We start from the raw sequence: 57,671 nt of genomic DNA on the forward strand, positions 1-57,671 counted from the left end.
TCGCGGCCGACCAGGACGCGCGGCCGCCCGGGCCTCGCGCCGCCCGGGCCTCGCGCCGACCAAGACGCGCGGCCACCGGGGTCTCGCGCCGCCCGCGACGCGCGGGCCGCGCCCCCGTGTCCGGCGCGCCGGTGAAGTCGCGCCTCAGCGGCTGCCCGTAAGGTGCGCGAACACGACCACGTTCCCCTCGTAGCCGGTGGCCCGCGAGTAGCCCCCGCCGCAGGTGATGACCCGCAGCTCCGGCCGGTCGGCGGCGCCGTAGACCTTCTCGTCGGGGAAGTTCTTCGCCTCGTACATCTCGACCGCGTCGACGGTGAACAGCGCGACGCTGCCGTCCCGCCGGTCGACCTCGACGGTGCTGCCCTTCTTCAGGGCGCCGAGGTCGTAGAAGACGGCGGGTCCGTCGGCGTTGTCGACGTGCCCGGCGACGATCGCGGTGCCGGTCTCGCCGGGGGTGGTGCCGGCCTCGTACCAGCCGGCCAGGTTCTTCTTCGCGGCCGGCGGCACGTCGAGGCTGCCGGCCCGGGTGAGACGCAGGCCCATGAGGGGGGCGTCCACGCGGATCGCCGGGATGCGGATGCGGTCGGGCGCCGACGGCGGCAGGGCGGGCAGGTCGGGCGTCCGCGACAGCCGCCCGTACGTCCCGGTGCGGCCGCCGTCCTGGCCGGCGCCGTCCTGCCCGGAGCCGGCCTGCGCGGCGGAGGGCTGCGGCGGCGGATGCGCCCCGGTGCCGCCGCCCAGCAGCCACGCGGCGGAGCACAGGGCGGCGACGGTGACGCCGGCTATCGCGGTGTTGCCGAATCCGCGCACGCGAGCCTCCTCGGGTCTGTCGTACGGATCAGGTCGGGCTCACGGGGCCCGGCCCGGTCCGGACGGCGGACCCGGGCCGGCCCCTGGGCGGGTCCCCGGTCCCCCTCCGGGCCGCGAGGGGCGTCGGACCCGGAGGGGGAGGGGACATGCGGTACCGGCGGACGGACGGCGGAGGGTGTCCGTCAGATCCCGTCGCCTCTCGCCCGGCGATGCAGGAGCCAGGTACCGCCCGCGGCGGCGACGGCGAGAGCCGCCACGCCTGCCGCGGTCTGTACGGGGTCGTGGCCGAGAGCGCCGCCGACCCCCGTCTTCACACTGCCGTGGGGATGCACCTGCTGGCGGGGGGACGTCAGCGTGACCACCAGGTCACCCGTCACCCGCCGGCCGCTGCGGGCGCAGACCGCGACGATCTCGTACGTTCCCGGCTGCGCGCTCGGCGGAACCCGGAACTGCCCGCTCGTGCCGTCCCCGTGCGTGCCGGGCGCCAGCGGGAAGGTGCCGGAGCCCACCGCGCCCGCGTCACCCACCGCGGTGCCTCCCTCGCCGCACGCCGCGGTGTCCACGGTGACCCGGCCGCCCGGCACCACGGAGGACGGGAACATCTCCAGTCCACCGGTGTCGTCGGTGTCACCGGCGTACGCGGGCGCGACGGCGAGCCCGGCGGCGGCGACGGCGAGCGCGGTTCCGCTCAGCAGACGGGACGTACGGCGCATCGGTGCTCCCTCGAACTCCTCGGCCGGGCGCACCCGCGACATCCCCGATGTGCCGCCGAGTCGGTCACGCCCCTGCCCTTCAGAGGTAAGGGGCACCGGGCGAGTCCGCTTGCCGAGGGAGCGTCACAAACGTGGTGAACGGGTGTCACCGACCCGGTCCCGAAGGTCTTCACGCGCTCGTTTCAGCAGGTCACCGATGGTACTGACGCCCCGTCACGGAAATGCGGCGAAGAGGGTGCGGCACGGGTGTGAACGGGTGACCGGGCCCGCGGGGAGACCCCACGAGCCCGGTCACCGGCCGGCCGGCCGCCCCGGGAGCGGCGGGCTCACTCACCCGGGGAACCGTGCCCCGCGGGCGCCCCCGGCGTCAGCTCACGTTGACCGCACTCCAGGCGGCGGCCACCGCGTTGTACTCGGCGCTGCCGGTCCCGTACAGGTCCTTCGCCGCGTTCAGTGAGGCCGTCCGGGCGCCCGCGTACTTCGTCGAGGACGTCATGTAGACCGTCAGGGCCCGGTACCAGATGGCGCCGAGCTTGTCCCGCCCGATGCCGGTGACGGTCGAGCCGTTGCAGGTGGGGGAGTTGTAGCTGACCCCGTTGATCGTCTTCGCGCCGCTGCCCTCGGCGAGCAGGTACGCGAAGTGGTTCGCGACGCCCGAGGAGTAGTGGACGTCCAGGTTCCCGACCGAGGAACTCCAGCAGTCCGCCGAGTTGCCGTCCTTGGAGGGCTTGTCCATGTAGCGCAGGGCGTCGCGGCCGAAGCCGGAGCGGACGATCTTCTCGCCGATCAGGTAGTCACCGGCGTCCGCGCTGTTGTTCGCGTGCCACTCCACCAGGGTGCCGAAGATGTCCGAGGTCGCCTCGTTGAGCCCGCCGGACTCGCCCGAGTAGGTCAGGGCCGCCGTCTTCGAGGTGACGCCGTGGGACATCTCGTGACCGGCCACGTCCAGGGCGACCAGCGGCCCGAAGGTCGTGCCGTCGCCGTCACCGTAGGTCATGCAGAAGCAACTGTCGTCCCAGAAGGCGTTGTTGTAGCTGCTGCCGTAGTGCACGCGGTTGTACGAGCCCTTGCCGTCGCCCGCGATGCCGTTGCGCCCGTGGACGCTCTTGTAGTAGTCCCAGGTCTCGTTCGTGCCGTACTGGGCGTCCACCGCGGCCGAGGAGCGGTCGGCCGTCGCGCCCGTGCCCCAGTGGTTGTCGGCGTCGGTGAACAGGGTGGCCGGTGCGCGGCTGATGCAGATGCCGAAGATGCACAGGTCGGTCTTGTTCGCCGCGTCACCGGTGTACGTGTTCCCGCGCGTGGCGTCCTTCAGCTGGTACGTCGACCCCGACAGCGTCGTCTCCAGCGCGACCGTGCCGCCGTAGAGCGACTTCCCGTCGCCGGTCGCGGTCTCGATGCTGTCCCAGGCGTCGATCTGCGCGCCGGTGCGCGCGTCGGTCAGCACCGTGCGGGCGACCGGATTGCCGAGGGAGTCCTGCGCCACCGTGTCGGTGCGCCAGGCGAGTCGGGGGGTGCCGTGCAGGGCGTCGACGACGAGTCGCGGCTTGGCCTGCACCTTCTTCAGCGTCTCGCCGAGGTGGGCGGCGCGCAGGGCGTTCACCGCGAGGCCGGCGGCCTTCGGCGCGGTCAGCCGGGGGGTCACGCTCGCCAGGGATATCGGCGAGCGGGTCGCGCGCGAGGCCCCGCGGTAGGCGCCGTCGGAGGCCAGGTGGACAACGAAGTCGCCGCCGAGCACGGGGAGTTGGCGGTAGGTGCGGTCGTAGCGGACGTGCTGGGTGCCGTTCTTGTCAACGACGACGTCCCGGACGCTGGTGTCCTGCGGGGCGGTCAGCCCGAGGCTCGCGGCGTGCGCGACGAGCGCCGAGGCGGCGTGCTCGATCGCGGAGCTCCTGGTGGGTCTGTCGGCCGCGCCGGCGGCGGGGGAGAGTGCGGTGGCCAGCAGGGTGGCGGCGGTGGCGGCCACACCGGCCGCGGCGATACGGGAACCTCGAATGTGCCGTGTCCGACTCATCGATCTCCTCGGGAAGGCGCCCTGGGTGCGTGGGGGCGGCGCTGATGGTGACTGAGATTTAAGAGGTCATGACATGTCATGTCCATAGCGCGTCGGTGCGGGTGTGTGAGGAGAGAGAATCGTTTCTGTGACCCTCCCGTTCTTCGTCTACGGCACCCTGCGCCCCGGCCGGCGCTACCACGACGCCTTCCTGCGCGGCCGCACCCGGGCCGAGGAGCCGGCCCGACTCGACGGCGCGGTGCTCTACGACGGCCCGGGCTATCCGTACGCCGTCGAGGAGCCGGGCGGGACCGTCCACGGGGAGCTGGTCACCGCCGTACCCAAGGCGTACGCGGAGCTGCTCCTCGCCCTGGACCGGCTGGAGGAGTACGTCCCCGGTGACCCGCGCAACCTCTACGACCGCGTCGAACGCGCGGTGACCCGCGAGGCGGACGGGCGGTCGGTACGGGCCTGGGTGTACGTCGCCGCACCCGCCGTCGCCGCACGGCTGCGGGCCGGCGGCGAACTGATCGAGGGCGGGGACTGGTTGGCGGGGTGAGCGGGCGGCCGAGGGAGCTGGGTTGCCGACGTGGTGGGCCGGCGGGGTGGGCCGGCCCCGCCGCCTCGGCCGGCGTCCGCGGATCCAACCCGACCGCTCGGGTCAGCCGACCGTGCGGGTCAGCCGACCGTGCGGGTCAGCCGACCCCTCGGGTCACCCGGCCGTGCGGGTCAGCCGACCGCTCGGGTCAGCCGGCCGTTCCGGTCACCCGGCCGTGCGGGTCAGCCGACCGCTCGGATCACCCGGCCGTTCCGGTCACCCGGCCGTGCGGGTCAGCCGGCCGTTCCGGTCACCCGGCCGTGCGGGTCAGCCGACCGCTCGGATCACCCGGCCGTTCCGGTCACCCGGCCGTGCGGCCGCTCAGGTCACCCCGCCGCTCCCGCCGCCCCGAAGTCACCGACGCCCTCGCGGGGAGCGGGGAAGCCGCCCGGTCACGCCGTCGGCGTGTGTGTCGGTGTCGGTGTCGGTGTCTCCAGCCGTACCGCGCACACCTTGAACTCCGGCATCCGTGAGATCGGGTCGAGGGCCGGGTTGGTCAGGGTGTTGGCCCGGCCCTCGCCCGCCCAGTGGAACGGCATGAAGACGGTGTCGGGCCGGATGCCGCTGGTGATCCGCGCCGGCGCCACGGCCCGGCCCCGCCGGGACACGACCACCACCGGGTCGCCCTCGGCCGCGCCCAGCCGCTCCGCCAGCCGCGGATGCAGTTCCACGAACGGGCCGGGCGCGGCCGCGTTCAGCTCGTCCACGCGCCGGGTCTGCGCCCCGGACTGGTACTGCGCCACGACCCGCCCGGTCGTCAGCAGCACCGGGTACTCGTCGTCCGGTTCCTCGGCGGCGGCCCGGTGCGACACGGCGACGAACCGGGCGAGCCCGTCCTCGGTGGCGAACCGGTCGAGGAAGAGACGGGGGGTGCCGGGGTGGACGTCCCGGCTGGTGTCGTACGGCACCGGCAGGTTCCCCGGCCCCCCGCCGCCCTCCGCGGCGCGCACCGCCGAGCCGGCGCCGGTCCCGTCCTCGGGAGCCGGTGCCGGTGCCGGGCACGGCCAGAACACCCCGTTCTCCTCCGCGAGCCTGCGGTAGGTGATCCCGGAGTAGTCCGCCGGCCCGCCCGCGCTCGCGCGGCGCAGTTCCTCGAAGACCTCCTCGGGGTCGGTCGGGAAGCCCTTCTCCACGCCGAGGCGGTCGGCGACCTCGTGCAGGACCTCCAGGTCGCTGCGGACACCGTCCGGGGGCGTGATCGCGCGCCGCCGCAGCAGCACCCGCCCCTCCAGGTTGGTCGTCGTGCCGGTCTCCTCGGCCCACTGGGTGACCGGCAGCACCACGTCCGCCAGCGCGGCCGTCTCCGACAGCACCACGTCCGCGACGGCCAGGAAGTCCAGGGAGCGCAGCCGTTCCTCGATGTGCGCGGCGCGCGGGGCCGAGACCACCGGGTTGGAACCCATCAGCAGCAGGGAACGGATGTCCGTGCCCAGCGCGTCGAGGAGTTCGTACGCGCTGCGCCCCGGCCCCGGCAGCGAGTCCGGGTCCACCCCCCACACCTCGGCCACGTGCCGGCGCGCCGCCGGGTCTGTCAGCTTGCGGTACCCGGGCAACTGGTCGGCCTTCTGGCCGTGTTCGCGACCGCCCTGCCCGTTGCCCTGTCCGGTCAGGCAGCCGTACCCGGAGAGCGGCCGCCCCGCCCGGCCCGTGGCGAGGCACAGGTTGATCCACGCGCCCACCGTGTCGGTGCCCTTGGACTGCTGCTCGGGTCCGCGGGCGGTGAGCACCATCGCGGCCTCCGGTTCGCAGAACATGCGGACGGCCTCGCGGAGTTGGGGAACGGACACCCCCGTGATCCGTTCCACGTACTCCGGCCAGTGCGCCATCGCCGCCGCCCGGGCGTCCTCCCAGCCCGCGGTCCGCTCACGGACGTACGGCTCGTCCACCCGGCCCTCGGCCACGACCAGGTGCAACAGGCCCAGGGCGAGGGCCAGATCGGTACCCGGCCGGGGTGCGAGGTGCAGGTCGGCCTGCTCGGCGGTCTTCGTGCGCCGCGGGTCCACGACGATCAACGTGCCGCCGTTCTCCCGCAGTTCGCTCAGATAGCGCAGCGCCGGCGGCATGGTCTCCGCGAGGTTGGAGCCGACCAGGATCACACAGCCCGTCCGCGGGATGTCCTCCAGCGGGAAGGGCAGCCCGCGGTCCAGGCCGAACGCCCTGGTGCCGGCGGCGGCCGCCGACGACATGCAGAAGCGCCCGTTGTAGTCGATCTGCGAGGTGCCGAGGACGACCCGCGCGAACTTGCCGAGCGTGTACGCCTTCTCGTTGGTGAGGCCGCCCCCGCCGAAGACCCCGCACGCGTCCGGGCCATGCTCCGAACGCGTGCGGGACAACTCCCCGGCGATCCGGTCCAGCGCCTCCTCCCAGGAGGCGGGCACGAGCGTGCCCCCGGAGCGCACCAGCGGGGAGGTCAGCCGCACCCGGGAGGAGAGCACCGCCGGCGCCGTACGGCCCTTGCCGCACAGGGCACCCCGGTTCACGGGGAAGTCCGCGCGCTCGGTCACCTCGACCGTCCCGTCCGGTGCGGGCGTCAGGTTCATCCCGCACTGCAGGGCGCAGTACGGGCAGTGCGTGGGCGTCACGGAGTTCTCCATGCCCCTCAGCGTGCGTCGGCCGTGTTACGCCCGGGACGGCGCCCTGTTACGCGGCCGGGACGCCGACCTCCCCGCCGCCGGCCGGCCGGAGTGAGGGACGCGTGAGGCGGGTGTCACCGGCCTGCGGCGAGCGCCCGCGCGACCCCCGGCTCCTTCGGGCCGAGGAAGCGCGGGTCGGGCTCGAACACCACGTCCAGCGCCGCCTTTCCGGCCGCGAGCAGTTCCCGTGCACCGCCGTAGTACCAGGTCACGTCGTGTTTGGCGGCGACACCGATGCCGTACGACTCGACGCCGGCCGCCCGGCACAGCGCGACCGCCCGCCGGATGTGGAAGCCCTGGCTGATCAGGATGGCCCGGTCCACGCCGAAGATCTTCTTGGCGCGGACGCACGAGTCCCAGGTGTCGAAGCCGGCGTAGTCGCTGACGATCCGCCGGCCGGGGACGCCGTGCCGGGTCAGATAGCCGCGCATCGCGTCGGGCTCGTCGTAGTCCTTGCGGCTGTTGTCGCCAGTGACGAGGACCACCTCCACCCGGCCCTCGCGGTACAGCGTGGCCGCCGCGTCCAGCCGGTGCGCGAGGTACGGCGAGGGCTCGCCGTCCCACAGACCGGCGCCGAAGACGACGGCCACGTCGGCGCGGGGCGCGTCCGCCGTCGTCCGCAGCCGGTCGGCCGTCACCACCCACATCCAGGTCGTCGGCAGCAGCGCCAGCACGCAGCCGGCCATCACGGCCTGCACCAGCCGTCGGCGTCCGGTGCGGGTGCGCGGCAGCCGGGGTCTGCGGAGTCTCAGGTGGCGCATCGGACGGTTCCTCCCCGGTCGGCTCTCGACCGAGAGAGACGCAGTGCGATGCTCTCCGGTTCGGTCGCCCGGAGGTGACCAGGTTCACCACAACGAGTGAAACCGCAGTTCAGTCCGCCTCACACACCCCGTGCACCCGTCCGTGAACCCCCGGCAAACACCCGTCATTCCCGTGCAACGGGGCGGCAACCTGCGCCCGGCACCATCGGTGCATGACGGCGTCGAACCCTGCTCGCCACGAGTCCACGACCGGCCCCGGCCCTCAGGCCCAGGGGGCTCACCTCGACAGTACGGCGCACCTCTTGAACCGGATCAGCAGTCAGCTCGCGGGTCAGCTCAGTCTCGTCTCGCTCGACGGCAGGCGGCGCCCCGACCCGCCCGCGCTGGTCGTCGTGGCGCACGGCAGCCGCAACCCGCGCGCGCTGAGCACGGTCCGGGCGCTCCTCGACCGCGTCCGCGAGCTGCGGCCGGGGCTGCCCGTGCACCTCGGTCACATCGAGCTGAACGAGCCGCTGCTGCCCGACACCCTGACCGCCCTCGCGCACATGGGCACGGAGGAGGCGGTCCTGGTACCCCTCCTGCTCAGCCGCGGCCATCACGTCAAGCAGGACATCCCCGAGATGGCCGCCGCCGCCCCGCTGGCCACCCGGGTGGCCGCCCCGCTGGGCCCGCACCCGCTGCTCGTCGAGGCCCTGTACGCCCGTCTCGTGGAGGCCGGCTGGCGCCCCCGGACCGCCGACGCCGTGGTCCTCGCCGCCGCGGGCTCCCGCGACCCGGACTCCGCCGTCGACACCGGCCGCACCGCGCAGCTCCTCGCGGACCGTCTCGGCGTCCCGGTGGTCCCGGCCTACGCCACCGCCGGCCCGACCGTCCCCGCCGCCCTGCGCGCCCTCGCCGCCCGCGGCCACGAGCGCGTCGCCGTCGCCTCCTGCTTCACCGCCCCCGGCCGCTTCGCCACGGAGTGCGCCCAGGCCGCCCCCTGGATCGCCTCGGCCCCCCTGGGCACCCACCCGGCCATGGCCCACCTCCTCCTCCACCACTACGACCAATCCACCCACACCCCGACCCCCACCCCCCAAGCCCTGACCCCAGCCTGACCGGCCCCCCTCTTCGGGGGCGCGGGGAACTGCGCGAACCCCCGACGGACGGGTCACGGACTCTCGACGGTTCCCCCACCCACCCCTCCAGGGGCGCGGGGAACTGCGCGAAATCCCCCGACGGGCGGGTCACGGACTCTCGACGGTCCCCCTACCCACCCCTCCAGGGGCGCGGGGAACTGCGCGAAATCCCCCGACGGACGGGTCACGGACTCTCGACGGTCCCCCTACCCACCCCTCCAGGGGCGCGAAATCCCCCGACGGACGGGTCACGGACTCTCAACGGTTCCCCCACCCACCCCTCCAGGGGCGCGGGGAACTGCGCAAAACCCCCCACCCACCCGCACCAACCCCTCGACGGATCCCCCACCGACTTCGGGGACGCGGGGAATTCCACACCCCCCAACCCCACCGCACGCCCCCCCAAATCCCCCCCAAGCCGCCCGCAGGGCACCCCGCCCCCTACTGTCGAGACATGGAAGGCACCGCACCCGCCACCCCCCAGCCCTACGAGCCCCAGTCCCCACCCCCCGGCTACGACCCGACGTCAGTCGACCGCTGGGCCACCGAGCCCGACAAACGCCCCGGCCGCACCGCCTTCCAGCGCGACCGCGCCCGGATCCTGCACTCGTCCGCGCTGAGGAGACTCGCCGGCAAGACCCAGGTCGTGACCCCCGGCACCCGCAGCCGCGTCTGGGACGCCAGCCCCCGCACCCGCCTGACCCACTCCCTGGAGTGCGCCCAGGTCGGCCGTGAGCTCGGCGCCGCGCTGGGCTGCGATCCCGACCTCGTCGAGGCGGCCTGTCTGTCCCACGACCTCGGCCACCCGCCCTTCGGCCACAACGGCGAACAGGCACTCAACGAGTTCGCGGAGGACTGCGGCGGCTTCGAGGGCAACGCCCAGTCGCTGCGCCTGCTGACCAGGATCGAACCGAAGCGGTTCGTGACGTCGTCGGAGACGGGCGACCTCGTCAGCGTCGGCCTCAACCTGACCCGCGCCGCCCTGGACGCCGCCACCAAGTACCCGTGGCCGCGGGGCGGGCACCCCACCGACCCCCGGTCGCGGAAGTTCGGCGTGTACGAGGACGACCGGCCGGTCTTCGACTGGGTCCGCAAGGAGGCTCCCGGCAGCCGTATCACCTTCGAGGCGCAGGTCATGGACTGGTCCGACGACGTGGCCTACTCGGTGCACGACGTGGAGGACGGCCTGCACGCCGGTCACGTCGACCCCGACTGCCTGCACGCGGAGCCGGAGCGCCAGGAGGTGTTCGCCGTCGCCGTCGGCCGTTACGTGCCCGCCGACACCGACCCCGCCGAACTCGCCGAGGCCCTCGACCGCCTGCAGGACCAGGAGTGGTGGCCGCACGGATACGACGGGTCGGCCGTCGCGCAGGCCCGCCTCAAGGACGCCACCAGTCAGCTCATCGGCCGGTTCTGCCTGGCCGCGGAGGTCGCCACGCGCGCCGCGTACGGCGGCGGCCGGCTCACGCGCTACGGCGCCGAACTCGTCGTACCGCGGGCGGCCCGCCTGGAGTGCGCGGTCCTCAAGGCGGTCGCCGACCGGTACGTCATGCAGCGCGCCGAGCAGGAGCGGCTGCGCGCCGACCAGCGGATCGTGGTCGCGGAGCTCGCCGAGGCGCTGACCGCCCGCGCTCCGGACGGGCTGGACCCCCAGTTCCGCGCGCTGTTCGACCAGGCCGGTGACGACCGGGCGCGCAAGCGGGTGATCGTCGACCAGATCGCGTCCCTCACCGACGCGTCGGCCCGTTCGCTGCACGCCCATCTGCGCGGGCGCCCATGACCGGGGCCCGTTCGGGGCACTCGTGTCACACGAGACACCTCTGTGGCCCCCAAAGGGTCCGAATGTGACCCTCCGTGGCCTGATCGGGCCACTCCCTCTTCCCCCATCACGCTGCGTGCGGGACGCTCGCATGTGGCGGCACCCTTACGAGGAGGCATCAAGTGGTCGACGCGGATCAGACGTTCGTCATCATCGGAGGCGGCCTGGCCGGCGCGAAAGCGGCCGAGACGCTCCGAGCGGAGGGCTTCACCGGACGCGTGATACTGATCTGCGACGAGCGCGACCACCCCTACGAGCGGCCGCCGCTGTCCAAGGGCTACCTGCTCGGCAAGGAGGGACGCGACAGCGTCTTCGTGCACGAGCCCGCCTGGTACGCCCGCAACGACATCGAGCTGCACCTCGGGCAGACCGTCGACGCCGTCGACCGCGCCGCGAGGACGGTCCGCTTCGGTGAGGACGGCACGCTCGTCCACTACGACAAGCTGCTGATCGCCACCGGCGCGGAGCCCCGCCGTCTGGACATCCCGGGCACGGACCTCGCGGGCGTCCACCACCTGCGCCGCCTCGCGCACGCCGAGCGGCTCAAGGGCGTCCTGGCCACCCTCGGCCGGGACAACGGCCACCTGGTGATCGCCGGCGCCGGCTGGATCGGCCTGGAGGTCGCGGCGGCGGCCCGCGAGTACGGCGCCGAGGTCACCGTCGTCGAGCCCGAGCCGACCCCGCTGCACGGCGTCCTGGGCCCCGAACTCGGCAACCTCTTCGCCGAGCTGCACCGCGAGCACGGCGTCCGCTTCCACTTCGGCGCGAGGCTGACGGAGATCGTCGGGCAGGACGGCATGGTCCTCGCCGCCCGGACCGACGACGGCGAGGAGCACCCCGCGCACGACGTCCTCGCGGCGGTCGGCGCCGCCCCGCGCACCGCCCTCGCCGAGGCGGCCGGCCTGGAGCTGGCCGACCGGGCGCACGGCGGCGGGATCGCGGTCGACGAGCGGCTGCGCACCTCCGACCCGGACATCTACGCGGCCGGTGACGCGGCCTCCTTCCACCACACCCTGTTCGGCACCCGGCTGCGGGTGGAGCACTGGGCCAACGCCCTCAACGGCGGACCGGCGGCGGCCCGCGCGATGCTCGGCCGCGACCTCGTCTACGACCGGGTGCCCTACTTCTTCTCCGACCAGTACGACGTGGGGCTGGAGTACTCCGGCTGGGCGCCCCCGGGGTCGTACGACGAAGTGGTGATCCGGGGGGACGCGGGCAAGCGGGAGTTCATCGCGTTCTGGGTGAAGCAGGGCCGTGTGCTGGCCGGGATGAACGTGAACGTGTGGGACGTCACCGAGCCCATCCAGCAGCTGATCCGCTCCGGGGCCCCGCTGGACACGGACGCACTGGCCGACCCGCACGTTCCGCTGGGCGACCTGACGTCCTGACCGTCACCGCTGTCGGTCCCGCCCCGTAGAATCACCTCGTGGCAGGACGGATCAACGACGAGGACGTGAAGGCGGTACGGGACGCGGTCCCGATCGACGCCGTCGTCTCGGAGTACCTCCAGCTGCGCAACGCGGGCGGCGGAAACCTGAAGGGGCTGTGCCCCTTCCACGACGAGAAGTCGCCGTCCTTCCAGGTCAGCCCGAGCAAGGGACTCTTCCACTGCTTCGGCTGCCAGGAGGGCGGCGACACCATCACGTTCGTGATGAAGGTCGACCACCTCACGTTCTCCGAGTCGGTCGAGCGCCTCGCCGCCCAGGCCGGCATCACCCTGCGCTACGAGGAGGGCGGGTACAACCCCGCCCACCAGCGCGGCGAGCGCATCCGCCTGGTGGAGGCCCACAAGGCCGCCGCCCAGTGGTACGCGGAGCAGCTCGACGCCTCCGCGGAGGCCGAGACGGGCCGCAAGTTCCTCGCCGAGCGCGGCTTCGACCAGGCCGCCGCCGCCCACTTCGGCGTCGGCTACAGCCCGCAGGGCTGGGACCATCTCACCCGCCACCTCCGAGGCAAGGGCTTCACCGACAAGGAACTGCTCCTGTCCGGGCTCTCCCAGGAGGGCCGCCGCGGCCCCATCGACCGCTTCCGCGGCCGGCTGATGTGGCCCATCCGCGACATCGGCGGCGAGGTCGTCGGCTTCGGCGCCCGAAAGCTGTACGAGTCGGACAACGGCCCGAAGTACCTCAACACCCCCGACACCGCGATCTACCGCAAGTCCCAGGTGCTCTACGGCATCGACCTGGCGAAGAAGGACATCGCCAAGTCCAGCCGCGCGGTCGTCGTCGAGGGCTACACCGACGTCATGGCCTGCCACCTCGCCGGTGTCACCACCGCCATCGCGACCTGCGGCACCGCCTTCGGCACCGACCACATCAAGATCCTCCGCCGTCTGCTGATGGACAACGGCAGCGCCCGCGTGATCTTCACGTTCGACGGTGACGCGGCCGGCCAGAAAGCGGCCCTGCGCGCCTTCGAGGACGACCAGAAGTTCGCCGCCGAGACGTACATCGCGATCGCGCCGGACAACATGGACCCCTGTGACCTGCGGCTGGCCAAGGGCGACGAGGCGGTCGCCGACCTGGTCGAGCCCCGCACCCCGCTGTTCGAGTTCGCCCTGCGCCAGATCGTCGTCCGCTACGACCTCGACACCCCGGCCGGCCGCGCCGCCGCTCTCGACGAGGCGGCCCCGATCGTCGCCCGCATCAAGAACACCGGCGCCCAGCACGAGGTCGCGGTGCAGCTCGCCGGCATGCTCGGCATCCTCGACACGCAGTTCGTCGTCAAGCGGGTCGCCCAGCTGGCCCGCTGGGCCCGCGACCGCGGCGGCAAGGGCCCGGCGCCCGCGTCACCCGACTCCAGGCCGTACGACTCCGGGCCCCGGGCCGGCGCGTCCGGCCCGGCGCTGAACCTCCGCAACCCGGTCTACGCCACCGAGCGCGAACTCCTCAAGCTCGCCCTCCAGCGCCCCGACCTGGTCTCCCCGGCCTTCGACGCGTACGGCGTCGACGAGTTCACCGCCCCGGTCTACGCGGCCGTGCGTGAGGCCGTCCAGGAGGCGGGCGGCGCCGAGTACGGCACGCAGGATCCGCAGGAGTACCTGGTCCGCGTGCGTGAGGTCGCCCCCGACGACACCGTCCGCGCGATGGTCACCGAGCTGGCGGTCGAGGCGATCATGCGCAAGACGGTCGACGAGGCCTACGCGGGCGACCAGTTGGTCACCGTCCGCCGTCGTGCCGTCGAGCGCCGCGTCCGCGACATCCAGAGCACCCTCGCCCGCCTCGGCAGCAACGGCGACCCGGCCCAACTCGCCGCCGTACAGAACGAACTGTGGGTCCTCCAGCAGTACGACCAGGCTCTCCGCGTGCAGGGCGCGGCCGCGCTCTGAGGCGGGTCAGCGGGGCCGCCCCCCGAACGTCGGCCCCCGAGTCCGCACCGGCCGCCCCGCGAACTCCCGCTCAGCGAACTCCCGCCCGGCGTCCTCGAACCGCGGGTACTCGCTGACGCGGTGGCCCTCGTGCGAGAAGGCGGACACGTGCGGATCGTCCCAGATCAGGGGCGTGCGAGGCACCCGCGATCGCGGCGCTGGTAATCAGCCGGTCACAGACCGGACTCAGAAAGTCGCCGCACGCCCCTCGTGGCGGCGATGTGTCGTACTCCACACTGGGTTCCGGTGCCTGAGTCCTCGGAGCGCGGCCGATCCGTCCCCCACGGATGCCACATCCCCGCGGTTCCGCTCATCGCGTACGGGCCGGACCGCGGCGAGGCCGCCGACTCCGTCCCCGAAGCAGCGCTGCCGCACACCTCAGCAGCGATCATCCTGGAGGTCGCCCCCGTGCAGACCCAGACCCTCACCCAGACCGACAGCTCGACGGACGGCACGGAACCGGACGCGGAAACCGACGTCCTCGGCGCGGTGCCCCCGCAGAACCGTGCCGCGCTCCACCCCGAGACGGAACCGGACACCCCGCCCGCCGAGGTGGCGGACGAGGCCCCCGAGGCCGTCGAACCGCCCGAGCCCGTCCGGGTCCGCCCCGACACCGGAGCCCCCTCCTCGGACCTGTTCCGCCAGTACCTGCGGGAGATCGGCCGTATCCCGCTGCTCACCGCCGCCGAGGAAGTCGACCTGGCCCGCCGGGTCGAGGCCGGTCTGTTCGCCGAGGAGAAGCTCACCAGCACGCCCGACCTGGACAGCAGCCTCGCCCTCGACCTGGACCGGCTGATCGTCCTGGGGCGGATGGCCAAGCGCCGGCTCATCGAGGCGAACCTGCGGCTGGTCGTCTCCGTCGCCAAACGGTACGTCGGCCGCGGCCTGACCATGCTCGACCTGGTCCAGGAGGGCAACCTGGGCCTGATCCGCGCGGTGGAGAAGTTCGACTACGCCCGCGGCTACAAGTTCTCCACCTACGCCACCTGGTGGATCCGGCAGGCCATGTCCCGCGCGCTCGCCGACCAGGCCCGCACCATCCGCGTCCCGGTCCACGTCGTCGAACTCATCAACCGGGTCGTCCGCGTCCAGCGCCGCATGCTCCAGGAACGCGGCTACGAGCCGACCCCCGAAGAGGTCGCCGCCCACCTCGACCTGCTCCCCGAGCGCGTCAGCGAGGTCCTGCGCCTCGCCCAGGAACCGGTCTCGCTGCACGCACCCGTCGGCGAGGAGGACGACGTCGCCCTCGGCGACCTCATCGAGGACGGCGACGCGGCCTCCCCGGTGGAGTCGGCCGCGTTCCTGCTGCTCAGGGAACACCTGGAGGCGGTGCTCTCCACTCTCGGCGAACGCGAGCGCAAGGTCGTCCAGCTCCGCTACGGACTCGTCGACGGCCGCCCCCGCACCCTGGAGGAGATCGGCCGCATCTTCGGCGTCACCCGGGAGCGGATACGGCAGATCGAGTCGAAGACCCTCAACAAGCTCCGCGACCACGCCTTCGCGGACCAGCTGCGGGGCTACCTGGACTGAGCACGGGGGCCGCTCGACCGCCGGCGGCCCCCGCCCGGCCGCCACGGACCTCAGTCGACCTCGGCGACCGCCTGCGCGAACTGCGCCTTGTACAGCCGCGCGTACGCCCCGTCGGCCGCGAGCAGGTCGGTGTGCGTCCCCTGCTCGACGATCGCGCCGTTCTCCATGACGAGGATCGTGTCCGCGTCCCGGATCGTCGACAGCCGGTGCGCGATCACGAACGACGTTCGCCCGTGCGCGAGTTTGGCCATCGCCTTCTGGATCAGCACCTCGGTGCGGGTGTCGACGGAGCTGGTCGCCTCGTCGAGCACCAGGATCACCGGGTCGGACAGGAACGCCCGCGCGATGGTGATCAGCTGCTTCTCACCGGCGCTGACACCCGTGCCCTCGTCGTCGATCACCGTGTCGTAGCCCTCGGGCAGCGTCCGCACGAACCGGTCCGCGTGCGCCGCCCGCGCCGCCTCCTCGATCTCCCCGCGCGTGACCTCGCGCGAGGCGCCGTAGGCGATGTTCTCCGCGATCGTGCCGCCGAACAGCCAGGTGTCCTGCAGCACCATGCCGATGCCGGCGCGGAGTTCGTCCCGGGACATCTTCGCGATGTCGACGCCGTCGAGGGTGATGCGCCCGCCGGAGACGTCGTAGAACCGCATGAGCAGGTTCACCAGGGTCGTCTTGCCGGCTCCGGTGGGGCCGACGATCGCGACCGTGTGCCCCGGCTCCACGGTCAGCGAGAGGTCCTCGATCAGCGGCCTCTCGGGCTCGTAGCGGAAGGAGACGTGCTCCAGCGCCACCAGTCCGCGCAGTTCCTCGGGCCGCACCCCCGGCACCGGGTCGGCCAACTGCTCCTCCGCGTCCAGCAGTTCGAAGATCCGCTCCGCCGACGCGACACCCGACTGCACCAGGTTCGCCATCGACGCGACCTGCGTCAGCGGCATCGAGAACTGCCGCGAGTACTGGATGAACGCCTGCACGTCACCGATGGACAGCGCGCCGGACGCCACCCGCAGCCCGCCGACGACCGCCACCAGCACGTAGTTGATGTTCGACACGAACATCATCAGCGGCTGCATGATCCCGCTGTTGAACTGCGCCTTGAAACCGGCCTCGTACAGCCTGTCGTTCTCCTCGGCGAACTGGGCCGCCGACTCCTCCTGCCGCCCGAACACCTTCACCAGCGCGTGCCCGGTGTACATCTCCTCGATGTGGGCGTTGAGTTTGCCGGTGGTGCGCCACTGCTGCACGAAGTGCGGCTGCGACCTCTTGCCGATCCGGGTCGCCACGACGAACGACAGCGGCACCGTCACCAGCGCCACCAGTGCCAGCAGCCACGACACCCAGAACATCACCACGAGCACACCGACGATGGTGAGCACCGAGTTGATCAGCTGGCCCATCGACTGCTGGAGCGTCTGCCCGATGTTGTCGATGTCGTTGGTCGCCCGGCTCAGCACCTCACCGCGCTGCCGCTTGTCGAAGTACGACAGCGGCAACCGCGACAGCTTCGTCTGCACGTCCTCGCGCATCCGGAACATGGTCCGGTTCACCGCCCGGTTCACCAGGCGCGTCGCCACCGCCATCAGCAGTCCGGCGACCAGGAACGTACCGAGCGCGAGCAGCAGTACGTCCCCGACGGCGCCGAAGTCGATGCCCTTGCCCGGCGTGAAGTCGGTGCTGCGGAGCATGTCGGCGACCGAGCCCTGGCCCCGGTCCCGCATCGACTGCAGCGCCTGCTCCTTGGTGATCCCGGCCGGCATCTGCCGCCCGACGATGCCCGCGAAGACCAGGTCGGTGGCCTTGCCGAGGATCTTCGGCCCGATCACGCTCAGGCCCACGCTGACGACCACGCAGACCAGCAGCCCGTAGATCGTGCCGCGTTCCGGTGCGAACCGGGCGATCAGACGCCTGCCCGACCCCTTGAAGTCCATCGAACGCTGGTCGGGGCCGCCCCCGGCCATCATCCGTCCCATCGGCCCGGCCATCAGGCGGCCTCCGCTTCCGTCAGCTGGGAGAGCACGATCTCCCGGTAGGTCTCGTTGTCCGCCATGAGCTCGTGGTGCCGGCCGGTGCCGACGACCCGGCCCTCGTCGAGGACCACGATCCGGTCGGCGTCCCGGATGGTCGCCACGCGCTGCGCCACGATGACGACGGTCGCCTCGGACGTCTCCCGGGACAGCGCCGCCCGCAGGGCCGCGTCGGTCGCGTAGTCGAGCGCGGAGAAGGAGTCGTCGAAGAGGTAGATCTCCGGGCGCTGCACGAGCGTCCGGGCGATGGCCAGCCGCTGGCGCTGGCCGCCGGAGACGTTGCCGCCGCCCTGCGCGATGGGCGAGTCGAGCCCGTTCTCCAGCCGCTCGACGAAGCCCCTGGCCTGCGCCACCTCCAGCGCGTGCCACAACTCCTCGTCGGTGGCGTCCGGATTGCCGTACCGCAGGTTGGTGGCGACCGTGCCCGCGAACAGGTACGGCTTCTGCGGCACCAGGCCGACCGTTTTGGCGAGCAGCTTCGGGTCGATGCCGGCCACGTCCTCCCCGTCGACCAGCACCTCGCCGTCGGTCGCGTCGAACAGCCGGGGCACCAGGCCCAGCAGGGTGGACTTGCCGCTGCCGGTCGAGCCGATGACGGCCGTGGTCTCGCCCGGCCGGGCCACCAGGTCGACCCCCTTCAGCACCGGTTCCTCGGCACCCGGATAGCGGAACCCGGCGCCGCGCAGCTCCAGATGCCCGTGCCGGCGCAGCTCCCGGACCGGGGCGGTGGGCGGGACGACGCTGGAGGAGGTGTCCAGGACCTCCTGCACCCGCTCGGCGCACACCTCCGCGCGCGGCACCATCATGAACATGAAGGTGGCCATCATCACGGACATCACGATCTGCATGAGGTACGCGAGGAACGCGGTCAGGTCGCCGATCTGCATCTGGCCGCTGTCGATGCGGTGCGCGCCGAACCAGACCACGGCGATCGACGACAGGTTCACCACCGTCATGACGATGGGGAACATCAGGGCCAGCAGGTTGCCGGTGCCCAGCGCCACCTGGGTGAGCTCCGTGTTGGACTTCCGGAACCGGTCCTTCTCGTAGTCGTCCCGGACGAACGCGCGGATCACCCGGTTGCCGGTGATCTGTTCGCGCAGCACCCGGTTGACGGTGTCCAGGCGCACCTGCATGGAGCGGAACAGCGGGCGCAGCCGGCGCACGATCAGCGTCACGCAGACGCCCAGCACCGGCACGACCGCGACCAGCACCCCGGACAGCGGCACGTCCAGGCCGAGGGCCAGGATGATGCCGCCCACACACATGATCGGGGCGGACACCAGAAGGGTGAACGTCATCAGGGTGAGCATCTGGATCTGCTGCACGTCGTTCGTGGTCCGGGTGATCAGCGAGGGCGCGCCGAACTGGCCGACCTCGCGCGCCGAGAACGACTGCACGCGGTCGAACACGGCGGCCCGCAGGTCCCGGCCCAGCGCCGACGCGGTCCGCGCGCCGTAGTAGACGGCACCGATGTTGCAGACGACCTGCGCCATCGAGATGCCGATCATGAGGGCGCCGAACGAGAGGATGTAGCCGGTGTCTCCCTTGACGACACCGCTGTCGATGATGTGCGCGTTCAGCGTGGGCAGGTAGAGGGTGGCGCAGGTCTGCAGGAACTGCAGCAGCACCAGCAGGGCGATGGGTTTCCTGTAGGGCCTGAGACAGGTCCGCAGAAGTCGTATGAGCACGCTACGTCTCTCGGAGTCGGCGAAGAGGGCGAGTGGTTGCCCCTGGCCCCTATCGTCGGTCACTCCACCCGTGTTACCTCAACCGATTAAGCCGACAGCAGTGCTTCTTCCGGCCGGGGGTGGCTCCCGCCCCGCCGTGCCGCCGCCCGGGCGCACGGCCCACGCGGGCCGTCGGCCTGGAACGGTCCCGCCCGTCCGCCGTCCCCCCGGTGCCCGGCTACGCGCGAAACGCCCCCGGATGGGTCTGCTCCCGCACCGACACGTACTGCTGGCGCACGGCCTGCCCCACCGCGAGGTCCTCGCCCGGGTCCAGCACCTGCGCCGCCGCGCCCTGCCAGGCGGGCGGGGTCCGCGGATCGAGTGTGCCCTGCGACACACCCAGCGCCCAGGCCGCCTGCCGGGCCGCGCCGATCGCCGCGTAGTCCGCGGGCTGCGGCACCACGACCTGCACCCCGAACAGCGCGGGCGCCGCGGCCTGTACGGCGGGCAGCTCGGCGGCCGCCCCCAGCAGGAAGATCCGCCGCACCTCGACACCCCGGCCGCGCAGCACGTCGAGCGCGTCCGCGAGCCCGCACAGCATGCCCTCGAACGCCGCCCGCGCCAGGTGCTCCGCCCGCATCGACTCCCGGCGCAGCCCCGCCAGGGTCCCGGCGGTGTGCGGAAGGTTCGGCGTCCGCTCACCCTCCAGGTAAGGCAGCAGGACGAGCCCGTGCGAGCCAGGCGTCGACTTCATCGCCAGGTCGGACAGGCTGTCCAGGTCCGGCAGCCCCAGCAGCTCGGCGGTCCCGCGCAGCGCCCGTACGGCGTTCAGCGTCGTGACGACGGGCAGGTGCATGCCGGTCGCGTCGGCCAGCGCGGTGATCATCCCGCTCTGGTCGACGAGCGCCTCGGGGTGGACGGCCATCACGGACCCGGAGGCCCCCAGCGACACCACCGCGTCGCCGAAGCCCAGCCCCAGCCCGAAGGCCGCGGCCATCGTCTCGCCGGTGCCCGCGGAGATCAGCAGGCCCTCGGGGGTCGTACCGGCCGCGTCGGACGGGCCGATCACCTCGGGCAGCATGGCCTGGTGACCGAGCGCCAGCTCGACCAGGTCCGGCCGGTAACCGCCGGTGGCCGCCGACCAGTAGCCGGTGCCGGAGGCGCCACCCCGGTCGGTGGTTCTGCGCCCGGGCCGCCCGAGGAGCTGCCAGACCAGCCAGTCGTGGGCCTGGAGCAGGACGGTGGTCCGCGCGGCGGCGTCCGGTTCGTTCTTGGCCAGCCAGCGCAGCTTGGTCACCGGCTGCGCGGCCTGCGGTACGCAGCCCACCGCCTGCGCCCACGCCTCGCGCCCGCCGAGCGCGTCGACCAGATCGGCCGCGGCGACCTGCGCCCGCCGGTCCCCGCCGACCATCGCCGGCCGCACGGTGTTGCCCTGCGAGTCCAGCGGTACGACCGCGTTCTGCTGCGCGGACACCCCGATGGCCTGCACGCCTTCGAGAAGCCCGCCCCCGGCGGCCTCACCGAGGGACAGCAGCCAGGCCTGCGGATCGACATCGGCAGGCCGCCCACCGGTCTCGGTGCCCTCGAGCGGATGCGGCGCGTATCCCTGCCGGAGCACGGCTCCGGTGTCCGCGTCACAAACGACGATACGAGTGAATTCGGGCGAACTGTCCAACCCGGCGACTATCCCCATGGCCAAAATTCTGCCGCACGAACGGCAGTGACCGCGCCGGGACGGCACCGCACGGGTGCGCCGACCCCCCCGCCGCCCGCCTTCCGCCCACCGGAACGGGGCGTGCGGCGCGGGGAGACAGAGCACTCCCCATGCCGTGAGGGGCATGGGGAGTGCGGGTGTCGCGACGGTACGAGCGCTACCGCTGAGGGGGCCCTAGGTGTTGCTGGTGCCCCAGTCGTCCTCGGCGCCGGCGTTGCCGTTGTGGCGCCGCAGGGAGCGGACCCGGTCGGTGACCGAGTCGGGGACGCGGTCACCGACCTTCTCGCTGACCGCGTGGTACGCCTTGCCGGCGTACTGGCGGCCCTGCTGCGCCGCCGTCTCCGCGCTGTTGCGGACGGCGGGGTTCTGCGCGACCTGACGTGCGGACTTCTTCAGCTGCTCGTAGCGCTCGCGTCCGGCCTTCGTGCCGAGCACGTAACCCAGAGCGAGTCCGGCGACGAACGTGAGCCGGTAGCGCATGGCGGCCACCCTTCCCTTCGTAGGCGTTCGGTGCGGCTGGTGCCGGGGGAACCGATTGGCGGAGCACCCCCCTGCTTGCGCTAATGTATGTGTCGCAGCGAGCGTCCGCCCCCTGGCGAATACCCAGGTAGGTACGTTCGATGCAGCCAAGCATTCCTCCGTAGCTCAATTGGCAGAGCAGCCGGCTGTTAACCGGCAGGTTACTGGTTCGAGTCCAGTCGGGGGAGCTCGGTCCTCCGTAGCTCAATTGGCAGAGCAGCCGGCTGTTAACCGGCAGGTTACTGGTTCGAGTCCAGTCGGGGGAGCATGGTGAAGGGGACCCCGTCGGGGTCCTTTTTCATATCCCGGGAACCGCCCGCTGGGCAGGGCAGTCCTCCTGGGCGTGCGAAGTCGACCATCCGAAGCAGGAGATCGTATGAGCGGCTATGCTGCGGCAGACGGCGCGCACACCTGTACGCGACACGCCGCTATGGGGCGGTAGCTCAGCCGGTTAGAGCAGCGGACTCATAATCCGTCGGCCGTGGGTTCGAGTCCCACCCGCCCCACCTGTGCAGGCTTCCGACCTGTGGAAACGTTCATTTTGTCCTGTCGGGTCGTCAACTTTGCCTGAACGGACTGAATCCGCTGCTCGTGGGTTTGGAGTCCGGCGGAGGTCGGGGGAGTTCCAACCCCTCTGAGCTGCGGCGGAGTAGGTGCTCGCGGTTACCGATCGTCGTTCGGGCCACTGCTCTGAGGGGCGATGCCAAGCCTCAGGGGCCGTACAGGGGCCGGGGCGGCGCGGTCGTGTCCGGTCGACGGTGTCTACGGGGCGATTCGTTGTCCCATTAGCCGGTGTGCGGCAGGGCTGCCATCGCGCTATGTAGACACTGTCGCCCTCGCTGTGTTCCATCTGCGATGACGTCCAGGGGTGGGGAAACTGCCCCAAGAGGAAACCGCCCGGACGGGTTACTCGCCCCTCTTGGGTAGAGCCCTGCGGTTCGGCCGTCGGCCGGTGTGACGGCCGACCCTGCACTGTTTCTAGGGCAGGTACGGCCCCCCCCCCCCGAGAACGAACCTCAGAAGATCAACGAAGCCCTGCCCCGTCATGTCACACCACACCCGTCGTCTTCGGTAGCCGACTCGCATCCCTGGGCGAGGCCAGGAAGATCACCGTCCGATGCAGCAGCATGATCAGCGGGCATGCTCGGGCCCGCGAGCTGCACCGGCTTACCTGGGCAAGTCGGCGTGTCGAGTCAGGGGACCCGCTGACGGCAGGGTCTCAGGTCGCCCTCGCCTGCTTGGCGACGGGCCAGGAGAAGAGGACGAGCAGGCAGGTGTCGCCTGGTGACCATCAGGTGACCGCTGTCCGCCCGGCGATTTACCGGAGTCCAGGGAATGCTTGGGGAGCGCCACCGCGAGCGATCAGCTGCCGACACGCCGCGCAAAACACCCGAAACGCTCCGGAAGGATTCTCACGCCATGACTACGACCGCGCCCAAGGCTCCGACTGCACCAGGGGTGCGGTCCTGGTGGGGAATCCCGTTTGCCACCGCTGAGCGATACCGCCGCCCCGTAGTCGCGGATTTCGATCCGGACTGCTCCTATGACCGCAAGGGCGTCGTCTCCGTCCAGCCCGACAGCGGCGACTGGCTAGAAGCTGACAGCGGGATGGGCGAGGACTGCCTGAACCTGAACGTGTGGGCCCCCGAGCAGCCGGCCGGGAAGACGCTGCCGGTGGCCGTGTACATCCATGGCGGCGGATTCGAGTTCGGCGCGAACACGCAGACCACCTCGAACGCCGCCGGTCTCGCCGCGACGGGACGCGTGGTGAGCGTGTCGGTCAACTACCGGCTCGGCGCCCTGGGCGCGCTCTCGCTCTCGCAGTACGGCGGGCGGCTCGCTGAGGCCAGCAACCTTTTCCTGCAGGACGTCATCGCCGCGCTGACCTGGGTCAAGCGGAACATCGCCCACTTCGGCGGCGACCCCGACCAGGTCACGGTCTACGGCCACAGCGCCGGCGCCTACTCCACCTTCGGTCTGCTCGGCGCCTCCTCCGCCGACGGCCTGTACCGGCGGCTGGCCGGGTTCTCCGGCGGGCCCGCTCGTAGCGTCCCGGCCTGGTGGGCCGAGGAGCTCGCGCACCTGTTCGTCACCGAACTCGGCGTAGCGGACAACCCGGAGAAGCTGCTCGACCTCGACGCGGTCTCCCTGAGGGACGCCCTACGTAAGGTCGCCCCGACGGACCTCGGAGTCCGCGGCGGGGTGGACAACAAGGCCACCGGCGTCGTCCTGGACATCGGGCAGCCCGGCGCGGTGGTGCACGTCCATCCCATGGACGTCCTCGCCTCGGGGGCGCACCGCGACGTCGACATCCTGCTGAGCATGGCCAGCGACGACATGGGCTGGTGGGTGGCGAACGACCTCGACCGGTTCGACGCGGGCACCGTCGACCGCGTCGTCGACGAGGTCGCGGGGTGGCGTGTCTCCCGCTCCCGCGCGCAGAAGATCGTCGACGCCTACGACCAGGGCGGCCGTACCCCGGCCGAGGTCCGCGCCGCGGTCATGGCGGACTACCTCTTCGCGCTCCCGGCCGCCCGCGGCGCCCTGGCGCATGCCGCCGCGGGCGGCAACGCCCATCTCCTGATGATCGGGCCCGCCGAGGGGGCGCCCGCGGTGCACGGCACCGAGATGTACGCCCTGGTCGGCCAGGAGCAGTCGGGTCGCAGCGCCGAGCAGGCCGAGCGTGACACGCGTATCCGCGACATCGTGCTCGACTTCGCCACCGGTGAGCAGTCCCGTCTGTGGCCCGCTGTCACGGACGAACCCACCTCGGGAAGCGTCGGCAGCCCGCCCTTCGAAGCCACCGCCCACTACCAGCAGGCCCTCGGCCTGTGGGAGGGCATCGACCGTCCCTGACGGCCGGCGGGCGTTACGGACGACGCAGGGGACAACACGGAGTGAGGTACGACATGAGCCAACCGACAGCAGCCGGCGACGCCGCACCGGCGACGATGCGGGCCGTCGTCGTCACCCGGCCCGGCGGCCTCGACGCACTGGAGATCCAGGATGTGCCGGTGCCCGTCCGCAAGCCCGGCTGGGTGCGGATCAAGGTCAAAGCGTTCGGCGTCAACGAATCCGAGGTCTCCACCCGCAAGGGCGAGTCCGATGCGGAGGTCGCCTACCCGCGTGTGCCCGGCATCGAGGGCGTCGGCGTGGTCGATGACGCCGACGAGGACAGCGAGCTGCGGCCAGGGCAGCAGGTGGCCACGATGATGGGCGGCATGGGCCGCGCCTACGACGGTGCCTACGCCCAGTACGTGACTGTCCCCGTGGCACAGGTCATCCCGTTCGAGACCAGCCTGCCGTGGGGCGTCGTCGGTGCGCTGCCGGAGATGTTCCAGACCGCCTACGGATCGCTGACCACCGGCCTGGACCTCAAGGCCGGGCAGACGTTGCTGATCCGCGGCGGCACCTCCACGGTCGGGCTGAGCGCGGCCACGATCGCGAAGGATCTGGGAGCGACCGTGCTGTCCACCACCCGCACCGCGGCGAGGTCAGGTGAACTGAGGGCCGCAGGCGTCGACCACCCCCTCGTCGACAACGGCACCCTCGCCGACCAGGTGCGCGAGCTGATCCCGGACGGCGTCGACGCCGCCCTGGAACTGGTCGGCTGCTCGGCCCTCCCCGACACCCTCAACGCCGTCCGCCGCCACGGCACGGTCTGCTTCACCGGAGCCCTGGCGGGCCAGTGGACGATCCCCGACTTCAGCCCGTTCATGATCCCGGGCGGGGTGCGGCTGACCTCCTACAGCGGTCAGGCCGCCGACCTCCCGGCCGACGTCCTCGCCCACCAGCTCCAGGCCATCGCCGAAGGACGCCTTCACGTCCCGGTCGCGAAGACCTACCACGGCCTGGAACAGGTCCGCGACGCCCAGGCCGACCTCGAATCCGGAGCCACGCCGGGCAAGCACGTCGTCGTCCTCGACGACTGAAACCTGATCGCGGGACGCGACAAGGTCATCGCACACAGCGTGCGTGGTGGGTGCCTCAGCCCGGCGGTGAGCGTCGCCGCTCCCCGTAGGTTCCGGTGGAGAGAAGAGATGACGGACCAGACAGCAGCAGACTTTTTCGGTGCCACGACCATCCGGCCCCCGTTGGACCCGGAACTCGCGCCCGTCGAGGAGGCACGAGGGGCCGTCTTTCCGGCCCTGACGGACGAGACCCTGCCAGAGATCCGGCGGCAGATCGCTGCGGGATCCCCCGGGTTGGATTCGGAGGCTCTGACGGCGGGCGGCAGAGTGCGGGTGGAGGAGCGCCAGGTGCCGGGGCCGGAAGGCGAGTCGGACATCACGGTGCTGATTCTCAGCCCCGTCGTGGACCGAGGTCCCAAGGGAGGCATCCTCAGCCTCCACGGTGGCGGGATGATCATGGGGGGACGCCGGGACCACGTGAGTCATCTCCTTCCCCATGTGATCGAGGGGAGTGCGGTCGTCGTGTCGGTCGAGTACCGGCTGGCGCCGGATCACCCCGATTCCGCGCCGGTCGAGGACTGCTACGCGGGGCTGGTGTGGACGGCGAAGAACGCGGCCGAGCTCGGTATCGACCCCGAGCGGCTCATGATCGCCGGAGTCAGTGGCGGCGGCGGTCTCGCGGCGGGCACCGCGTTGCTCGCCCGCGACCGCGCCTTTCCCTCGCTCAGCCACCAGGTTCTGATCTGCCCCATGCTCGACGACCGCTTCGAGACGCACAGCAGCCGCATGGTGGACCGCGAAGGCGTATGGGACCGCTACAGCAACCGGTACGCGTGGACCTCCGTGCTGGGTGAGCGGCGCGGCGGCCCGGAGGTGTCGCAGTACGCCGCGCCGGCCCGCGCCGAGGACCTCAGCCGGCTGCCGCGCACCTACATCGACACCGGCTCGGCCGAGGGATTCCGCGACGAGATCCTGAGCTACGCCGGCCGGTTGTCCGAGGCGGGCGTGAGCGTCGATCTGCACATGTGGGGCGGAGGCTTCCACGGATCCGATATGACGGTGGATCATGCGGCTGTGTCGCGCGCCTCAAACGCGACCCGCGAGGAGTTCATCCGGCGGGCTCTTCACAGGTGAGCGGTGCGACAACGTATGCCGCCAGACACCTCCCAGCAAGCGCCGGACTTCCAGGAGGCACCGTTCGCGATGGTAAGTCGACCCACTTGCCTTCGTGGTGGTGGGGAGGCTGGCTTCACGGGGTCCGGGCCGGTCTGACGCTCGCACCCCGATGAACATGGCGTACGTGTCGGCCGCCGACGATCACTCCCACAACACCCCAGGGGAAGAATCCCTATGAAAATCCGACTGACCGCCGGAGGGACCGTCCTCCACGCAACCCTCGACGACAGTGTGACGGCACGCGACTTTGCCTCATTGCTTCCGCTGACGCTGCCGATGAACGACCTGTTCAAGCGTGAGAAGTACGCTCACCTGCCCCGGTCTCTCGCCGCGGGCGGCGAGCCGCGGTCCAGCTATGAGATCGGCAACATCGCCTACTGGCCACCCGGACCCGACATCGCCATCTTCTACGACCACGACGGCGAGTCCATCCCGGCCCCCGGCATCATCGTCCTCGGCGAAATCGACTCGGGGGCCGGTGCCTTGCAGAGGTACGACGGCGCGGTCGACGTCACCGTCGAGGCAGCCGACTGAGACTCGGCCGGTCACCGCTCACATCGTCAACGAGGGAGAAGAAGGGGGGCCGGTCGCAGCCTCACCGGCTGCGTAGGCGGCCGGGGTGAGGCCGGTGCGGTCGCGGAAGAAGCGGCCGAAGTTCGCGGCGTCGGTGAAGCCGAGGTGGACGGCCACGGTCCGGGCATCCCACCGGGCAGCTCCCAGCAGGCGCCGGGCTTCCAACAGGCGCCGCTCGTCGATGAGTTCACGTACCCCCTTGCCGGTGGCGTCCCGGGCGGCGCGGCTCAGGGTGCGGACCGAACAGCCGAGCAACTCGGCGTAGTCCGCGGCTTGGTGCAGTTCGCGGAAGTGCAGCTCCAGGGCGTCCAGAAAGCGTCCGTACCTGTCGGCGCGGCCGGTGCCGGCCGTGGTCGTGGTCGTGGCTGTGCCGGTGGGGGTGATGTCCGGGGAGTTGGCCAGGCGCAGCAGCAGGGATTCGAGCAGGCTGCGGCGTAGGGCGTGGTGGATGTCGAGAGGGCGGCGCCCCAGTGCGCGGTGTTCGTCCAGGAGTTGGAGTGCCGTCTGCTGGAGCCAGGCGTTGTCGTCGGGGTGCGGGCTGAGCACGGCGGGGGCCTCGTGCGCGGTGAGCGGTGCCAGGAGGCGTGCGAGGTCGGGCCGCAGCACCTCCGGTTCGAACAGGATGAACGGGCCGCGGGCCGCACCGGGCGGATGCCAGCACTGCGCGTGCCCGGGACGCACCCACAGCCACTGGCCGGGAGCGACGGTCCGCGTGACATGGTCGACGTCGTGCCGCAGCTCACCCTCGGTGACCGCGATGAGGTAATGGAAGGTGGCACGCCCCGGCCAGGGCGGGTTCCACGGCCAGTCGTCGTGCTGAGCGAAGAACTCCTCGACGGTACTCACCTCAAGGCCGTACGGAGTACCGACCGGGGGCTGGAAACCGTACAGCGGAACCGCAGCCGGTCCGGCCTGCCTGCTCGGCCCGGAGTGTCGCTTGTCGACCATCACGTGTCCGCAGCCTACCGCCCTTCGCGTCGGCTTCGGCGGAAGGATGGGAGGTGCCACCGCGCCCGCGCGGCGCGCCCTCCGCCTCCTTCGAGGCCCCAGTCATTCACCACTTGAGAAGGCTCACCACCATGAACGGATCGGCCCTGCAAGAGACCGCCGCCGACTGCGCGGAGGAACTCCCCGGAGCTCGGTTGGAGCACCCCTTCGGCCCGGCCTGGGAGGTCTACAAGGTACGTGGCAAGGTGTTCATGCTGATGACCGAAGTCCCGGGGCGGCCCGTCGTGATCCTCAAGGCGGACCCGGGCGAGGCCCACGCCCTGCGGGAGCAGTACAGCCACATCACCCCCGGCTACCACATGAACAAGAAGCACTGGATCACCCTGGAGAGCGGAGAAGGCGTCGACAAGGAGCTCGTCAGGGAGCTCGTCACCGACTCCTACCGGCTCGTCGTCGCCCGTCTGCCCAGGGCCGAGCGGCCCGTCGACCCGCACACCTACGGCAGCGGCGCACGGGCGGCCCGGTGAGCGCGGCCGGTGACCGGCTCCAGGACACCGCCCGCCGGGCGGCCCTGGCCCTCCCCGACGTCAGCCACGGCTACCCCTTCACGCCGGGACTCGACGTGTACAAGGTCGCGGGCAAGGTGTTCCTGATCGTCACCGAGGACCCGGACGAACAGATCATCACGGTCAAGTGCGAACCCGAACACGCCCGCGTGCAAGAACGCGGCCACGCCTCGATCACCCCGGGCCGCTATCTCGACAGACGCCACTGGATCTCAGTGGGGCCGGGACCCGGCATCACCGAGCGGCTGGTCACCGACGCGGTGGAGGATTCCTACGACCTGGTCGCCGAGCGGCTGCCGCGACGCGACCGGCCCAGTGCCCGATGAGCGCAGCGAGCTTCCCCGCGAGAGGCTGAGCCGACGCCTGTCAGCGCCCGTGCACCACTCACCGCGTCCTGATACGTCCGCTTCCGACCCGAGAGACCAATGGAACCGACCCTGCCGCTCTTCGGCGAGGAGCCCGCCCGGCCCCTCGCCGACCGCCTGCGCCCCACCCAACTGGAAGAGGTCGTCGGGCAGGACCACCTCCTTGCCCCGGACGCCCCGCTGGGCCGCATGGTCGCCCAGCAACGCCTCAGCTCCGCCATCTTGTGGGGCCCGCCCGGCGTCGGGAAAACGACCATCGCCCGCCTCCTCGCGAACGCTGGCGACCTGGCCTTCGAACCGGTGTCGGCCACCTTCTCCGGCGTGGCCGACCTGCGCAAGGTCTTCACCACCGCACGAAGCCGACGCGGCATCGGCCAGGGCACCCTGCTGTTCGTCGACGAGATCCACCGCTTCAACCGTGCCCAGCAGGACAGCTTCCTGCCCTACGTCGAGGACGGCACAGTCACCCTGATCGGCGCCACCACGGAGAACCCGAGCTTCGAACTCAACGGCGCGCTCCTCTCCCGCGCCCAGGTCCTTGTCCTCAAACGCCTCGATGAAGCCGCACTGTCCACGCTCCTCGCCCGCGCCGAGCAGCTCACCGGTCACCATCTGCCCCTGGACGAGGACGCCCGTCGCGCGCTGATCGCCATGGCCGACGGAGACGGCCGCTACCTCCTCAACATGGCCGAACAGCTCCACGCCCTCCCGGACACCGAAACCACCCTGGACACCGCCGGGCTCGCCCATCACATCCAGCAGCGGGCCCCGCTGTACGACAAGGCGCAGGAGGGCCATTACAACCTGATCTCCGCGCTGCACAAGTCGATGCGCGGCTCCGACCCGGACGCGGCCCTGTACTGGCTCGCCCGCATGCTCGACGGCGGCGAGGACCCGCTGTTCGTAGCGCGCCGCCTGGTCCGCTTCGCGAACGAGGACATCGGTATGGCCGACCCGCATGCCATCCAGCAGGCTCTCGCCGCCTGGGACGTGTACGAGCGACTCGGCTCCCCCGAGGGCGAGTTGGCGATCGCCCAGGCCGTCGTCTATCTCGCCACCGCCCCCAAGTCGATCGCCGTCTACCGCGGCTTCAACGCCGCACACCGATCAGCCCGGCACACCGGCTCACTCATGCCACCCGTCCACATCCTCAACGCCCCGACCCGGCTGATGAAAGGCCTCGGCTACGGCAAGGACTACCAGTACGACCCGGACACAGCCGACGGCTTCTCCGGTGACGACTACTTCCCCGACGACATGGACCGCGAGACGTACTACCAGCCCACCCGCAACGGCTACGAAGCCCAGATCACCGAGCGCCTGCACCACTGGAACGCCCTGCGCGCCCGCCGGCAACGCGGCTGACCGGCCGCACCCGCGACGTCTCCGCGAGGGCCCCCGCGTCGGACTGCAGCACTGCCCGGCCAAATGTCGGGGACGACTCCTGCCGTCGTGGCGTGTCGTCGAGCACGCAGGTGACTGCGAGAACCGCATCCCTCCCGTTATAACGTCAGTGGTGTATGCTGCAAGCGTAATAATTGCAGATGGGGGCTCATGCGTGACTTGGAAGATCATCGTGGTTGAGCCAGCTCTTTCGTGGCTTCACGGCCTGCGCCGTACTGACCGCGACACCCTGATTCAGGTCAGCCAGGCTGTCACTGCCCTTCAGGAGGAAGGTCCCGCGCTGGGCCGGCCTCTGGTGGACACGATCAAGGGCTCGGTGCTGTCGAACCTCAAGGAGCTCCGCCCCGGCTCGGCAGGGGCCACGGAAGTGCGGTTGCTGTTCGTGTTCGACCCGGACCGCCAGGCTGTGATCCTGGTCGGCGGTGACAAGGCAGGCAACTGGTCCGGCTGGTACCGCGTCGCGGTGCCCCAGGCGGAGCAGGCGTACGCGGAGCATCTGAAGCGAATCGATGGAGAGGACGGGGCACGATGACTGATCACCTCAAGGACCCGCAGGCCGTCTCCTGGGGAGACCTGGCTGATGATTTCGCCTTCACCGATGCCGAAAAGGATCAGATCCAGAAGGGGGCGCAGGCGATGGTCCTGGCCTCCCGTGTGCACCGCCTCGCCGAGTTGCGGAAGCGGCAGCACACCACACAGGTGCAGGTCGCCGAAGCCATGGGTGTCACCCAGGCCCGCGTCTCGCGTATCGAGAAGGGCCAGCTGGAGCGTAGCGAGGTCGACACCCTCGCCGCGTACGTCAAGGCGCTCGGCGGCAAGTTGAAGATCGTCGCTGACTTCGGTGATGAGAGCTACGTACTCGGCTGACCTGATCGACGCGCCGCTACCCAGGTCGATGCACAGTCCGGTGGGCGGGATCGCTTCGTGACGTCAGGGATGATGCTCCACCCCGGTGGAACGGGGCGGAGCATCATCGCGCCGGTAAGGGACTCCGCTGCACGAAGGGTTCTATCCCCTTGGCTGAACTGGGCGGAGGCGGCTGCCGCTGTGGTAAGCGTCCAACTCATCGACCCCCAGGGGCCATTGAGGGGCCGCAAGGACAGGAACAGACCGACAAGCACCGCACAGGGCTGACCCTGATCGACACGTCTGACCTGCAAGAACGGCGTGAATCGGTAATGATCGGCAAGGGCTGCCAAGATCCCCAATGGACTCATAATCCGTCGGCCGTGGGTTCGAGTCCCACCCGCCCCACCTTTGCAGGCTCCTGACCCGCGGAAACGTTCCTCGTGAGGTGTCGGAGCGTCAACTTTCGCTCAACGGACTGAATCCGCTGCTCGCGGCTTCGGAACGGGGCGAGGCTCTCGCTCCCTCGCTGAGCAGACATCGCGCTGACCTGCGGCAATGCTGATGATCAGGACTTGTGCCTCAGCAACGTCACGAGCTGGCAGCGTCTCCTCGGCTTCGCTTTCGTGATTTTGGGGACGTGTTGGGGACGCAGGGTTTCGGTGAGGTCTGCTGACCAGTCCCCGTGGGCTCTGGCCGGCCGCCCGAGGAGCTCCGTGCTGACCGGGTTCGGACTCAACTCTGGGGAGCTCGATCGCGTCGGAGCAGGGCGTGAGGAGCTGGTGCGCGCCAGGGCGCGGAAACTGCCCGAACAGAAAACAGCCCGGCCTGTCTGCTGAGCCATGCGGCTGTCATGCCGCCGTCGCTCAGCGCCGTGGTGCGGATGTTGGCGCCGGGCCCGGGGGAGGCCGTGATCATCGGCTGTTTGCCGGACGGCCGCAGACGCGACGAACCGGAGTTGAAGGCCGGCGAGCGGTGCCATGCCATGGAAGACGTCTGCTGGTGGCGCAGGCCGATCATCACGACCTCGAACGCGGCTCCGGCGCCGTCCTCGCCGGCCCCTCATTGCCCTGGTAGCTCACACCATCAGGCGACGCCAGAACCCCTCAAAGAATCACGAACCGCCCACTCATAAACCGCCAGCCGTGGGTTCGAGTCCCACCCGCCCCACCACGCGTGCCTCTGACGCGTAAATAGCAGCAGGGCAGAGATCACGTTCAGGCCCTCGGTGATCGTGCGCCGGGAAGGTGACACTGACTACGTCCCCCGCGAAGGGCTGGGAACCTGCCGCAGGAAGTCTACGACCAGTGGCGCGAGGCCATCCGGCTGCGCAAGGACGGCAAACCACGGGTCGACGGCGGTACCGGCGTGCTGCTGCCGGTCCGCGCGTTCTACATGGACATCCAGAGCTGGGCATTGGAGGAACCCCAGCGGTGGGCGCGCTGGGCCGCGCCGTGTCCGATCCCGCCGGCGGACCTGCGGGGGTTCGGGGCGCGGCGGCGCCGGATCAACGAACGCACCGCCGACCGGGTCAGGCAACGCCAGCCGCTGCTATCGGCGTTGGTCGCGCACGTGGAGGAGAGGAGCACTACAGCGGGCGGCGTGTCCTGTTCGAGGCCGTGCGGCAGGCAGGACCGGTGGAGGCGGACGAGCTGGCCGGGTTCGCCAGGACCGTGGCGGCTGGCCGGTGCGCTGCCGTCGTGCCTCCCCAGCCGGCCGGGCGCTGAGCTACGGCCGCAGGACGAGCTTCCCGGCGGCGTGACCGCTCGCGCTCAGCTCCTGCGCCTTCGCGGCGTCCTCCAGCAGAAGGCTCTGCGCGATGCGCACCGTGAGCTTGCCGTCGGCTGCGAGGCGGGCGTACTCGCCGAGGCGGGAACCGAACGGGGCGCCGGGGCCGGAGAAGGTGACGCCCAGCTCGGCGGCCTTCAGATCGGCGATGGTGATGATCCGGTCGGTGCCGCCGCGCAGGTCGATCGACACCTCCAGGTCGCCTGCCCCCGCGGCGTCGTACACGGCGTCGATGCCCTGCGGTGCGGCCTCGCGGACCCGGTCGGCGAGGCCGGCGCCGTAGGCGACCGGGATCGCGCCCAGCAAGCGCAGGTAGTCGTGGTTGCCGGGGGAGGCGGTGCCGATGACCGTGGCGCCGCGGGTGACCGCGAGCTGAACACCGACGGCGCCGGCCACGCCCGCGGCTCCGTGCAGCAGGAGCGTGTCGCCTTCCCCGACGCCGAGGGCGTCGAGCACGCGGACCGAGGTCTCGACGGCGACGGGCAGTGCCGCGGCGAGGTCCCAGTCGAGGTCCGCGGGCTTCGGGCCGAAGTCGACGGCCAGCGCGTGCTCGGCGTATGCGCCGGTGACGGTCCAGCCCAGGACCTCGTCACCCACCGCGACGCCGGTCACGCCTTCGCCGACCTCGTCGACGACGCCGGCCGCCTCCACGCCGGGGATCACCGGGAACGGCGGGGCGATTTGCGGCCTCCACCCGTTGCGGATCTTGGAGTCGAGCGGGTTGACCCCTGCCGCCGCGACCTTCAGCCGCACCTGCCCGGGTCCGGCGTGCGGCTCGTCGACCTCTTCGAGGCGGAGGACTTCCGGGCCCCCGAACTCGGTGTAGGTGATCGCCTTCATGTCCTGCTCCAGTGCTCGTCGCTCTAGGTGAAAGATCAACTTGGCCGGGACCGGTGGCGGCCGCACCGGCACTTCGACTAGTTCCGGCTCGGAGGCTCAGGAACCAGCCACGTTTGTGGGCGCGGTCCAGCCGGTGGATCGGATCCACTCGGCCAGGTCGAGGGTGGCCGGCTCGATCGCCCGCACCACCGCAAGATCCGACGGGTGTTCCGCCGCCTTCGCGAACTGGCGGAACATCGCCCTGTCGAGGTCGCTGGGAAGCACGCTCAACGGGAGGGCCTCGTAACGTGCCGGGAGCCCGGCGCGCGCGCCGAACGCCGCGGCGATCTGAGGGCCCGTCAGCTCGTCGCCGACGAGCTCGACGGCTCCGCCGGGTGCCTCCGCGGTGTCGAGCAGGAGCGCGGCGGCGACCCGGCCGACGTCCCTGACCGAGATCATCTTCAGGGCGACGTCCTCCGGCAGCGGCAGCCTCAGCACGATCTCTCCGTGCTCCAGGCTCGGTGCCATCTCCTCCATGAAGGGGGTCGGGCGAACCATCGCGGCCCTGAGGCCGGACTTCCTCAGGTGCTCCTCGATCGAGTGCTTCGAGTCATGGTGCGGCACACCCCGCTCCCGGTCCGCGCCGAAGACCGAGTTGAACACGACGAGCGGGACGCGTGCCGCGACCGCCGCGTCGACGAGCGCGGTGCCGATGCGGATCTCCGTCTCGACCTCTTCGAGGTTGTTCGCTTCCGGGGTCATGAAGGAGAACGCCTCGACCGCCGTCAGCGCGGCGGCCAGCGACGCCGGGTCGTCGGTCCGGATGGCCGCCAGCTCGACGCCGCGGGCGGCCAGCGCCTGAGCCCGGTCGGATTGCGGGTTGCGGACCAGGGCCCGCACCGTGGCCTTGTGGTCCAGCAGCGCGTCGACCACCGCCCCGCCCTGTTGCCCCGTCGCGCCGAAGACTGCGATCGTGCCGGTCGTCTGTGTGCTCATCGCTGCCACCCTTCACTCAGGGCGTAAGCGAGAGCACGAGTCCGGTGTTGACCTCGGCGGTGGGGGGAGGACGACGCGGGCGCGGCGTCCTCGAGCTTGATCTGTTGTGACATGTCTCCACGATGCGTCTGCGGCGCCAGGCTCACCACCGGTATCGCGCCAGGTTCTCCCGATAACCCGCCAGTGTCGGGTAGCCTCGATCGCGTGTCCGACCCCAGCGGCGAGCCGAGCTTCTGCACCGACGATGCGCCGTTGTCGGCGCCGCTGGCCCATGGCGCCGACGTGGCCGCGCACTTCCACGACTACGGTCAGCTCCGCTACGCCGCGCGTGGGGCCCTGGTCACAGCGACCCAGGTGGGCACCTGGGTGGCGCCGGCCAGTCGGATCATGTGGGTGCCGCCCTTCGCGGTGCACAGCAGCAAGGCGTACGGCGAGACGGACATCCGGGTGCTGTCGCTGCCCGTGACGCTGACCGGACAGCTGCCGGCCGAGCCGTCGGTCTTCGTGGCGAGCGCGTTGCTGCGCGAGGCCTATCTGGCGCTGATGAGCGAGGGAGAGCCGCTGGAGAGCCCCCGTGCGCGGCTGCTGATCGACGTCGTACTCGCCGAGCTCGCCCGCACCGCACAGGAGCCGCTGCGCCTCCCGGAGCCGATCGACCGGCGTCTCAAGGCGGTCACCGACCTGCTTCACATGGACCCAGCAAGCCCGGCGACCCTGGCCGAGCTGGGCCACCGCACGGGCGCCAGCGAACGCACCCTGAGCCGACTGTTCGGCAGCGAGCTGTCGATGAGCTTCCGTCAGTGGCGCACCCTGCTGCGCATTCAACGGGCGCTGATCGAGCTCAGCGACGGCGCCTCGGTCACCGACACGGCGATCCGGCTGGGCTGGTCGAACCCCAGCAGCTTCATCGACGCCTTCACCGAGCTGGTCGGTCAGACACCGGGGGGCTATCGCTCGTCGGCTCGGTCCTCCCGCAGCGCCCATGGGTGAGAGGCTGGCGGGGTAGCCGTAGTTCCTGGCGGAACATCGGTGGCAGCCCAATGGTGTGGGAGCCCACGCTGGAAGGGTGACTCCCTCCGCCATCACCCAGAGCTCCTCGCCGGCATCGGCGGCCTCGGCCGGTGCGACGCTGAGCGACCTCATCGTCCAGTCGCTGACGCGGCACAGCTCGTCGGAGGCGTTCGTCGCGGGCGACCGGCGACTGACCTACGCCCAGGTGCGGGACCTGGTCTCGCAGTACATGGGTGCGCTCAGTCGGCGCGGCGTTGGCCTGGGGGTGGGCGTCACCATGCTCAGCCCGAACACGCCTGAGTCCTGGATCGTGCAGGCTGCGACGTACCTCCTCGGAGGGCGCTTCACGGGACTCCAGGCCCTGGCCTCGATGCCGGACCAAATCGTGGTCTGCGAGGACGCAGAGGCAGCCGTGCTGGTGGTGTCGGCGCCTCTCGTCGGCGTCCGGCTCGTCCGCGGTCGGGGACACCGCGGGCACCGTCACCGCGGTCGGTGCCGCCGTGGCGGCGAAGGACGGGGTGGCGAGCAGGAGGGCCGGGGCGAGGATGCCCGCGGCAATGCCGGGCGCAGCCTGCCCTGTGCCGGCTCGGCGCTCTCCGCAGAGCTTTGTGGTCTCGCCGCCCGGTGCGGCATGGGCCACTGACACCTCCGACAGCAGAAAGTAATTCTTCGATGACCACACAACTCCTGCGCACCGAGCGCACCGAGCGCAGCGGTCCGCAGACCGCTTCCGTCGTGACCGACCTGCCGTTCAAGCCTCAGCTCGTCAAAGCGGTGTTCAGGGACGTGACCTCGTTGCACATCTCCCGGCCGGCCGCGTGGGCCGCCGCGTCGGTGACGCTGACCCTGCTGACGGAGATCATCGACGGCGCGAAAAACGCGGCGGTCGAGGAGGCCAGGACGAGGCTGATTCCCAAGGACCTCATCTCGGCGATCGACCGGAACATCGAGGTGGAGGTGGGATCGGCGTGGTACCTGCACAGCCCGACCTTCCACGGCCTGATGGGCGAGGTGCGCAACGCCGATGGTGCGCTCGTGTCTCTTCGTGAGCGCCGCGGGGCGCGTACACCGAGTGGTGTGGCCGGCGCCCACCGGTTCGAGGCCGGGGTGAGAAGGCTGCTGGGGAGCCGGGGGGTGAGGGCGGTCCCGGCGATGGTCCGCGACCTGGACGGAATCGCGAGCGTGTTCCTGACGGCCCTGGCCCGGGACGCGGCCAAGGTCGTCCGCGAGGGCGGGGTCAAGCGGTTCGGGACGGTCAGTCCGGTGGTGCCGGGCGAGCCGGCCCCGGCCCCGGCCCCGCTGCTCAAGGACCCCCTCCTCGCCCTGTCCACCCGCCGCGGGGACGGGCGGACTGTTGGAGCGGACGACGTCCTGGCCGCCGTCACGATGCAGCTGTTCGGCGATCTCAGACAACGTGCCATCACCGAGGCAGCCGAGATGGCACGGAACACCTCGGCCAACTGATCGGGCCCGCCCCTGCCCTCTGCCCACGGTTCCCACGTCTGCGCGGCTCCCGGAACCTGCCGCCCGCATTCGGCTCCGGTCGGCTCGCGAGAACGGGCTCGTCGCACGGGCGCGGATCGCCGGCCGCAGGCACACCACGGGGAAGACCTCCCTTAAATGGCTGTGTGAGGACGCGTTGAGGACACAAGGACAGGAACAGACCGACAAAGATCAGCTGATCCCAGCGCTGAAGAGCGCGTCTAACCTGCAAGAACGCCTTGGATCGGCGTAGAGACGCAAGGGCCGCCAAGATCCTGAATGGACTCATAATCCGTCGGCCGTGGGTTCGAGTCCCACCCGCCCCACCTGTGTAGGACTCTGACCTGCGGAAACGTTCAATTTGTCCTGTCGGATCGTCAACTTTGCTTGAGCGGACTGAATCCGCTGCGCGTGAGTTCGGCCTCGCTGCCGGTGTCGGGCGTGCGGATGTCCCTGACCTGCGCAGATGTTCCAGTTCGCAGCGGTTGAAGTTGCGGAACATGGCTCCTGCGGCTGGCTGGGCACTGGATTCTGGACGTTGGCTGGACGCGAGAAACCGGAAGGGGGCACTCCGGTGCGGAGTCATCCCCTCTGCAGAGGGGCGTGGCCGGAGTGGGCGCCGTGTGGTGGCAACTGGGCTCGTCTGGATCGTGCCGTACCGACGTAGCCGGTTGGCTTGGGGGAGAAATGGTCCCTACTGAAAACGGTCTCAGATCGCACCGCGGAGTTGCCTGGCGGCCGCCATCGCGCCGAGGGTGCTCGCCGACGTTCATCCGCGCGACAGCCGACGTGGCGGCCGACCCCGAACTGGCCGGCCACACTGGTCAGCATGTCGGCCACCATGCGCGCGGCGTCCGGTGGATTCTCGATCCGCACTGGCTGCCCCGTGGCCGAGCTTCCACCACCCGGTCCACCTGGAAGGTACGCCACTGCCGACGCTCGACGTCGAGCGCGACCAGATACCAGCGGTTGCGGGTGCGGACGAGCCGCTAGGGATCGGCCGCACGGCTGCTGCCGCGCCCCGCCATGTCGCGGTACATCAACTGCATTCAGTTGCGGAGACGGCAGACAACCGCCAGCTCCAGCAACACCTCGGCCGACACCGGATCACCTGACCCTTGAGGGGTGTGCACGACGAACTCGGCGAACGCGCCCAACCGGTCGGCCACACGGGAGCGTTGGTGCAGCACTGGATCCGTGATCCCATCATCCCTGAGGCCGGCCCAGGGCAGGGCGTGCTACCCGCGCATGGCCCAGAGCCGTCAGGGGCCAGTCCTTGGACGCCGTCAACGGTCGCGGTACTCAGCCAAGCGCGATGGCGGTCCACGACACCGGTGGCAGTTCGACGGTGAGCACGCCGTCGGCGAGCTTCGCGGTCGTGTTCGGGGCCGGGACCACGCGGTTCTGCTCCGCGAGTGTGTTCCTGGCGTACACGTCGGCGTCGGCGAGCGTGACCGCCTCGGTGATGTGCGTCGAGCAAAGGCCCCGGACGTCGATCGTGACCCGCGCGGGTTCGTGCAGGTCACGGTTGACGAGGAAGACCGCGGCCCGGTCCTCGTCGACGGTGGCGACGGCGTCGATGACGGATGCCTCACCGTGGCGTGCGGTGTCGTACACCGGTGCCTGGATCAGGGGCCGGATCACCTCGCCGGAGGCGAGCCGGCTCGTGATCGAGAACGGGTGGAAGGTGGTCTGCCGCCAGGCGGGGCCGCCGGGCTCGGTCATGATCGGCGCGATCACGTTGACCAGTTGCGCGAGCGAGGCCGAGGTGACGCGGTCGCTGTGCTTGAGCAGCGTCATCAGCAGGTTGCCGACGACGACGGCGTCCGCCACCGAGTAGACGTCCTCCAGCTGCCGGGGGGCGTGCCGCCACTCGTCGTTGACCTCGTCGGACTCGTGGTGCTCCTTCTGGTACCAGACGTTCCACTCGTCGAACGAGATGTTGATCTTCTTCTTGGAGCGCTTCTTGTACCCCACGTGGTCGGCGGTCGCGACGACGGTGTCGAGGAAGTAGTCCATGTCGGTCGCCGAGGCGAGGAAGGAGCCGAGGTCGCCGTCGTGCTCCTGGTAGTAGGCGTGGCAGGAGACGTAGTCGACGTGGTCGTAGGTGTGCTCCAGCACCGTGCGTTCCCAGTCGCCGAAGGTCGGCATGCCGGACCCGGAGGAGCCGCAGGCGACGAGTTCGAGGTCCTTGTCGGCCATCTTCATCGCGGCGGCGGTACGGGCGGCGATCTTGCCGTAGTCGTCGGCCGTCATGAAGCCGGTCTGCCACGGCCCGTCCATCTCGTTGCCGAGGCACCACATGCGCACGTTGTGCGGCGTGGGCGTGCCGTTGGCGACACGCAGGTCCGACAGCGCCGTACCCGAGGGGTGGTTGGCGTACTCGAGCAGGTCCAGGGCGGACTGGATGCCCCGCGTGCCGAGGTTCACCGCGAGCATCAGTTCGGAGTCGGTTAGCTTGAGCCAGCGGGCGAAATCGTCCAGGCCGACCTGGTTCGACTCCAGCGAGTGCCAGGCGAGGTCGCGGCGCACCGGACGCTTGTCACGCGGGCCGACCGAGTCCTCCCATCGGAACCCGGAGACGAAGTTGCCGCCCGGGTAGCGGATGGCCGTGCTTCCGAGCTCCCTGACGAGCGCGACGACGTCCATACGGAACCCGTCGTCGTTCGCGCTCGGGTGTTCCGGCTCGTAGAGCCCGGTGTACACGCAGCGGCCGAGGTGTTCGACGAACGAGCCGAAGGTGCGGCGCCGGACGGGAGCGATGACGGCCCGCCTGTCGAGTTCGATGTGGGCGCGGGGCAATGCGGTAGTCCTTTGCAGTGCGGGACGGGGGTGGGCAGCGGACGTGCTATTTGACGGCGCCTGCGGTCAGGCCCTTGCGCCAGAACCGCTGGAGGCTGATGAAGGCGACGAGCAGGGGGATCAGCGACAGGAACGCACCGGTGATCGGCAGCAACGGCGGCACTCCGCTGGCGAACTCCGCGCGCCACTGCACCAGGCCCACCGTGACGGGCTGCAGTGAGGGGGTGTTGAGCATGAGCGAGGGCAGCAGGTAGTTGTTCCAGATGCCGACGAACTGGAACAGGAAGACGGTCACCAGTGCCGGGGACATCAGCGGCAGGGCGATCCGGAAGAAGGTGCGCTGTTCGCCTGCTCCGTCGAGCCGTGCGGCCTCAAGGAGTTCGTCCGGGACGGACGCCGCGGCGAAGATCCGGCACAGGTAGACGCCGAACGGGCTGACACAGCTGGGCAGCAGCACCGACCAGTAGGAGTTGGTGATGTCGAGCTTGGCCATGAGCAGGAACAACGGCAGGGCGAACATCGGCGCCGGGATGAGAACCGAGGCGAGGATGACGTTGAACACGCTTTCCCGGCCGCGGAAGCTGAACTTGGACAGCGCGTAGCCGCCCATCGCGGACAGCAGGGTGCCGACGGTGGCGCCGACGAAGCTGTACAGCGCGCTGTTGGCGAGCCAGGTGGGGTAGATGCCGCCCTCGAAGCTGAACACGTCTCTGACGTTGGTGACCAGGTCGAAGTGGGAGAACCACAGCGGCGTACCGGTGTAGAGGTAGCCCGAGGCCTTGGTCGAGGAGACGAACAGCCACCACAGCGGGATCAGCGTGTACAGGGCCATCAGGCCCAGCATGCCGTTGACGACGACCTTGCTCGCCATGTCCGTGCCGCGGCGGGCCGGTCGGGTCGGTCGGCCGACCGAGATCACGCTCATGCCATCGCTCCCTTGCGCTGGTTGTACTTGAGAAAGCCGAACGAGAGCACGAGGGTGATCACCGCGAGCACGACGGACTGGGCGGCGGCCAGGTTCTGGCCGCCCACGTCCATGCCCAGGGTCGCGTTCATGATCGGGGAGAACTTCGGGTCGACGCCCGGGATGCGCGCACTGACCAGCACCGCCGGCTCGGTGTACAGCTGCGCCGTCCCGATGATGGAGAAGATCGTGGTCAGCACCAGCGCGGGACGTACCAGCGGGATCTTCACCGCCCACGCCAGGCGCCATCCGGTGCAGCCGTCGAGCGCGGCGGCCTCCATCACCTCCGCCGGGATCGTCTGCAGCGCGGAGTAGATGATCAGCATGTTGTAGCCGGTCCAGCCCCACGTGATCATGTTCCCGATCGAGAACGGGACCCACGACGGCGACAGGAAGTCGACGTCGATCCCGAGGTGGGACAGCGGTCCGGTGAACGGCGAGAGGTCTTTCGCCAGGAGGAAGGACCACATCAACGCGGCGATCGCACCCGGCAGCGCGTAGGGCAGGAAGAATGTGAGCCGGTAGGTCTTCCGCAGCCGGGCCGAGCGGGAGTCGAGCAGGAGCGCGACCAGAAGGGCCAGGCCGAGCATGACCGGGACCTGGACGCAGCCCAGCAGCACGACCCGGACGATCGACGCGGTGAAGTCGTGGTCGCTGAAGGCGGCGACGTAGTTGGACAGTCCCGCGAACTCCGTGGACTGCGCACCGCCGAACAGCCCGCTGCGGTGGACGGTGAAGAAGCTCTGGTAGATCGCGTAACAGATCGGCGCGACCATCATGGTCAGGAAGAGCACCGCGAACGGCGCCAGGAAACCCGACGCGGTCAACGCGGTACGGCGGCCTGCGCGCCGACGCCGACCGGCAGGGGAGTTGCGGGGGGTGACCGCGGGCACGGACCGCGGCGGTGACGCGGTGTCGGTGCTGCTGGGACTGCTCATGGAAACCTCGCTGGGCGGTTCGTCGTCAGGGAGCGGGTCCCCGCGGCGCCGGGTACCGGCGGCCGCGGGAACTCTTCGGGGCGGCTGGAGTCCCGCTGCCTCAGCCGTTGGTCACCGACAGTCCGAGCTTCTTGATCGCGGCGAGCGTCGAGGCCTGGACCTCGGTGACCGCGTCCGGCAGGGTGCCCTTGCCCATGGCGCCGGTGAGGTCCGTCTGGACCTGCTGATAGGTCGGGCCGTTCTTCCAGGTGCTGGGCACCTGTGCGGCGGAGGCCTTGAACACGTCACCGACCTTCTGGCCGCCGAAGTACGGGTCACCCCCCGTGAGCGACGGGTCTTGCTGACCGGCCTTCGACGCCGGGTACAGCCCGCTTGCGATGGCCGTCTTCACGGCCTGCGGGTCACTGGACAGGAAATCGGCGAACTGCACGGCTTCGCGGGGCGACTTGCACCCGCTCATCACCGAGGTGGCCGAGCCGCCGTTGCTGGAGCTCTTGCCGTCGCCGGCCGCCCAGGTCGGCATCGGGGCGACCCGCCACTTGCCGGACAGGCCCTTCAGGTCCGACTTCAGGCCGCCGGCGGCCCAGGACGCGTTGACGAACGTCAGCACCTTGCCTGCGGTGGCGGCCTTGTCGAACTTCGGGTCCCAGGCGTTGCCGGACTTCTGCACCAGGCCCTTGTCCTTCAGGTCCTGCCAGAATTCGGCGACCTTGCGGGTGCCGGGGTTGTCGATGCTGACGGTCCAGCTGTCTCCCTTGACCGAGTACCAGGACTGACCGGTCTGCAGGGTGTAGGCCGCCAGATCGTTGCCCTCGCTGGGCGCGTTGCCGAACTTCACGCTCGGATCGGCGGCGGCGACCTTCTCGGCGTCGGCCTTGTACTCGGCCCAGGTGGCCGGCGGCTTGGTGATGCCGTACTTGGCGAACAGGTCGCTGCGGTAGAAGAGGACCATCGGGCCGACGTCCACCGGGACGCCGTAGATCTTGCCGCCGACGCTGGAGGAGGAGACCGCCGACGGGGCGTACTTGGCCATGTCGGCGCTCGCGTACTTCGTGATGTCCATGACCGTGTTCTTCACGAGCATGGACGGGATGGCCTGGTACTCGATCTGGGCCAGGCACGGGCCCTCGCCGGCGGTGATCGCGTTGCTGATCTGGGTGTAGCCGCCCGTGCCGCCCGACGGAATCTTCTTGAAGGTGACCTTGGCGTTCGGGTGGGAGGCGTTCCACTGGTCGACGATCTTCTCGTAGCCGGCCCAGCCCCAGAACTCCATCTTCACCGGCCCGGCCTGGCTCTGCTCGGAGTTGTCGGAGGTGTCCTTGCTGCTGCTGCACGCGCCGAGGCCGGCCACGAGGAGTGCCGCGGTGGTGATCGTCAGGAGTCTGCGGGTGCGTATGGTGGTGCTGTTCATGTGAGGAAACCTTCTGTGACAGGGGCGTACTTGCTGGATGGCCGGTGGGCGGGCGGGCAAGGCCCGCCTACCGGCTGGTGCCGAACTCCACGCCGAATGCGGTGGTGACCGCGGCCAGGACGTCCGGTGCCGACGGGCCCGGACCGCAGGCCGCGCTGCCCAGACCGTGGTGGGCGTGGTCGAGGTGCAGATGGAGTCGGCCGTCGCGGACCAGGTCGTGCTGGTGGGCCGCGGCAGCCAGGGCTTCGGTGCTCCAGGGGCGAACGGTCAGGTCGATGACCGGGTCGCCGGTGATGAGCAGGGTGCCGTCCGGGGTGGTGATCCTGGCGCGGCGGACTTGGTGGCGGTTGCCGTTCTCCTGCGGGCGGACCTGAGGGATCTGCATCGCCGAGACGGTCGACCGGTGGCGGCCGACGCGAGCCGCGGCGCGGGAGTCGCGGTACGCCTCGCCGGGACCGGGGCCGAACCACTCGACGTCGGCGTCGGTGCCGGGCAGCGACATCGCGACACCCAGTCGGGGCAGCGGCATCGGCCACGGGCCGTCGGGGGTGACGACGGCTTCCAGCCGGAGCCGGGCCTGGTCCGCATGCGGTGTGTCGCAGGCCGTCCAGTGGTAGACCACGCCGAGGCCGGACGAGGACCCCGCGGCGGCGAGGCGGGCGATGACCGTGAGTCCCGACACGTCGGGCTCGACACTCAGGACGTCGTGGCGCATCCGGTACAGTCCGGCGGCGAACCAGGCGTCGGCCTGCGGCACCCCGAAGGCGCTGAGCAGGTCGTTGTCGAGCGGGGCCCGCCAGACGTCCAGCCTCGGACCGTCGAGCTCCAGGTCGCCGAGCCGTATCAGCGCCCCGCTGCGGGCGTCGAACCGCGCGGGACCCAGTGCGATGTACCCGTCGTGGGCGATCGCCGGCGCCGGCGTGAAAGGGACGGGTGCGGCGGCCGGAGCCACGACCAGCCCCTGGCCCCAGGCGATCTCGTGGCCGGCCTCGGCCCAGGTCTCGTCGGCGGCGAGCACCGCGGTCACGGTCAGCCACACCTCGTGGCCGGAGTCGTTCTTGCGCGCCGCGTCGAGCGCGGCGGTGACGTCGGCGGGCCATTCGACGGTCGTCGTCGTACCCGGAGCGGTCGCGGGCACGGTCAGGCCGCCGGAGCCCATCGGCTCGCCGCCGTCCTCGACGGTCCACCGGAAGTCCAGGTAGCCGCTGTCGCGGACGTGGTGCAGGTTGTGCACGTCGATCCGCCGAGTCGCCGGGTCGATGCGGATCCGGACCGGCTCGACGACCTTCTTGTACTCGACCAGGCCCGGGGACGGCGTGCGGTCGGGGAAGAGCAGCCCGTCGGCGACGAAATTGCCGTCGTGGACCTCCTCGCCGAAGTCGCCGCCGTAGGCGTAGAACGACTGGGGGTCCTCCTGCCCGGTGAGCCGGACGATCCCGTGGTCGATCCACTCCCAGATGAATCCACCGGCCAGGCGCGGATGTGCCTCGATGACCTGCTGGTACTCGGACAGCCCACCGGGGCCGGTGCCCATGGCGTGTCCGTACTCGCACAGCACGGCCGGCAGGGCGCGGCGGTGTGCGTCGTCGGCCGGATCAGCCGTCGGTGCCTCCTGGCCGCGTCCCACGGCGGACAGCTCGGCCACACCGATGTACATGCGGGAGTACAGGTCGACGTACGCACAGCTCGCCCAGTCGCCCTCGTAGTGGATCAGGCGGCTGTCGTCGCGCTGTCGGATCCAAGCGGCCGAGGCGGCCAGGTTGGCTCCGGTGCCGGACTCGTTCCCCAGCGACCAGACGATGACCGAGGGGTGGTTCTTGTCGCGTTCCACCAGCCGCGCGGCCCGGTCCAGGTAGGCATCGCGCCAGGCGGGGTCGTCGCTGGGGTTGCGCCGCCAGCCGCCCGGTTCGAAGCCGTGCGTCTCGAGGTCGCCCTCGCAGAACACCCACAGGCCGTGCTCGTCGCACAGGTCCAGGAAACGGTGGTCGGGTGGGTAGTGGCTGGTGCGCACCGCGTTGATGTTGTGCTGCTTCATGAGCAGCACGTCGGTCACCATGGTGTCCTCGGTCAGGGTTCGCCCCGTCAGCGGATGCCATTCGTGGCGGTTGACGCCCCGCAGGGAGATCGGCCTGCCGTTGACGGTCAGGACGCCGTCCACGACGGCCACGGTGCGGAAGCCGATGCGCAGCGGTATCCGCTCCCCGGCTTCGGAGACCAGTTCCCCCGTGTACAGGCGCGGCCGCTCGTCCGACCAGGGCTCGATGCCGTCGATCACGTGCGGGCCGGCCGGATCGGCGGCGGATATGCCGAGCTCGGGCACCGACAGGGACACCCGGGCGGGGGCGGTGACGTCGACGGCCAGGGTGCCCTGCCCCGTCGTGTGATCGTAGGCGGCGTGGACGAAGAAGTCCTCGACGCCACGGGCGGCCACGGACACCGACCGGAAGATCCCGGACAGCCACCACATGTCCTGGTCTTCCAGGTAGCTGCCGGACGACCACTGGTGCACGCGCACCGCGAGTACGTTCCGGCCGGGCCGTAGAGCAGCGGAGACGTCGAACTCGGTGGTCAGCCGGCTGCCCTTGCCGTCGCCGAGCCGGATCCCGTTGAGCCACACCGCGAACGCGGAGTCGACGCCCTCGAACCGGAGCACCGCGGCCGATGCCGGGAACCCGTCCGGTACGTCGAACTCGCGGCGGTACTCGCCGGTCGGGTTCTCCCGGGGCACCCGCGGCGGGTCGACCGGGAACGGGTACAGGATGTTGGTGTAGGCGGGGGCACCGTAGCGCGGCTCGCCGGGCAGGCCGGTCATCTGCCAGCAGGACGGTACGGCCAGCAGGTCCCAGGCGGTGTCGTCGAAGTCCGGCGCGGCGAGGTCACCGGTGAGATCGTCCAGCCCTGACGCCAGCCGGAATCTCCAGTCGCCGTCGAGCGCGATCGTGGGCAGATCGGAAGTGAACGCGGCGCGTGGCCGCAGCCGTCCGGTGCCCGGCGACCGGTTTTCGACGTAGGCGTCGGGGTCGAGGTCGTTCATCAGTGGAGGTGCTTTCTGTCGGACTCGTAGCGTTGGCGGAAGCCGGCCCGGCAGGACCGTGCCGTCGACTCATGGGGTGACGCGCAGGTCGAGCGGTGCCAGGTGCTGTCAGGTCGCCCGGGGAGGGGCGCTGCTGTCCCGGATGGTCAGCGTCGGGCGCAGCTGCGTGAAAACGTTGGTCGGCGGCCGGCCGGAGTCGACGGCCCGCAGCAGCAGCTCGACGGCCTGCTGGGCCATTTCCCGCTTCGGGACGGTGACCGTGGTCAGCGCCGGCTGGATCTGTCCGACCTGGGCGATGTCGTCGAAGCCGACGACGCTGACGTCGCTGGGGACCTGCCGCCCGGACCGGACCACCGCCTCGACGGCACCTACGGCCAGGATGTCGTGGGTGGCGAAGATCGCCGTCACATCCGGATCCGCCTCCAGCGCCGCACGGCCCGCGTCGAACCCGCCGACGGCATCGTCCCTGGTGCAGGCGAACACCTTGTGGTCGGCGATGGCCAGCCCGTCGTCGGCGAACGCCCGGCGCAACCCGGCCACGCGCGGCGTGTGCGCGGGGAGATCGGCGATCACCGCGACGTTCCGGTGGCCGAGATCCCTCAGGTAGCGCCCGGCCAGGAACCCGGCGTGCTCGTAGTCGATGGACACCACCGGCAGGGTGGTCGGCGGGTCTCCCTCCCAGGCGAACAGCGCGACCGGGAAGGCGGCCTCGACGAGCATCGGCAGCTGCTGTGCGACGCCGTTGTCACAGGCGACCAGCAGCGCGTCCACCGAGCGCGCGGTGAGGTTCTCCAGGTGGGCCCGGGTGTAGTCGGGATCGTCGCGCGTGGTGGCCAGCAGCAGGTTGTACCCGTGTCCGACCAGCACGTTCTCCACCTCCTCGACCACTTCCGAATAGAACGGGTTGGCCACCGACGGCACGAACAGCCCCACCGTCGACGTGCTGCCGGTCCTCAGTGAGCGCGCCACCAAGTTCGGCTTGTAGCCGAGGTCGGCGATCGCCTTGTTCACCTTCGCCAGGGTCTCCGGCCGTACCTTCTTGCCCGAAACCACGTTGGAGACGGTCTGCTTGGTGACTCCCGCTCTCGCGGCCACATCCGCCATTGTCACCACGTAGGCCTCCCCGAAACTTTTATCGATCCACGAAAGTGGCGTCAGCGTAGGGCGGCTGTCGCAGGAGGGCAAGACTTCGCCCCGCGGCCTGATGCAGCCGTTACGGAGCACGGTGAGGGCGTCATGAACGGGTCATGACTGTTTCCGCGACTTGAGGTGCGCGGAGCATTGACGGTTCTGGAAATGCGGCAGTAACGTCCCCGCCACGCCGATCTCATGGATCGGTCAATGTGGTGGGTGTCCCCCTGGCCCGCCGCGCGCAACAACCCTCGATGTCACCTCGCGCTCCCGCGCTCGGTGCGTCGGGCTGGTCCTCTCGGCCGCGACGGCCCCCAACATCTGCGGTCCGGCCGCAGGCATCGCGAATGCTCCGCGCCGTCTCCAGCAGGCGGCGAGCGCCTGAACAGACCTGGAGAGGTCTCGTCCTGAGGAGAGACAGACATGATCAGACCGGCCGGCGGCGACGCCGAACCGAACCGCGCCCCGGCGCGACGCAGCTCGCGCGTGAGACGCATTATCGCGGCCGCTGCCGGCGCCACCATTGCGGCGGCGAGCCTCATGCTCACCACCACCGTCCCCGCACAAGCCGCCACCACCGTCCACACCTACGCGCCGACGGGTGTGGGAGGCGATACGACGACGTCCCCGGACCAGGCGTCCACCAAGTACCAGGTGCAAGTCGCCGGCACGCCCGTCCAGGCTGTGCGGTACACCGCGAACCGCAACAACTTCGACATCGCGCGCTTCGCGTCGGACTCCCGGACACCGACGATCACGGTCACGCTGCCCAGCACCACGATCGACACGGTGCACGTCTACCCGGAACGCTACTACCCGTCCAGCAGCATCTCGGTGAGCGCGGACAAACACACCCTGACGTTCCAGATGTCAGCCGACGCCGGGTTGAACCAAGCGATCGTGATGGTCAACGGCGACTCGACCAGCGTGACGGGACAGCCCTACCTGGCGGTCATCAACGACCCTCTGGAGGACCCGGCGCAGCGTCCGAACACCGCGAGCGCACCGGACGGTTCCGGCGTCAACCTGCAGACCGGTGTCCTCAACTTCCAGCAGTTCGCGGCGAAGTACCTCGCGGCGCACCCGAACAGCACGGCGCAGCAGGCTCCCGCGGCGACGACGAGCTCCATGGCCGGCAAGACCGTCAACGGCACCGCCATACCCGCCGGTCAGAAGAGCTCGGCCGGGACCCTGGTGAGCGCGAGCAGCACCAATGTGCGGTACCCGAATGTGCGGATCATGGCCGCCGACGACGTCACGTTCGCCCTGAAGGCCGCCATCGACACCATCAAGGCCAACCCCACGGCGCTCAACACGCTCTACTTCCCGAACGGCACGTACATGTCGTCCGGTCTCCTGGTCAACGGTGTGGACGGCAGCAAGCTCAAGGGCGGCAAGCTGAAGATCTACACCGGTGAAGGGGCCCTGCTGAAGAACCGCATCCAGGGGTACATGGAGGCGTTCGAGCCGGCGGTCGGGATCATCAACTCGAGCAACATCGAGATCGACGGTCGCGGTGTCTACGACGGCAACGGCGTGGCGAACTACCGCATGGACTCGCACGACGCCTACCGCAGCGTGCACCAGGGCGGCGTCATGGTCATGCACTCGTCGGACATCACGTTCAACGAAACCTACCTGCGCGACTCGAAGCAGTGGAACTGGGAGACCCACAGCGCCAACAGGGTGACGTTCAACAACATCAAGGGCCTCACCCCGTACCCCCAGCCGTGGATCGACGGGACGGACTTCGCGAGCGGCCAGGACATCACCGCCAACGGCGTCTTCACCCTCGGCAACGACGACGCGTTCGCCTCCGGCCACTACAACCCCAGCGACGGATTCACCCCGACGTCCTCCAGTGTGTGGGGCAACTTCGCGCTCGGCACCGCCACCCCCGACATCCAGGGCTATGCCAACGCGGTGGGCGCCCACGACGCCGTCGCCGACGAGCTCGGGTTCGACAGCTACCACTGGGACAACGCGGACTCGAAGAACATCTCGGTCAGCGACACCCTGAGCTGGTCCTCCGGAGCCGGCAACTCGATCCGCATCGGCTGGAGTTCGTGGGGATACAAACTCAACAACTACACGTTCGACAACTTCAACTCCATCTCGCAGGGGGCCGGCGGCATCTTCACGCAGAACAGCCCCAAGCCGTACCCGCGTATCTCGAGCATCGTGATCAAGAACAGCTCGTTCGACACCTCCCGGTACCCGTCGGGACCGATCAGGCTCAACGGCGGCAACGGATCCATCCAGACCATCACCGCCGACGACCAGGCGACCTACGGGTTCGCCCCCAACCCCGACGGTTCGGGCACCACGTACACGTACACCAAGACCCCGATCAGCACCTTCAAGCTCGACAACGTGTGGTTCTCGCAGCAGGAGACGAGCAGCCCGTTGAACGGCGCCACCAACGTGACGCTGAACAACCTCAGCGTCGCGAACCAGCCCGTCCAGTACTCCAGCCAGTTCCCGCTGGCACCGAGCGGGATCGGCACGCTGACCACCACCTACACGGACGCGAACGGCCAGACCCAGAACGTCAGGGCCGGCGCCCTCACCAACGGCGACACCTATGTGGGTGCGTGGACCGGCGACCAGACCAAGAACAACTCCTCGGACCTGACCCTCATCACCCGCAACACCGGCGTCGGCCTGATGGGCGAGCAGTACACCACGGGATCCGGGGACGGAAAGCTCTCCTACATCCAGTTCCCCCTCAACAGCCTCACCAGGGCACCGAGCCAGGCGACGCTCCATCTCACCTACGTCGGCCACCGCTATGCGACGGTCCCGTCGACTGACACCGACCAACTCCTCGTGCAACCCGTCACCGACACCACCTGCACCGGCGGCGGTACGTCCTGCCCGGTCTCCACGATGACCTGGCAGAACCGGCCGAGCTTCACCGCCACGACCTCCTCCGTCGCCAAGTCGGCCACCTTCAACCTCGGTTCGACCGTCGTCGCCGAGGGCGGCGGGAACCATCAGACCAACCCCGTCGACGGCCGCGACATCACCGTCGACATCACCTCCTTCGTCCAGAACGCCTACACGGCAGGTCAGTCCACGCTCCTGCTCGCCGTCGGCAACGCGGGGGGCGCCAACCACGAGCTGCGCTTCGTCAGCTCCGAAGGCGCCATCGGCTCCGGGAATCTCACCAAGGGGACCGCCGAAATGGCGCCCGGGGTGACCGTGACCCCGTAGACCCCTTCGCGGCCGGTCCGTCCCCTTGGGGGCAGGCCGGCCGCAACCGTCCGTCTCCGCCGTCCACCGCTGTGGACGACCTCATCTGGTCCGCCTGGTCGGCGTCCTGGACGAAAACGGCCGCGAGGTCGTCCGCCGTGCCCCCACCCGAAACGAGCACGAGGCCATCACCTCGACCAGCATCAACGACATCACCCGCGACCTCACCATTTTGATGGGGCCCGCCACTACCCCGGGACGGCTGCCAGCCAGATTCACTGGTGGTGCTTCGAGGGCCAGTGGGTCTGCGACTGCTGAGGCGAGAGTGGTCGATGCGGTCTGTGCGACAGGAGACTCCATATGTCTGCCGTTCGAGTCGAATCGCTCCTGATGGCCGCGGCCATCCACGGCGGTGACGTGCGCGGCGTCATTCTTCACGGTGATCGCGGATGCGAGCACGGCTCCCATCCGACGTTCTTGCACGCCCGGATGATGCCGTCGGCTCCGCGCACTTGAGGGTCAATCCACCTGCCTTCGAGTCGCTGCGCGTTGGAACGGGAATCCGCTGCGCATGGTTTCGAGACCTTCTCCCCAGCTGGGGAGAAGGTCCTTGAACCAGGTGGGCGTGCCCGCTAGAGAGCGTCACTCTTCCTATGGCCATCGCCGGACGAAAGCCCGACCTGGCGTGGCCGGACCGGGTGGTGGCGACCGTCGGTCTGGCCGACCGCCTCGGCCACCGACCCTCCCAGCTCTCGGGCGGCCGGCAGCAGCGGGTGGTCTGCGCCCTGAGCGCGGCTCGGCGTCCGGTTCGCCGGCCCGCTCTGCAGCGAGGCACTGCTGCTGTCACTGGCCGTACCACTCGAAGACGCCCGCCTGGGCACATCTGGAACTGCCGCTCGACGAGGACCAGTAGCCCGCGGCCACCAGGACGTCCGCGACGGCCGGCAACGTCAGCAGCAGCCTGGCCGGCCTGTGCGGCCGCTGAGGTCCGGTCCGTGGCCGCCGGGGTCAGTTTCTGCGGAACGGCGGGTGCATACGTTTCCTCCAACACCCGTGAAGCGGGATGAACGAGGAGGCGGGCCCGTGATGGAAAACCAGTTCGACACGTGCGTGATCGGGGCGGGGCCTGCTGGGCTGGCGGTCGCCAGGGCCCTGGCGGAGCGGAATCTGCCGTACACGCACCTTGAGCGGCACACCGGGACCGGCGGCATCTGGGACATCGACAATCCCGGCAGCCCGATGTACGAGTCGGCCCACTTCATTTCCAGCAGGACGCTGTCGGGCTTCGGCGGCTTTCCGATGCCCGACCACTTCGCGGACTACCCGCCCCACCGGCAGATCCTGTCGTACCTGCGGTCCTTCGCCGACGCCTACGGGTTGACGGACCGTGTCGAGTTCGGCGTCGAGGTGGAAAACGTCGAGAAGAACGCGGACGGAACGTGGAGGGTCACCCGGGCCGACGGGCGGGCAAGCGTGCACGGGCAGGTCGTCGTGTGCACGGGCTCGCAGTGGCACCCCAACGTCCCCGAACTGCCGGGGGAGTTCAGCGGGGAGGTCCGGCACACCGTCGGCTATCGCAGCGCGGAGGAATTGCGGGGCAAGCGGGTCCTGGTCGTGGGTGCGGGGAACTCCGGCTGCGACATCGCGTGCGACGCGGCCCGGACCGCGGACCACGCGGTGATCAGCATGCGGCGCGGGTACTGGTTCATCCCCAAGCACCTGTTCGGCCGGCCGGTGGACACCCTCGCCAGCAGTGGGCCGCACCTGCCGATGTGGCTGGCGCAGCGCGTCTTCGGCGCCCTCCTGCGGGTCATCAACGGCGACCCGGCCCGGCTGGGACTGCCGAAGCCGGACCACAAGCTGTTCGAGACCCACCCGGCCATCAACTCGATGCTGATCCACCACCTCCAGCACGGTGACATCTCCGCCAGGCCCGGGATCGCCCGCGCCGAGGGCCGGACGGTGCACTTCACCGACGGAACGAGCGACGACTTCGATCTCGTCCTTCTGGCCACGGGCTATGTCCACAAAGTGCCGGTGGCGCAGCGGTACTTCGGTGACGAGCAGCACCCAGACCTGTACCTGTCGTCGTTCTCGCGCGAGCACGAGGGCTTGTTCGGCATCGGCTTCGTCGAGACCAACTCCGGTGCGTACCAGCTCTTCGACTCCCAGGCGCAACTGATCGCCGGGTACGTCCATGACGCGCGGAACCGGTTGCCGAACGCGGAGCGTTTCGCCCGCATGATCCGCTCCGACCGCCCGGATCTGTCCGGTGGGCTGCGGTTCGTCGACTCGCCCCGCCACACCGGCTACGTCGACAGCGGGGCCTTCGTGAAGTACCTGGGCAAGGTCGCGGGGGACATGGGCTGGCGTACCGAGGGCCAGCCGCCCCCGGCACGGTCCCTGCGACGCGCGGAGGCTGCGGCATGAGCGGGTTCGACTTCACCGACAAGGTCATGCTGGTAACTGGCGGTGCGGGCGGCATCGGGAGTGCTCTGTGCCGTCGCTTCGCCTCCGGCGGCGCCCGCTGCGTCGTCGTCGACATCGACGAGGCCCGGGCCGAGAAGGTCGCCGCCGGGCTTCCCGGCGCCGGGCACACCGGTATCGGATGCGACCTGATGGACCGCGCCCAGGTGGAGCACCTCTTCGAACGGGTCTCCGATGCCCACGGTCGCCTCGACGTTCTCGTCAACAACGTCGGTATGACCAGCGCGGAACGCTTCGACGTCCGCAGCGTCGAGAGCATCGAGCGGGAGATCACCCTCAATCTGACCTCACCGCTGGTGGCGACCCGGATCGCCATTCCTCTTCTCATGGCTTCACGGGACGCCCGGGTGGTCACCACGGTCTCCCTCGGCGGGATCTTCCCGCTGGGCGAGACTCCGATCTACACGGCCTCGAAGTTCGGGCTGCGCGGCGCGATGCTCGCGATCGGCCTCGACCTGCGGAGCAAGGGGATCCTGGCCGGGTCGGTGCTCCCATCGGCGACCGACACCCGGATGCTGCGCCAGGAGGCCGTGGACGGCGGCAACTCCATGCAGTTCCAGGACCGGCCCCAGCAGCCCGCCGACGTCGTCGCGGCCGTGGTGAGCCTGCTGGACAAGCCCAGGCTGGAGGCCTACCCCCGGCCAGGTGAGTCCCGTCTGGTGCGGTTCGCGATGCTCATGCCGAACCTGCTGCCCCGGGTCTTCCCGCTGTTCCGCAAGCGCGGTGACCGCGGCATGGCCCGTTATCTGGAGGAGCTCCGCCGACGCGGGCTGGTCCGCCGGGCAGAGGGGCGCTGGGAACTGGTGGAGGAGGCATGACCATGAACGAGACGCTGCTGGTCGTCAACCCCGCCACCGGTGAGCCGATCACCGCCCTGCCCGCCGCGAGCGCCGACGACGTCGCCAAGGCCGCCGAGCAGGCCCGGCAGGTCCACGACGCCGGGGTGTGGTCGCGGCGGCCGGTCCGGGAGCGCGCCGCGGTGCTGCTGCGACTGGCCGACCTGATGGAACGCGACGCCGAGATCCTCGCCCGGCTCGACAGCGAGGACGCCGGCAAGCCGATCACGGAGTGCCGTACGGGCGACGTACCGGGCGCGATCGAGACGATCCGCTGGTTCGCCGAGGCGGCCGACAAGGTCTTCGGCCGCATCGCGCCGAGCGGGCCCGACGGTCTCGGTCTCATGAGCCGCGAACCGGTCGGGGTCGGCGCGGCGATCCTGCCGTGGAACTACCCGCTGGCCATGACCGCCTGGAAGGTCGGACCGGCCCTGGCCGCAGGTAACTGTCTGCTGGTCAAGCCCGCCGAGGCGACCCCGCGCTCCGCCCTGCACCTGGCCGCGCTCGCAGCCGAGGCCGGCCTGCCCGACGGGGTGCTCACGGTGTTGCCCGGGTACGGCTCCGAAGCCGGGGCGGCCCTCGCCCGTGATCCCCTCGTGGGGGCGCTGTCCTTCACCGGCTCCACCGCGACCGGCCGCCGCATTCTCAAGGACGCGGCCGACGGCAACTTCAAGCGCGTCTCACTGGAGATGGGCGGCAAGAGTCCCCAGGTACTGATGCCCGATGCGCTCGCCTTCGGGGACGAGCTGATCGACAACATGATCGAGGCCGCGTTCCTGACCATGGGGCAGAACTGCACGGCCGGCTCCCGGGTTCTGGTTCACCGCAGTATCGCCGAGAAGGTCCTGGAGCGGTTCACGGCCGCGGCGAGAGAGCTCGTCATCGGCGATCCGGCCGACCCGCGCACCCAGATCGGGCCGCTCATCGACCACGCCGCCTTCGACCGGGTCGCGGGAGCCGTGGAGGCCGCCCGGGACGGGGGAGCCCAGATCCACACCGGGGGGCTGCCCCATGGACTGCCCCCGCGCGGCGCCTACTACCCGCCCACCGTGATCACCCGGGCCCCCGCCGGCAGTGACGTCCTCACCAGGGAGCTGTTCGGTCCCGTCGTCACCGTCCAGACCTTCACCACCGAGGACGAGGCGGTCCGTATGGCCAACGCCACCGAGTACGGGCTCGCCGCGTCCGTATGGACCCGCGACCTCGACAGCGCGTTCCGGCTGGCACGCGGCATCGAGGCCGGTGTGATCTCCGTGAACGCCTACAGCGAGGGCGACATCACCACCCCCTTCGGAGGCTGGAAGCAGTCCGGATTCGGGGGTGTGGAGAAGTCCACCAACGCCTTCGAGCAGTGGACCCGGGAGAAGGCGGTCTGGATCCGCACCCGCTGACCCCGGCCTCAGAGGCGAGCCGTACGCATCCGCTCCCGCAGCTGGACCGGGGAAGTGCCGTGCCAGCGGCGTACCGCACGGCGCAGCGCCCGTTCGTCGGAGAACCCCGCCCGGCGGGAGATGTCGCGCAGGGTCAGTTCCGGGCGGAGCAACAGCTGCTCGACGCGTTCCCGTCGCACTCCCTCGACGAGGGCCTCGTACGTCGTGCCGCACTCGGCCAGCCGACGGCGCAGCGTGCGCTCACTCGTCGCGTGCCGCCGCGCCTGCTCACTGAACGAAGGCACCACCGGCAAGCCCTGCGCGACGGAGATCTCCAGCACCTCCAGCAGATCCTGCTGGTCACGGCGGGAAGCCAGCTGCGCGTCGAGCATCTCCAGCGTCGACGCGTAGCTCACGGGATCCCGGCCGGGCATCCGGGCACGCGCCCACGCGGAGTCGATGACCATGCGGTTGGCGGCGGCCCCGAAGCGGACCGGACAGCCGAACAAGGCGTCGTACAGGCCCCGTTGGCGCGGGGGCGGAAACGAGAACTCCACCGCCCTCGGCGCGAAGAGCGGACCGACGGACAGCCGGGACAGCGTGACCACGGAGGCGAACGCCTCCTCGGTCAGGAAGCAGGCCACGGCCGGGTCCATGGCGGGATCGGGAAGGTCGGCGCGCAGCACGAAGGCGTCGTCCTCCTCACTCACAGCGGCCGACCACACCACCATCGCCCCGGACAGGTTCTGGTACTTCACTCCGGTCTCGATGGCGTGGTGGAGCGTGTCGTCGGCCATCAGGGCGAAACCGAGCAGGCCCCACGCGGTCAGGTGCTGCGCCGCGCCGACCTTCAACCCGAGGTGCTCGTCCCCTGTCAGGTCCAGCGCACGACGGATCACCGCGCTGCCCTGCCGGTACGACACCCGCAGCGCGGCGGAGCGCATGACCGTCTCGTCCAGTCCCATCCGCTTCAGCAGGGGTCGCAGATCGACGCCGCGCTCGTCGGCGACCACGACCAGGTAGCGCAGGATGTTCGGCTGGATCGTCGCCGATGTGCTGCGGCTGGTCCCGGGCAGATCTGCCGGGCCGGGGGCAGGAGCCATCGCACTCACCTTCTCCTCGGCGACCACCGTAGGCAGCCGACGTCACCGGTCGCGCGTTGTTGGCCCCCGAAGTCCCCTGTACGGCCTCTCGTGTCCTGAGGCTGCCCCCGGCGCCTGACTACGGTTTCCGCAACCCGCACGGCATTCGCCCCGCTGGTCCCCGACTGCTCAGTCCGGCCCACACAGGAACGAAGGCGAGACCGCATCATGTCCTGCACTGCTCCAATCCGGGTGAGGGCCGGGCACCCGGTCTCCAAGACCGGCGCCCGAAGGGGCGCGACCCTCGCGTTCGCCGCGCAAGGTGTGTCCGTCGCCGCCGTCTACACGACCGTCCCCGCCGTCACCGAACACCTGAAACTGGCTCCGCTCGTGACGACCACCCTGATGGTCGCGGTGGCGCTGACGGCTGGGGGCGGCAGCTTCCTGGGGCTGGCCGCGATCCGCCACGCCGGTCCCGTCGCCACGATGCGCGGCGCCCTGCTGACGGCCGCCGCCGCGCTGGTTCTGATCGGGTGGGCCCCCGGCGAGGCGACCGCCATCTGCGCGTACGTCGTCTTCGGGCTTGCAGTCGGCGCCCTGGACGTCGGCGTCAACGCCCGGGCAGCGGCGATCGAGCGCGCCTACGGCCGCAGCGTCTTCGGCTCCTTCTACACGGCATGGAGCGTGGGAGGCGTGGTCGCGGCCCTGCTCACGGCCGGGGCCGCCCGGCTGGAGTGGCCCGTGGCCGCCGGCCTGAGCGCGCAGGCCGGCATCGTGCTGCTCCTCGCCGTCTGCGTGCGCACGCATGCCCTGCCCTCTTCCTCCGCGGGGCCGTCGGACAGCCCCGCGCAGCCGCCGCTGGGGCGCCGTCTGTGGATCCGGCTCATCCCGTTCGGCCTGGTCCTCCTGGTCGTCTACGTCGTCGACTCCACCGTCTCGGCCTGGTCGGCGGTCTACCTGCGCCGGACCCTCGCCGCGTCCCTCACAGTCGCTCCGCTGGCGTATGCGGCCTACCAGGCCGGCACAGTCATCGGTCGTGTCGCCACGGACAGACTCGTGCAACGGTTCGGAGGGGTCGCCGTCGTACGCACCGCTGCCCTGCTCGCCGCGGGTGCCCTGGCGGGCATGGCCACGGCGCCGAGCTGGCCGTTCGCCGTTCTCGCGGCCGGGGTGGTGGGCCTGGGGGCGTCCGTGCTGGCTCCGCTGTGCCTGGCCTCCGCCGCGTGGCTGCGTCCTGCGGCGTCGGAGGCGGTCCTGGCACGCCTGAACCTCT

General features: G+C 70.5%; 43 protein-coding genes, 4 tRNA genes and 2 pseudogenes (1 of these 49 running past the window's edge). 28 read left to right on the forward strand and 21 right to left on the reverse strand.

Translation table 11 applies throughout. From position 1 onward, the window contains the following. Positions 1–144: 144 nt before the first annotated feature. The 3 genes from ABZT03_RS16415 to ABZT03_RS16425 form a co-directional block, all read right to left on the reverse strand. A complete protein-coding gene (locus ABZT03_RS16415; protein WP_356039442.1) occupies positions 145–810 on the reverse strand; it encodes a class F sortase in 666 nt (221 codons plus the stop codon). A gap of 182 nt (positions 811–992) precedes the next feature. Then, positions 993–1,523: a hypothetical protein gene (locus tag ABZT03_RS16420; protein WP_356039446.1), complete on the reverse strand. Its 531-nt coding sequence runs from the start codon at positions 1,521–1,523 to the stop codon at positions 993–995. 367 nt (positions 1,524–1,890) lie between these two features. After that, on the reverse strand, positions 1,891–3,534 hold the full coding sequence (locus tag ABZT03_RS16425) for a M4 family metallopeptidase (protein ID WP_356039449.1): 1,644 nt from the start codon (positions 3,532–3,534) through the stop codon (positions 1,891–1,893). 127 nt (positions 3,535–3,661) lie between these two features. Between ABZT03_RS16425 and ABZT03_RS16430 the strand changes: the two genes are divergently transcribed. Further along, entirely contained in the window at positions 3,662–4,072 is a 411-nt protein-coding gene (locus tag ABZT03_RS16430; protein WP_356039450.1) for a gamma-glutamylcyclotransferase family protein, read from the forward strand. A gap of 431 nt (positions 4,073–4,503) precedes the next feature. Here ABZT03_RS16430 and ABZT03_RS16435 read toward each other — a convergent pair whose 3' ends face one another. Together ABZT03_RS16435 and ABZT03_RS16440 are read right to left on the reverse strand one after the other, a co-directional pair. Continuing rightward, complete coding sequence (locus tag ABZT03_RS16435) at positions 4,504–6,705, reverse strand: molybdopterin oxidoreductase family protein (protein WP_356039452.1); 2,202 nt, start codon at positions 6,703–6,705, stop codon at positions 4,504–4,506. A 113-nt stretch (positions 6,706–6,818) separates the two neighbouring features. Next, positions 6,819–7,505, reverse strand: coding sequence for an ElyC/SanA/YdcF family protein (locus ABZT03_RS16440; protein ID WP_356039454.1), 687 nt, complete (start codon positions 7,503–7,505; stop codon positions 6,819–6,821). Positions 7,506–7,717: 212 nt separating this feature from the next. On the opposite strand from ABZT03_RS16440, the gene ABZT03_RS16445 reads away from it, so the two are divergent. The 4 genes from ABZT03_RS16445 to dnaG all read left to right on the forward strand — a co-directional run bounded on the left by ABZT03_RS16445 (position 7,718) and on the right by dnaG (position 13,770). Then, positions 7,718–8,602 (forward strand): sirohydrochlorin chelatase, encoded by an 885-nt coding sequence (locus ABZT03_RS16445; RefSeq protein ID WP_356039456.1) that lies wholly within the window; start codon positions 7,718–7,720, stop codon positions 8,600–8,602. A 475-nt stretch (positions 8,603–9,077) separates the two neighbouring features. Then, complete coding sequence (locus tag ABZT03_RS16450; protein WP_356039458.1) at positions 9,078–10,403, forward strand: deoxyguanosinetriphosphate triphosphohydrolase; 1,326 nt, start codon at positions 9,078–9,080, stop codon at positions 10,401–10,403. A 161-nt stretch (positions 10,404–10,564) separates the two neighbouring features. Further along, the gene (locus tag ABZT03_RS16455) at positions 10,565–11,830 is read left to right on the forward strand and encodes an FAD-dependent oxidoreductase (protein ID WP_356039460.1); all 1,266 of its coding nucleotides are present in this window, start codon (positions 10,565–10,567) and stop codon (positions 11,828–11,830) included. A 38-nt stretch (positions 11,831–11,868) separates the two neighbouring features. Continuing rightward, positions 11,869–13,770, forward strand: coding sequence for a DNA primase (gene dnaG / locus ABZT03_RS16460; RefSeq protein WP_356039462.1), 1,902 nt, complete (start codon positions 11,869–11,871; stop codon positions 13,768–13,770). 6 nt (positions 13,771–13,776) lie between these two features. Here dnaG and ABZT03_RS16465 read toward each other — a convergent pair whose 3' ends face one another. Then, the gene (locus ABZT03_RS16465; protein WP_356039464.1) at positions 13,777–13,917 is read right to left on the reverse strand and encodes a hypothetical protein; all 141 of its coding nucleotides are present in this window, start codon (positions 13,915–13,917) and stop codon (positions 13,777–13,779) included. 138 nt (positions 13,918–14,055) lie between these two features. Here ABZT03_RS16465 and ABZT03_RS16470 point away from each other — a divergent pair, with 138 nt between their 5' ends. Continuing rightward, a complete protein-coding gene (locus tag ABZT03_RS16470; RefSeq protein ID WP_356039466.1) occupies positions 14,056–15,339 on the forward strand; it encodes an RNA polymerase sigma factor in 1,284 nt (427 codons plus the stop codon). Between the two features lie 50 nt (positions 15,340–15,389). Here ABZT03_RS16470 and ABZT03_RS16475 read toward each other — a convergent pair whose 3' ends face one another. From ABZT03_RS16475 to ABZT03_RS16490, 4 genes are all read right to left on the reverse strand, one after another. Beyond that, positions 15,390–17,318: an ABC transporter ATP-binding protein gene (locus tag ABZT03_RS16475; protein WP_356039468.1), complete on the reverse strand. Its 1,929-nt coding sequence runs from the start codon at positions 17,316–17,318 to the stop codon at positions 15,390–15,392. Further along, the gene (locus ABZT03_RS16480; RefSeq protein WP_356039470.1) at positions 17,318–19,051 is read right to left on the reverse strand and encodes an ABC transporter ATP-binding protein; all 1,734 of its coding nucleotides are present in this window, start codon (positions 19,049–19,051) and stop codon (positions 17,318–17,320) included. Before ABZT03_RS16480 ends, ABZT03_RS16475 begins: the two co-directional genes overlap by 1 nt. 217 nt (positions 19,052–19,268) lie before the next feature. Further along, the gene (locus tag ABZT03_RS16485; RefSeq protein ID WP_356039473.1) at positions 19,269–20,723 is read right to left on the reverse strand and encodes an FGGY family carbohydrate kinase; all 1,455 of its coding nucleotides are present in this window, start codon (positions 20,721–20,723) and stop codon (positions 19,269–19,271) included. 195 nt (positions 20,724–20,918) lie between these two features. Continuing rightward, positions 20,919–21,224, reverse strand: a complete 306-nt coding sequence (locus tag ABZT03_RS16490) for a YtxH domain-containing protein (RefSeq protein ID WP_356039477.1) — start codon at positions 21,222–21,224, stop codon at positions 20,919–20,921. Positions 21,225–21,378: 154 nt separating this feature from the next. Between ABZT03_RS16490 and ABZT03_RS16495 the strand changes: the two genes are divergently transcribed. From ABZT03_RS16495 to ABZT03_RS16525, 7 genes are all read left to right on the forward strand, one after another. After that, positions 21,379–21,451: transfer RNA gene (locus tag ABZT03_RS16495), tRNA-Asn, on the forward strand. A gap of 5 nt (positions 21,452–21,456) precedes the next feature. Next, a tRNA-Asn gene (locus ABZT03_RS16500) sits at positions 21,457–21,529 on the forward strand. A gap of 166 nt (positions 21,530–21,695) precedes the next feature. After that, a tRNA-Ile gene (locus ABZT03_RS16505) sits at positions 21,696–21,769 on the forward strand. Positions 21,770–22,682: 913 nt separating this feature from the next. Beyond that, positions 22,683–24,119 (forward strand): carboxylesterase family protein, encoded by a 1,437-nt coding sequence (locus tag ABZT03_RS16510; protein WP_356039480.1) that lies wholly within the window; start codon positions 22,683–22,685, stop codon positions 24,117–24,119. Between the two features lie 53 nt (positions 24,120–24,172). Next, positions 24,173–25,195, forward strand: a complete 1,023-nt coding sequence (locus tag ABZT03_RS16515; protein WP_356039483.1) for a zinc-binding dehydrogenase — start codon at positions 24,173–24,175, stop codon at positions 25,193–25,195. 66 nt (positions 25,196–25,261) lie between these two features. Beyond that, a complete protein-coding gene (locus ABZT03_RS16520; protein WP_356039486.1) occupies positions 25,262–26,308 on the forward strand; it encodes an alpha/beta hydrolase fold domain-containing protein in 1,047 nt (348 codons plus the stop codon). Between the two features lie 216 nt (positions 26,309–26,524). Further along, on the forward strand, positions 26,525–26,884 hold the full coding sequence (locus ABZT03_RS16525) for a cyclophilin-like fold protein (protein WP_356039489.1): 360 nt from the start codon (positions 26,525–26,527) through the stop codon (positions 26,882–26,884). An 18-nt stretch (positions 26,885–26,902) separates the two neighbouring features. Here the strand turns inward: ABZT03_RS16525 and ABZT03_RS16530 are convergent, their stop codons facing one another. Continuing rightward, positions 26,903–27,769 (reverse strand): AraC family transcriptional regulator, encoded by an 867-nt coding sequence (locus ABZT03_RS16530; protein ID WP_356039492.1) that lies wholly within the window; start codon positions 27,767–27,769, stop codon positions 26,903–26,905. Positions 27,770–28,002: 233 nt separating this feature from the next. Between ABZT03_RS16530 and ABZT03_RS16535 the strand changes: the two genes are divergently transcribed. From ABZT03_RS16535 to ABZT03_RS16555, 5 genes are all read left to right on the forward strand, one after another. Then, on the forward strand, positions 28,003–28,398 hold the full coding sequence (locus ABZT03_RS16535) for an MmcQ/YjbR family DNA-binding protein (RefSeq protein WP_356039495.1): 396 nt from the start codon (positions 28,003–28,005) through the stop codon (positions 28,396–28,398). Next, positions 28,395–28,763: an MmcQ/YjbR family DNA-binding protein gene (locus tag ABZT03_RS16540; RefSeq protein WP_356039498.1), complete on the forward strand. Its 369-nt coding sequence runs from the start codon at positions 28,395–28,397 to the stop codon at positions 28,761–28,763. The genes ABZT03_RS16535 and ABZT03_RS16540 overlap by 4 nt, the downstream gene beginning before the upstream one ends. A 99-nt stretch (positions 28,764–28,862) precedes the next feature. Next, a complete protein-coding gene (locus ABZT03_RS16545; protein WP_356039500.1) occupies positions 28,863–30,167 on the forward strand; it encodes a replication-associated recombination protein A in 1,305 nt (434 codons plus the stop codon). A gap of 193 nt (positions 30,168–30,360) precedes the next feature. Continuing rightward, complete coding sequence (locus tag ABZT03_RS16550; protein ID WP_356039503.1) at positions 30,361–30,738, forward strand: type II toxin-antitoxin system RelE/ParE family toxin; 378 nt, start codon at positions 30,361–30,363, stop codon at positions 30,736–30,738. Continuing rightward, complete coding sequence (locus ABZT03_RS16555) at positions 30,735–31,073, forward strand: XRE family transcriptional regulator (RefSeq protein WP_329409581.1); 339 nt, start codon at positions 30,735–30,737, stop codon at positions 31,071–31,073. Before ABZT03_RS16550 ends, ABZT03_RS16555 begins: the two co-directional genes overlap by 4 nt. 1,707 nt (positions 31,074–32,780) lie before the next feature. Here the strand turns inward: ABZT03_RS16555 and ABZT03_RS16560 are convergent. Beyond that, a complete protein-coding gene (locus ABZT03_RS16560) occupies positions 32,781–33,680 on the reverse strand; it encodes an NADP-dependent oxidoreductase (RefSeq protein WP_356039507.1) in 900 nt (299 codons plus the stop codon). Between the two features lie 96 nt (positions 33,681–33,776). Then, positions 33,777–34,655 carry an NmrA/HSCARG family protein gene (locus ABZT03_RS16565; protein WP_356039510.1) on the reverse strand — a complete coding sequence of 293 codons (879 nt, stop codon included), beginning with the start codon at positions 34,653–34,655 and terminating at the stop codon, positions 33,777–33,779. 204 nt (positions 34,656–34,859) lie between these two features. On the opposite strand from ABZT03_RS16565, the gene ABZT03_RS16570 reads away from it, so the two are divergent. From ABZT03_RS16570 to ABZT03_RS16585, 4 genes are all read left to right on the forward strand, one after another. After that, complete coding sequence (locus tag ABZT03_RS16570) at positions 34,860–35,645, forward strand: helix-turn-helix transcriptional regulator (RefSeq protein ID WP_356039513.1); 786 nt, start codon at positions 34,860–34,862, stop codon at positions 35,643–35,645. A gap of 76 nt (positions 35,646–35,721) precedes the next feature. After that, on the forward strand, positions 35,722–36,309 hold the full coding sequence (locus ABZT03_RS16575; protein WP_356039516.1) for an AMP-binding protein: 588 nt from the start codon (positions 35,722–35,724) through the stop codon (positions 36,307–36,309). Positions 36,310–36,338: 29 nt separating this feature from the next. Continuing rightward, positions 36,339–37,130 carry a hypothetical protein gene (locus ABZT03_RS16580; protein ID WP_356039519.1) on the forward strand — a complete coding sequence of 264 codons (792 nt, stop codon included), beginning with the start codon at positions 36,339–36,341 and terminating at the stop codon, positions 37,128–37,130. A 267-nt stretch (positions 37,131–37,397) separates the two neighbouring features. Next, positions 37,398–37,474 (forward strand) — tRNA-OTHER (locus tag ABZT03_RS16585). Between the two features lie 573 nt (positions 37,475–38,047). On the opposite strand, the pseudogene ABZT03_RS16590 reads toward ABZT03_RS16585, so the two are convergent. The 7 genes and pseudogenes from ABZT03_RS16590 to ABZT03_RS16620 all read right to left on the reverse strand — a co-directional run. Then, a pseudogene (locus ABZT03_RS16590) lies at positions 38,048–38,146 on the reverse strand (WYL domain-containing protein); the annotation flags it as partial. Between the two features lie 304 nt (positions 38,147–38,450). Further along, on the reverse strand, positions 38,451–39,950 hold the full coding sequence (locus ABZT03_RS16595; RefSeq protein ID WP_356039522.1) for an alpha-N-arabinofuranosidase: 1,500 nt from the start codon (positions 39,948–39,950) through the stop codon (positions 38,451–38,453). 46 nt (positions 39,951–39,996) lie between these two features. Beyond that, complete coding sequence (locus ABZT03_RS16600) at positions 39,997–40,875, reverse strand: carbohydrate ABC transporter permease (protein WP_356039524.1); 879 nt, start codon at positions 40,873–40,875, stop codon at positions 39,997–39,999. Further along, on the reverse strand, positions 40,872–41,852 hold the full coding sequence (locus ABZT03_RS16605; protein WP_356039527.1) for a sugar ABC transporter permease: 981 nt from the start codon (positions 41,850–41,852) through the stop codon (positions 40,872–40,874). Before ABZT03_RS16605 ends, ABZT03_RS16600 begins: the two co-directional genes overlap by 4 nt. 100 nt (positions 41,853–41,952) lie before the next feature. After that, positions 41,953–43,263 (reverse strand): sugar ABC transporter substrate-binding protein, encoded by a 1,311-nt coding sequence (locus ABZT03_RS16610; RefSeq protein ID WP_356039530.1) that lies wholly within the window; start codon positions 43,261–43,263, stop codon positions 41,953–41,955. 67 nt (positions 43,264–43,330) lie between these two features. After that, complete coding sequence (locus tag ABZT03_RS16615) at positions 43,331–46,297, reverse strand: glycoside hydrolase family 2 TIM barrel-domain containing protein (protein ID WP_356039533.1); 2,967 nt, start codon at positions 46,295–46,297, stop codon at positions 43,331–43,333. A gap of 108 nt (positions 46,298–46,405) precedes the next feature. Then, the gene (locus ABZT03_RS16620; RefSeq protein WP_356039682.1) at positions 46,406–47,401 is read right to left on the reverse strand and encodes a LacI family DNA-binding transcriptional regulator; all 996 of its coding nucleotides are present in this window, start codon (positions 47,399–47,401) and stop codon (positions 46,406–46,408) included. Between the two features lie 513 nt (positions 47,402–47,914). On the opposite strand from ABZT03_RS16620, the gene ABZT03_RS16625 reads away from it, so the two are divergent. The 5 genes and pseudogenes from ABZT03_RS16625 (at position 47,915) to ABZT03_RS16645 (ending at position 55,337) form a co-directional block, all read left to right on the forward strand. Further along, complete coding sequence (locus ABZT03_RS16625) at positions 47,915–50,644, forward strand: DNRLRE domain-containing protein (RefSeq protein ID WP_356039536.1); 2,730 nt, start codon at positions 47,915–47,917, stop codon at positions 50,642–50,644. Between the two features lie 611 nt (positions 50,645–51,255). Next, positions 51,256–51,429 (forward strand): annotated as a pseudogene (locus tag ABZT03_RS16630) (ABC transporter ATP-binding protein); the annotation flags it as partial. Positions 51,430–51,706: 277 nt separating this feature from the next. Continuing rightward, entirely contained in the window at positions 51,707–53,053 is a 1,347-nt protein-coding gene (locus tag ABZT03_RS16635) for an NAD(P)-binding domain-containing protein (protein ID WP_356039539.1), read from the forward strand. Beyond that, positions 53,050–53,928 carry an SDR family oxidoreductase gene (locus tag ABZT03_RS16640; protein WP_356039542.1) on the forward strand — a complete coding sequence of 293 codons (879 nt, stop codon included), beginning with the start codon at positions 53,050–53,052 and terminating at the stop codon, positions 53,926–53,928. The genes ABZT03_RS16635 and ABZT03_RS16640 overlap by 4 nt, the downstream gene beginning before the upstream one ends. Further along, complete coding sequence (locus tag ABZT03_RS16645) at positions 53,925–55,337, forward strand: aldehyde dehydrogenase family protein (protein WP_356039545.1); 1,413 nt, start codon at positions 53,925–53,927, stop codon at positions 55,335–55,337. Before ABZT03_RS16640 ends, ABZT03_RS16645 begins: the two co-directional genes overlap by 4 nt. Before the next feature lie 8 nt (positions 55,338–55,345). On the opposite strand, the gene ABZT03_RS16650 is transcribed toward ABZT03_RS16645, so the two are convergent. Next, the gene (locus ABZT03_RS16650; protein WP_356039547.1) at positions 55,346–56,419 is read right to left on the reverse strand and encodes an AraC family transcriptional regulator ligand-binding domain-containing protein; all 1,074 of its coding nucleotides are present in this window, start codon (positions 56,417–56,419) and stop codon (positions 55,346–55,348) included. A 207-nt stretch (positions 56,420–56,626) separates the two neighbouring features. Between ABZT03_RS16650 and ABZT03_RS16655 the strand changes: the two genes are divergently transcribed. Beyond that, a protein-coding gene (locus ABZT03_RS16655) for an MFS transporter (RefSeq protein WP_356039550.1) crosses the window boundary here: on the forward strand, positions 56,627–57,671 show its 5' portion. The gene runs 206 nt beyond the window's last position; only the first 1,045 of its 1,251 coding nucleotides appear in the window; the start codon lies at positions 56,627–56,629; its stop codon lies off the right edge, out of view.

This window comes from Streptomyces sp. NPDC005574, assembly GCF_040605435.1.
Lineage (GTDB): Bacteria > Actinomycetota > Actinomycetes > Streptomycetales > Streptomycetaceae > Streptomyces.

Excerpts from the sequence above, each read along its gene's own strand:
- ABZT03_RS16650 (WP_356039547.1), bottom strand. The coding sequence starts at position 56,419 with ATGGCTCCTGCCCCCGGCCCGGCAGATCTGCCCGGGACCAGCCGCAGC.
- ABZT03_RS16425 (WP_356039449.1), bottom strand. The coding sequence starts at position 3,534 with ATGAGTCGGACACGGCACATTCGAGGTTCCCGTATCGCCGCGGCCGGT.
- ABZT03_RS16515 (WP_356039483.1), top strand. The coding sequence starts at position 24,173 with ATGAGCCAACCGACAGCAGCCGGCGACGCCGCACCGGCGACGATGCGG.
- ABZT03_RS16565 (WP_356039510.1), bottom strand. The coding sequence starts at position 34,655 with ATGAGCACACAGACGACCGGCACGATCGCAGTCTTCGGCGCGACGGGG.
- ABZT03_RS16490 (WP_356039477.1), bottom strand. The coding sequence starts at position 21,224 with ATGCGCTACCGGCTCACGTTCGTCGCCGGACTCGCTCTGGGTTACGTG.
- ABZT03_RS16605 (WP_356039527.1), bottom strand. The coding sequence starts at position 41,852 with ATGAGCAGTCCCAGCAGCACCGACACCGCGTCACCGCCGCGGTCCGTG.
- ABZT03_RS16545 (WP_356039500.1), top strand. The coding sequence starts at position 28,863 with ATGGAACCGACCCTGCCGCTCTTCGGCGAGGAGCCCGCCCGGCCCCTC.
- ABZT03_RS16510 (WP_356039480.1), top strand. The coding sequence starts at position 22,683 with ATGACTACGACCGCGCCCAAGGCTCCGACTGCACCAGGGGTGCGGTCC.
- ABZT03_RS16475 (WP_356039468.1), bottom strand. The coding sequence starts at position 17,318 with ATGGCCGGGCCGATGGGACGGATGATGGCCGGGGGCGGCCCCGACCAG.
- ABZT03_RS16600 (WP_356039524.1), bottom strand. The coding sequence starts at position 40,875 with ATGAGCGTGATCTCGGTCGGCCGACCGACCCGACCGGCCCGCCGCGGC.
- ABZT03_RS16440 (WP_356039454.1), bottom strand. The coding sequence starts at position 7,505 with ATGCGCCACCTGAGACTCCGCAGACCCCGGCTGCCGCGCACCCGCACC.
- ABZT03_RS16640 (WP_356039542.1), top strand. The coding sequence starts at position 53,050 with ATGAGCGGGTTCGACTTCACCGACAAGGTCATGCTGGTAACTGGCGGT.
- ABZT03_RS16555 (WP_329409581.1), top strand. The coding sequence starts at position 30,735 with ATGACTGATCACCTCAAGGACCCGCAGGCCGTCTCCTGGGGAGACCTG.
- ABZT03_RS16610 (WP_356039530.1), bottom strand. The coding sequence starts at position 43,263 with ATGAACAGCACCACCATACGCACCCGCAGACTCCTGACGATCACCACC.
- ABZT03_RS16645 (WP_356039545.1), top strand. The coding sequence starts at position 53,925 with ATGACCATGAACGAGACGCTGCTGGTCGTCAACCCCGCCACCGGTGAG.
- ABZT03_RS16620 (WP_356039682.1), bottom strand. The coding sequence starts at position 47,401 with ATGGCGGATGTGGCCGCGAGAGCGGGAGTCACCAAGCAGACCGTCTCC.
- ABZT03_RS16535 (WP_356039495.1), top strand. The coding sequence starts at position 28,003 with ATGAACGGATCGGCCCTGCAAGAGACCGCCGCCGACTGCGCGGAGGAA.
- ABZT03_RS16525 (WP_356039489.1), top strand. The coding sequence starts at position 26,525 with ATGAAAATCCGACTGACCGCCGGAGGGACCGTCCTCCACGCAACCCTC.
- ABZT03_RS16580 (WP_356039519.1), top strand. The coding sequence starts at position 36,339 with ATGACCACACAACTCCTGCGCACCGAGCGCACCGAGCGCAGCGGTCCG.
- ABZT03_RS16420 (WP_356039446.1), bottom strand. The coding sequence starts at position 1,523 with ATGCGCCGTACGTCCCGTCTGCTGAGCGGAACCGCGCTCGCCGTCGCC.
- ABZT03_RS16560 (WP_356039507.1), bottom strand. The coding sequence starts at position 33,680 with ATGAAGGCGATCACCTACACCGAGTTCGGGGGCCCGGAAGTCCTCCGC.
- ABZT03_RS16435 (WP_356039452.1), bottom strand. The coding sequence starts at position 6,705 with ATGGAGAACTCCGTGACGCCCACGCACTGCCCGTACTGCGCCCTGCAG.
- ABZT03_RS16485 (WP_356039473.1), bottom strand. The coding sequence starts at position 20,723 with ATGGGGATAGTCGCCGGGTTGGACAGTTCGCCCGAATTCACTCGTATC.
- ABZT03_RS16445 (WP_356039456.1), top strand. The coding sequence starts at position 7,718 with ATGACGGCGTCGAACCCTGCTCGCCACGAGTCCACGACCGGCCCCGGC.
- ABZT03_RS16450 (WP_356039458.1), top strand. The coding sequence starts at position 9,078 with ATGGAAGGCACCGCACCCGCCACCCCCCAGCCCTACGAGCCCCAGTCC.
- ABZT03_RS16615 (WP_356039533.1), bottom strand. The coding sequence starts at position 46,297 with ATGAACGACCTCGACCCCGACGCCTACGTCGAAAACCGGTCGCCGGGC.